Below are 57,671 nucleotides of genomic sequence, written 5' to 3'. Positions count from 1 at the left end.
ACTATTTTAGCAATTCATTTATTGGCTGAAATGTACCATACGCCTACTTTTGTGGGACTTTATAGTATTTGGTTTAATGTATTAATATAAATTGGTTATCCTATGAGCAATTTTCTAACTGCCTCTATCGGAAGAAAGTTTATCATGAGTCTTTCTGGACTTTTTCTGATGATGTTCATTTGTGTGCACTTGGGCATTAACCTGCTGTTAATTTTCGATGACAGCGGTGATTTGTTTAATCAAGGCGCGCACTTTATGGCAACAAATCCTTTAATAAAAATTATGGAGCCTGTATTAGGGCTTGGATTTATTGTACATATCGTCTGGTCATTCATTTTGAGTTACAAAAACTATCAGGCCAGACCTGTTTCTTATTCAAAAACGAATCAATCTGATTCCAGCACCTGGGCATCTCGTAATATGTTGGTTCTTGGAGCGTTGGTTTTGGTATTCTTAGTAACGCACGTCATGAATTTCTTCTGGAAAATTAAATTTACCGGTGATCCATTGTTGGATCATGTTTTGGTAAATGGTGAAGAAATGGAGAATACTTATGCATTGGTTTCAGTACTTTTCAAATCCAGTGTAATCTATGGAATTGTTTACATCCTGGGAGGTATTTTATTAGGACTTCATTTGGGTCACGGTTTTTGGTCGTCTTTCCAAACGCTTGGATTTGCGAATAAAATCTGGTTAAAAAGACTACAAATTGTTGGTCAAGTATTTGCTATTCTGGTAGCAATTGGATTCTCTGTTATTCCATTGTATTTCCTGATTAAATTTTAATCGAAAAGAAACTGTATTATGAGCGTATTAAATTCGAAAATACCTGAAGGGCCTTTAGCCCAGAAGTGGACAAATTATAAAAATCACCAGAAACTGGTGAACCCAGCCAACAAACGTAAATTGGATGTGATTGTTGTTGGAACTGGTTTAGCTGGTGGCGCTGCTGCTGCTTCACTTGGAGAAATGGGTTTCAATGTAAAAAACTTTACCATTCAGGATTCACCACGTCGCGCACACTCTATCGCGGCACAGGGTGGTATCAATGCAGCAAAAAATTATCCAAACGATGGCGATTCAGTTTATCGTTTGTTTTATGATACAATTAAAGGTGGTGACTATCGTGCACGGGAAGCTAATGTTCATCGTTTAGCAGAAGTGAGTAACAGCATCATCGACCAATGTGTAGCTCAAGGTGTACCTTTTGCTCGCGAATATGGTGGCTTGCTAGACAATCGTTCATTCGGTGGAGCGCAGGTTAGCCGTACTTTCTATGCCCGGGGACAAACTGGTCAGCAATTGTTGTTGGGTGCTTACCAGGCGTTGATGCGCCAGGTGAATGCCAAAACTGTTACCATGTATACTCGTTGTGAGTTGGTTGACATTGTTATTGTTGATGGAAAAGCTCGTGGAATCATTACCCGCGATTTGGTAACTGGTGAAACTCAACGTCATTTTGGTCATGCAGTTGTTTTGGCGACTGGAGGTTATGGAAATACGTTCTTCCTTTCAACCAATGCAATGGGATCAAATGGATCGGCTGCTGTTAAAGCATACCACAAAGGAGCAATGTTTGCAAATCCTTGTATGGCTCAGATTCACCCAACATGTATTCCTGTTCATGGTGAGTTCCAGAGTAAGCTGACTTTGATGTCGGAGTCACTTCGTAACGATGGACGTATTTGGGTTCCAAAGAAGAAGGAAGATGCTGAAGCCATTCGTGCAGGTAAAAAGAAACCTACTGATTTATCAGAAGAAGAAAGAGATTATTACTTGGAGCGTCGTTACCCTGCATTTGGTAACCTGGTTCCTCGTGATGTTGCATCACGTGCAGCAAAAGAACGTTGTGATGCAGGATTCGGTGTTGGAACAGGCCTGGCTGTTTATCTTGATTTCAAATCGGCAATTGATCGTTTGGGTAAAGATGTGATTGAAGCACGTTATGGAAACTTGTTCCAGATGTACGAGAAAATCGTTGACGAAAATCCATACGAAACACCAATGATGATATACCCTGCAATCCACTACACAATGGGTGGTATCTGGGTTGATTATGAATTGCAAACAACTATTCCTGGTTTGTTTGCTGCTGGTGAAGCTAACTTCTCAGATCATGGGGCAAACCGTTTGGGAGCCTCTGCATTGATGCAAGGTTTGGCTGATGGATATTTCGTTCTTCCATATACTATTCAAAATTACTTGGCTGATGAGATTGCGACTCCTCGCATGACTACTGAAGAGCCAGAATTTGTTGAAGCTGAAAAAGCGGTAAAAGACCGTTTCGCAAAATTGTTAGCCATTAAAGGAAAACGTTCTGTTGACAGCATACACAAAGAGCTTGGCTTGGTAATGTGGGATTTCGTTGGAATGGGACGTAACAAAGAAGGTCTTGAAAATGCAATCAAGCGTATTGCTGAAATCAAGAAAGAATTCTGGTCGAACGTTCGTATTCCTGGAAACAAAGAAGGAATGAACATTGAATTGGAGAAAGCCAGCCGTTTGGCAGATTTCCTTGAGGTTGGTGAACTTATGGCTCGTGATGCACTGAACCGCGAAGAATCTTGTGGTGGACACTTCCGTGAAGAGTATCAGACACCGGAAGGGGAAGCTCTTCGTCAGGATGATAAATTTGCATACGTTTCATGCTGGGAATTCAAAGGTGATGATAAAGAGCCTGCGATGCACAAAGAAAACCTGGTATATGAAAACGTAAAAATGGTTCAACGTAATTACAAATAGGCTTTTAAAAGGAGATCAATCATGGAAAAAACAATAAATCTCACGCTTAAGGTTTGGCGTCAAAACGGTCCCAAAGAGAAAGGCCAATTTGAAACCTACAAAGTAGATAATATTTCAACTGATAGTTCATTCCTCGAAATGCTTGACATTTTGAACGAACAGCTGATCAGCGAAAATAAAGAACCGGTTGCATTTGACCACGATTGCCGCGAGGGTATCTGTGGAATGTGCTCATTATTCATCAACGGACGTCCTCATGGGCCTGATGATGATGTAACAACTTGTCAGCTGCACATGCGTAAGTTTAAGGATGGTGAAACAGTTACCATTGAACCTTGGCGTGCTGCTGCATTCCCTGTAATTAAAGACTTGATTGTTGACCGTAATGCATTTGATAAGATCATCGCAGCTGGAGGTTATGTGTCTGTAAATACAGGTGGTGTTCCTGACGCGAATGCAATTCCAATTCCAAAACCAGACGCTGATGAAGCAATGGATGCGGCTGCATGTATCGGATGTGGAGCATGCGTGGCAGCTTGTAAAAACTCATCAGCGATGTTGTTTGTTTCTGCAAAAGTTAGCCAGCTGGCTATGTTGCCACAAGGTAAAGTGGAAGCAAAACGTCGTGCAAAAGCAATGGTTTCAAAAATGGATGAGCTCGGATTTGGTGGTTGTACCAATACCGGAGCTTGCGAAGTCGAATGTCCTAAAAACATTTCTATTGCAAACATCTCTCGTTTGAACCGTCAATATTTGCTTTCAAGGTTCTCAGAGTAGAAACATTAGACTCTATATACAAAGAAGGCCTCAACAATTTTGTTGGGGCCTTTCTTTCTTATGGGATCATGCTTTCTAAATCATTTTGAGAAGTTCTCTCTGCAGTTTCTTTCTGCCTCGATAGATTTATTTGTCCTCAGTTCTTGATGATAGTTGTTATTATTCAGCTATTTTTTGAGGTGAATGGCCAGTAACCCAGTACAATTCAAAAATCTATTTTTGTCTATCCGGAAGTTGTTGCTCAATTCTACTAATTTTTGAATTTATTTCATTGAAACAGAAAACGTAATTGATAAATCTGTTCGAACAGATTTATATGAGTCTTTATTCTTTAAGATATTTCCCATATATTTTTTCAACTTGATCAATGTAATCCACTTCTACGCTGATAAGATATTCATTTGTGCTGTTTGCCCATTTATCCTCCCAGTCACTTATCTTGTCATCTGTGATAGCCCAATTTAACTTGCGATTAGACTCCAGTGCCTCAATAGCATCCATAAAAAATATTTTCCATCGTTTATAGTTAAAATCACCCATCATTCCACCGTATTGACGTTGAGCGTAATCTTTCAGTGGTGAGTCTTTCGGTCCCCACTGGGTAATAATATTTCTGCTATTGAACTCATACAACTTCAATTCTTTTTCATTGTGTGCGCGATTACGTGCCTTATTGAGCCAAGTGCTGACTAAAAACATAGAATCTGATGAAAGTAATAAATCCAAGTCTTTTATAGCCTCAAGATACATGTCGCTTTGAGTTTTAAATGTTTCAATATTATTCGTTTTGTAAGCAAATTTTAATTCACGAAGCATTTGTTGGGCTTTGTCGCTCATTGCTTGTCTCGTCAAATCAACCAAATCGTATCTGAATGTTTCTGAGTCGGCAAATATGGCGGCAGCGTTCAAAAAATAGTGCAATGCATCTTTCACCCTATTCACATCGTAAAATATTTCAGCTCTGGCAAATGGCCCTTCTTTAAACTCAGGGTTAGGTCGCATCGCAAGATATGATCCCTGTGGTCCATGACGTGACGTTTGGCAAGAATAAACGGTTTTAATTAGTATTTCCCAGGCTTTTTGGAGATCTGAATTATCTGAACCATATCGGCGTTTAACGTATTCCGATGTCCATTTGCTGAGATCAACACTTTCGCTTGTCCAAACCATGGTGCCGAAAAGATCAAATATTACCGGATTAACTTCAATACCTTCGGGTGTCAAACCAATTCCACAAAGTTTACCTGATGAAGGATTTTTTGTAAGTGAAGGAAGGGCATTTAATATGTTTTGAGCACGACCATACATCCCTTGTTTACCTCCCCAGTTGTGCAACATATTCCAAATCCAGGGTCTTCCACCATATGCTTCGGTTCTGTTCCACACAGGTTTTGCTGTAGAAAATAAATCGAGAATTATCATTTTGTCATTTGGGACTCCATCCAGTAGAGCATTGATTTTTTCTTGTTTCCAATACTCACTATCCAGAAATAACCATCCTTGCATCACCCAAACTGCCTCAGGATCAGAAGTAGCCATTGAGGAGTATACGGCTTTTGAAATGCTGGTAAGATACGACAATTCATCGTTAGGTGGATTCATTTCATTAAATGTATCAGCGCTGTAAAAGTGATTTGTACCAAATAATTTGTTGGTTTCATGAATGTACAGATTGCCTATGCGTTGGAAAAGTTCATCGTCGGCGGCAAGAATATAGGTTCCAGGGAAGCCACTCCATGATTTCATTTTTGTGATATGCGCATAGGGATAATGCTTAATTATTTGCTCGGGTACGTGTCCAGAGAAAGCCGGTAAAACAGGCTTCATGCCCAAAGAGCGTTCTCTCTCGAGGATTTTCTTTTGCAAAATCTGCTGTTCCTCAATCCAAACATCAGGCAAAGGACCACCAAATCCATCCAGATTTCCCATGATAAACCAAGGTAAATACGAAGGTCCAGAAATGAAACCTTTAATATCTTCTTTACTCATTCCTAATTGCTGATAGACATTCATAAGTACAGCTTCGTGACCAGTAATTGCCAGCGGCATATTAATTCCCTGTAAAGCCATCCAGTCAATTTCTTGCTCCCATCTTTTCCAGTCCCAAAAAGCAGTAGTATATCCCGTAGTGCAATAATTCAAGTAGTACCTGTATTGATAAGGAGTTTCTTGCCTTATTTTAGTTTCTATTTGAGGCAACTTTTCTGGCATATTTAATTGTCTTCCGCACCATGATATATGAACATTACAAAAATTTTTCAGGTAATAGTTAAAGCCTGAAGCCATAGCAACGCCAGAAGTTCCCCTGATAATAATTTTATCGTTATTAGTTTCGAGCTCGAAGATATCCTTTTCTCTTGTAGATTCTATTTTCTCAAGAATTACATTCTTCTCCATTCCTGGAATTGTTCTGCTGATAACTCCATACGCAGAGGCAACTTCTATATTTTTTTTTTGTTGACTACAAGCTCCAAATAGTAGAAGAAATATAGCTACTTTATAAAGCTGTATTTGAATTTTTCCCATCTTAATGTTTTATTTTAATGATACGATCGATTGGTCCCCTGCAACCTTGTTTGTACATTATTTTGGTCGAATTGAATACAAATTGGAAATTTCGGAAATGGTTTGTGGTTTTGATAGAATTACCTGTTTTTCATCGACAATAAAGATTGTAGGAGTCTTAAATATGTTGTACTGTAATGCAGTTGTTCCGTCCCAACTTTCTAAGTCAGTCATGTTAATCCAAGATTCAATTTGTAATTCATAAACCATTCTTTTCCATTTGGAACGCACGGAATCGAGTGAAATAGCAAAAATCTCCAAATTGTTTGCATGAATACTTTTGTACCAAGCATTTAATTTTGGCAATATTTCTTTGCAGTGGGGGCATTCTGATGACCAGAAAATAATAATATTCATTGGTTTAAGAAACTTAGACAACTGAATGGGATCATCATTAATATCTACCATCCTGAAGTCAGGAGTTACATCTCCAATTTTCATTTTGTAGTATGCCACTTTGCGATCGACAATATTTTTCTTTTCTGATTGACAATTGGATGTTGAAAAATTTTCGCCAATAAAATTTACGATTTCGGGCATGTTAGTTCCTTCAAAGCCTCGGAATAAATAATCGATTATAAAGTCATAGATTTTTGAATTTTTAGGTTCAGTTGAGTTTTGTGTACGCATTGATTCAAATACATTATTTATTGCTTGCATGAACTGATTTTCCTGATCTGTTTTTGTCAGGCCAGACTTTGCATATAACATCAGGTAAGCATAGATTTTATCAGTAAAGACCGAGGTATTCAACAGCATCTCATCAGAAAAATCAATGTGTTTGAAGAAATGTCTTTTTAAAATAGAGTCGCGCTGGCTTTTGGCTAAATAGCCATCGGCAGACGGTATTTTAAATGATTTGATGATCTGGTCAGCCAACAAGCCGGAATTTGTTGTTAGCGAGTCGATAAATTGATTATGCTGTTTTTGTAGTTTGTTGTAATATTCTATTTGCTGGACACAGGCATTTATTTCCTTCTTCGAGTCAAGACAATAATCGACTTCTTTATCTGCCAATTGAAACGCTCTTTCAAAAACTCTATCTCTTTTCTTAAAACTGTACCACAGCTTGTTTTCATTCGACTCGAGTATATTGATGCTTTCAAGAGGTTTCTCAAAATCCGTTTCTATGAAAATATCTTCGGAGTTTACGATAATGTCAATTGACTGAGGTGGCTCATTTAACACCTCGGCAACCAGGGTTTGTCCCAGTACCAAACGGTAAATGCCGGCAGACTTTTCCGATGGTATGGTGAAAGTGTATGTTCTAATTTTTGATAACGAATTAATTCCCTGGCTTTCAACTGCATGAATTTCAATGCTGTCAACAACAATATGTTTATCTCCTAAAATCTGCTCAACTGAAAGTATAGTACTGCGTTGGTTCCTGACGACAAGAGTTACGCTACACGGTAGCTTGTCCGTTGTGTTAGTTCCTGCATTGGCAAAATGGCAATTCTGGATTGTAACGAGAAGTAGTACGAGGGCAATTATCTTGTTCATTTTCAGATTTGTTTGTCATTCCGGGAAATCATATTATTTCCCGCCGCACAAAAGGTAGGCTAGAGATAGAACAGGATCAGGCAATTGTATAATACTGCCTGATCCTGTAGCAATATATTTAAAATTAGTATGTTAATAATCTGCAATCATTAGTATCCGGCATTTTGCGTTAATACTTTATCATCGTTTATTTTTAAGATCTCACCTTCTGGAATCGGGTAATAATTGTGATAAGATTTTACGTTAAAACCTTTTGCTGTCATTACTTCGACGTACCGACCAGTTCTTACCAAATCAAACCACCGATGGCCTTCACAAGCCAATTCCATTCGCCGTTCATGCTCAACAGCTAATCTAAAACTATCCTGGTTTGGCAGCTCAGAAGAGCTTAATCCTCCAAGTCCCGCTCGGTTTCTAACCTTGTTAAGCAGTAAAAGTGCTTCTCCATCGGCGGCATATGCTTTTTCGTTCATTGCCTCTGCCAACATAAGCAGAACATCAGCATAACGAACTACCGGCCAGTCGCTTTCGCCTTGGCCTCTTGGTGCATACCCGTATTTAGATGTTGCAATTACATTTACTGCAATATTTGTATTTAACGTAAGGTCTCTTCGTAGATCACCTTCTTCAAATTCATCATATAAATCAGTAGTTGCTTTATTGCCAGTTTCATTTACATTCATAAAGTAATAGTTGAAATTATTCCCGTTCACACCATCATCGGACCACCGGATGGCAAAAATGATTTCCGGATTATATTCGTTACTGATTGAAAATACATCTTCGAAATTTTCCAATAAATCGACTCCTGCTCCTTCTCTAGCCAGAACAAGTCGAAGTGTTTCTTCTGCTTTTGAGAAATCACCTAAAGTTAGATAAACCTTTCCTAAAATCGCATTCGCTGAAATACTCGTAGCCCGTCCAATATCAACGGCCCCATGAGAATCTGGTAATAATGATTTAGCTAGCGTCAAATCGGTGATAATTTGTTCATAAACCTCATTTGGTGTTGATTGTGGCACTTCCAGTGACTCTTCTGGTGAAATTTCGTTAGTAACAAGTGGAACATTGCCAAAAATACGTACCAGATTAAAATAAACCAGGCTTCGCAGAAATAATGCTTCTCCTTTAATCCTGCTTTTAAGTGTGTTATCAATATCAGAGTCATCAATTCTGTCGAGAATCGAATTTGCTCGAGTTATACCGTTATAACAATTGTTCCACATGCTATGTATGGCACCATTGGTTGGTAAGATCGAGAAATTGTCAAAATCGGTTTGGGTCGTCACTGAACCGGAAAGAAACGGATATGTATTATCTGAGCGAATATCAGCAAACAAATACATTTCATGATATTCTGACCGTAAGTTGCTATAGACCGAATTAACGGCTAATTCAAAGTCTGAACTGGATTTATAGAAATTTTCGGTACTAAGTTCAGAGATTGGAGCTAAATCTAAATTCTCTTCGCATCCCCATAAAGCAACAAGAAAACTTAACGCTATAATTGGTTTTATGATATTATTCATAATTAAGAGTTTAAGTAGGTGATATTTAAAAATCGACTTTTATACCAAGAGTAAATCTTTTCGATAGAGGATAAGACCCGTAATCTGAGCCTTTACTTAGCGCACTTCCCCCATTAAAACTTACTTCCGGATTGTAACCTGTATAGTCAGTAAAATAGGCAAGGTTAGAAACTGCTGCATAAGCCCTGAGTTTTTCCAATCCTAACCTATTGGCCACATATGTAGGGAAGTTATATCCAAGAGTAATGTCCTGAATTCTTATGAATGATGCATCTTCGATCCAACGCGAAGACTCAGCCACGTTATTGTTCCCACTAGTTAACCGGTTTGCACGCGGAGTAATTCCATCTCCTGGCTCCGACTCAGAACGCCATCTGTTCAAAACATCTGAAGTTTGATTTTGATTTCCTTCCAGGTTATTGTAAAAACGTCTTGCAACATTGTGCACGTAGGCGCCTTCCACACCATTGATTATAATGCTTAGGTCAAAATTCTTATAACCTAAAGTATTTGTTAATCCCCATGTAAAATCGGGATTGTTACTGCCAATCATAACCTGATCATTACTGTCAATAACTCCATCATTGTTCTGATCTTTGTATTTCACATCACCAGGGTAGGTTCCCCTGCTGGTATTCCATGTCGCACTGTTATCTATTTCTTCTTGGTTTTGAAATATCCCTATTTGCTCATACACATAAAAAGCACCCAATTCTCCGCCGATTTCATTCAGGTATACATTCCCGGCACCGGATCCAGCCCTAATTGGATCACCTTCCGGTCCTAATTCCAGTATCTTATTTTTATTAAATGAGATATTAAAATTAGTTGTCCATTTAAACTCACCCTCAAAATTTCTCGTATTGAGAGATAGCTCGATCCCTTTATTTTCAACTCGTCCCAAATTTTGCAATGCAGATCCGAATCCCGAGCTGGTGGGAATTGGCACGTTCAACAGCAATCCTTTAGTTTCGCTTTTGTAATAGTCTGCAATGGCATAGATTCGGTTGTCAAATAAACCAAGCTCCAGACCTAAATCGGATTGAACAGTAGTTTCCCACGTTAAGTCCGGATTCCCAATATTCCCCGAATACAATCCGCTTACAGATGTGCCGTTTCCTGAACCAAACACGTAATTTGAACTGTTAAGTCTAGCAACAGAAGAGTAGTTTCCAATTCGGTTATTCCCACTTTTCCCCGAACTTAATCTAAATTTTAATCGACTTATTTTTTCAAAACTTTTCATGAATTTTTCTTCCGAAACAATCCATCCTGCTGATGCAGAAGGGAATGTAGCAAATTGATTATTGCTTCCAAACCTAGATGAACCATCGGTTCTTATGGTTGCTGTAAATAAATATTTATTGTCATAACTGTAATTTAACCTTCCAAGACAGGAAACCAGCCCCCATTCTTCAATTTCTGAACTTGCATCAATTACTGTATTAAAATCATTGATCGTATGGACAATATCGTTGGTCAATTTGTTAGCGTTGATAAAATTGTCTTGCTCTCGATATTGTTGGAAAGTAAACCCCCCAAGTGCCGTAAAACTATGATTATTCAATTTTTTTGAATAAGTAAGTGTATTCTCAGTTAACCAACTACGACGAGACAAAGTTCGTGAATTGGCGCTATTATCATTGGTATTTCTTTTGAGATATCCAGGATTAAATTCATTTCTCTCCCAGTTTGAAAAATCAATACCTAGGGTTGTTTTCGCTTTTAATCCATCAACGATAGTTGCTTCCATATAAACAGTTGACAATACCCGGAACTGTGTACTTGTTGCATCAAAATCTTCGGCAGTTATTACTGGATTTGTTACACCACAGCAATCATAATTTGGATCACTATTAACATAGTCTTCTGGACTTTCATCTGGTCTCAGGAAAGGGAACGCGACAAGAGCTTCGTTTATTACAGCATTTTCAGCCCAGTGTCCTTCTGCATTTACTTCATCGTTAGCTGTATAACTTGGAGTAAAATTCATCCCAAGCTTTAAAAAATCTGCAAGTTGAGTGGTGATATTTGATCGCAGAGAAAATCGTTGAAATCCTGAAGACAATACAATTCCTTCTTCATTCATATAATTTCCTGATAAAAAGTATTGCACCTTGTCAGTCCCGCCTGATGCTGATAGCTGATAATTTTGAACAAGTGCTGCTCTAAATATCTGATCCTGCCAATCTGTATTAATCCCTCGATATGGGCTGTCGTCGACAATAAATGCAGGAAATTTAAAGTTGGGATCTATTGTAGCTTTAGCATTTTCATATGCATCTCTAACAAAATCGATATATTCATCGCCATTAAGCAACTCCATTTTGTTGATAATGGATTGAACTCCTATAGAAGTGTTAAAAGATAATTTAGCCTTACCGGAGCTACCGGATTTGGTGGTAATCAATACAACTCCGTTTGCTCCTCTAGAACCATAAATTGCAGAAGCTGAAGCATCCTTTAAAACTTCGATTGACTCAATATCGTCTGGATTTAAAGAGGATAACGGATTGAATCCTTGGTCTTGCGCTGAAATGTTTTCCTGTTGCACCGGGAAACCATCAATAACATACAAAGGATCGTTACCCGCAGAAAGAGAGCTAGCTCCCCGAACACGAATGACCATATTACCACCTGGTGTCCCGGTTGTTTGTTGGATCTGAACACCTGCTACTTTACCAGATAGTGAACGTGTAAATGAATCTGAAGAAACTTCTCCTAGGTCTTTAGAGTTAACAGATGCGATTGATCCTGTCAAATCACTTTTTTTCATAGTACCATAACCGACAGCAACAACTTCATCGATTCCAATTGCATCTTCTTCCATTGTAATATTGACAATTGATTTCCCATCAACAGGCATTTCCTGAGACTTCATCCCCACAAATGAGAAGATCAAAACACCATCGCTGTTTACATTCGAAATTGAGTAATTTCCATCCCCATCTGTTATTGTTCCCTGTGTAGTCCCCTTCACTACGACGGTAACTCCGGGAAGTGGTTGACCGCTTGTGTCGGTGACTTTCCCTGAAATAGAAATTTCCTGTTCAACGGATTTTACCCCATTCCCATCTTTTGGCGATATTACTACATAGCGATCGACAACGGAGTATCCTAAAGTGGTTCCTTCAAGAATCTTGTCAAGAACCTGATGAATGTCTTCTTTTGCAGCGTCAATGTTAATTAGTCTTTCAGACTGAAGTTCATTTTCTTTGTAAAAAAAGTAAAACTCACTTTCTTCTTCTATGTAAGAGAGTACTTTTGCCACTGAAGTTTGCTGAAATGAGAAACTTAGTTTAGTTTGTTGAGAGTAAGTTTTTGCGTGCACTGTTAGCATCGCAAGAAGCATAAATACAGTTGTTAGCCTCATAATTAATAATAGTTTTGCCCACCACCTTTTTAGGTCGTGATCCATCCATTTTTTTTTCATAAATTTGAAAAGTTAAAAGTTAATATTTGCGTATTGCTTTTGCCGGAAGCGGTGAACAGGTCCCTAATCTTTTCATCGCTTCTCCTTTTATTCTATATGTTCTTTGTAATTTTAAGTGATTGTATATTTATAGTATTATATTCGTTGTGTGTCGGTTATAATCAAAAAATGTTATTTATTTCGTAATGTAATTGTTTTCTGCAGAGCACTTTCTTCCGAAACCTCAAATTCAATGGGTTCAGATCGAACCAATACGGTCAACAATTGTTCGATTGGCTTATCTTTCAAAATCGTACCGGTGAGCTTTACATCCTTAATGGATTCATTTTCGAATAGGACTTGAACATTATACCATCGTTCGAGCACCTCAGCCATTTCCTCGATTGTTTGATTTTTAAAGAAAATCTTGCCTTCCCGCCAGCCTGTTTTTTGATGCGTATTAATAGTGCTAATCAAAAACTGTTTCTCGTTCTTATCGAAAATTAAATTCTCACTAGGTTTCAATTCAGCTATTGATTTTCCATCTGGATTTAATACGGATATTTTCCCTTCTTCTAAAGTGGTTTCCGGATTACTGCCAGCGTATGACTTTACATTGAATTTTGTTCCGGTCACTTTAACCGTAAAATCATCGATATGGACGAAAAACGGATTTTTGGGGTTTGAGGTTACTTCGAAAAAGGCTTCCCCTTTTAAATACAAATGGCGTGACCTCAAAAAGTCTGCTGAATATTTTAATTCACTCGCAGAGTTGATTGCTATTTTAGTTCCATCAGGAAGGGTAAGGTTTCCCATTTCCGAATTTGGGATATTGAAGACAGTATATGCTTCAGACTGCTTTGCCTGGTTCGATTGAGTTCCAATATAATAACCGGTAAGTAAGACCAAGACAATTGCTGCAGCATAAGGCAGTGCTTTTTGGAGATAGATACGAAATGTATTTCTTCTTTTGGTGGAAAGTGTCTTTTGCCAGGCTTTTTCAACATCAACCGATGCTACTTTTTCAATAATAGGTTTATTGTCTTCAAAAAGTTTTTCCATTAGTTCAACTTGTTCAGTTGACTCGTTATCGGGAATATGATTTTTGTTCTTCATAACTCACTCGTGTTAGATGAATCCAGATTCACTTCTGGATTATTCTCAAAAAGTACTACACAAGAGTTCGTAAAATGGGTGAAAAGATTTTAGAAAAAAATCATGCAAAATTTTCGAAGGTGTTTGTAGGCGATGCTTAGTTGGGTCTTTACTGTATTTACGGAAATACCTAGTTGGTCTGATACGTCTTTGTATTTCAATTCCTTAAGTACGATCAGGTTGAAGATTTCTTTACATTTAGGAGGGAGATTTTCGACTTCAGAAAGTGCTTTGGAAATTTTTTCTTCTTTTTCAAAATCATATTCATCAGAGGATCGGTTAAGCAAATTTGATTCAACCTGAATGTACTCGTTGTTATTTCTAATGGAATTTAAGCTTTTGTTTTTAACTGCTTTTAGGAGATATGATTTTGCAGATTCGTCCGAAAGACGAATGTCAGACTTTTCCCATAACCCTAAAAAAACATCTTGCACGACGTCCTCCGACAAATTGAAATTATCTGTAATACGAACTGAAATCAGCAAGGCCAATTTGTAATATTTTTTGAAAAATTTTTCAAAATCTCTTTCTGTAAAAACATATCTGGAGTCAAACTTTCCCACTTCTATCTATACAGTTCATAATTTTAGTTCAGAAAAAATGGACGTTTCAAAGTAAGTAATTATTTATTTTGAAACAATATGAAGATGTCTATGTAATTTTTTTGAGGGCTAGCATGGTCCCTAATCTTCCACCCAAAGAAGCAGATATTTTATCAATACTGAAAGCTGAACCGTCAATATTTGCTTTCACGGTTTTCAGAGTAGAAAAATCTAACTCAGATATACAAAGAAAGCCCCAATAATTTTGCCGGGGCCTTCTCGCTTTAACAATAGAACCAAAATTATTTTTACGATTTTGATAATTATAATTCCTAGTTTTTCTTCAGGTGCAGAATTGTAATACTGTGGGGTGGGAGCAATAACTTATTCCACTTTTTCTGTGTGTTCTTTTTTACTTCCACAACATTTACGCCTTTCTCCTCAATTTTATTCATCGACTGTGTGGAAGGAGCGTTTAGCTCAATGCATTGTGTGATCTTCCATTTGTTGGTATCTCCTTCCATATCTACTGTTGTTTCGAGTGATTCGGAGGGGTGAATATTGACTGCGAAAAGTACGATTTCATCTCCGTTTGTTGAGGCAGTTGCCGAAATGCTTAATGATGGCATACCATTCGCAATCGAAGGAGAACTTGCAGTGCAGGGAATATTAACTGGGGCAGCATGCTTTCTGTAGTATTGCATCGGGTAGTACACCGTTTGAGTGATTGAGCCATCTTCGTCTGTCAGGATTGGAGCAAGTATGTTAACGAGCTGTGCCCATGTCGCTAATCCGATAGAGGAAGCGTGTTTGTGAAATGTATTGAAAAACATAGCTACGCCAAGCGCATGTTCCCAGGTGTACCGATTAACCAGGTTGTATGGGCCGGTTCCGTTTGGAAGCCAGATTCCCCATTCATCAACGGCGAGTTTTATTTTGTCGGCTCTGTGCGGGAAACGATACCAGCGCCCCCAGTCTGTCACTTCCTCTGGATATGAGTTGAGCAATGTTTCGGCGGCATCCAAACGTTCATCTACCTTGCTTATATTTTTTAAAACCGCTCCGTATTCATTGCTGCCACCCGCATTATGGTAAATGTGCATAGAGAGGTAGTCGCAGACTCCATTCATCTTATCCAAGATCGTTTTGTTCCAATAATCGCTTCCACCGCAAAGCACAATCTTAATGGTTGGGTCGTGCAGTTTCATGAGTTTCACAATTTGCCAGGCAGTTTCAACATATTTCTCCGGATCCTGGTGAATACCTGCATCATCATTTGCTTCTTCTTCGTTTCCAATAGCCCAGTATTTTACATTGAACGGTTCTGGATATCCGTGTGACCGGCGTAAATTCGCGTAATAGCTGTCCGATGTACCATTGCAGTATTCCACCCAATTCGCTGCATCCATGGCGGTGGCAGTCGACATATTTACCACGAGGTTAGGCTCGGCACCAATTTCGCGACAGTAGGTTACAAACTCCGCAGTTCCAAACTGGTTGTCAACCATTCCTCCCCAAATCACATTGCGGGTTTTAGGCCGTTGTTCCTTGGGACCAATACCATTTTCCCAGTTAAAAATTTTAATGTAAGTACCTGCCGGATAACGAAGCAACGGAATGTTAAGATCCTTCGCTTTGGTCAAAACATCTGCACGGAATCCATTTTCATCCGCCAGGGGAGAATCGGCTTCGTAAATCCCTTTGTCGATACAATTGCCTAGGAACTCAATAAATTGTCCGTAAATCAGCGGTGAAATCTCACTTTTGGGTTCGTTGAGCTTCAACGTGATTGTACTTTTTTCTTGTGCCAGTAGTGTTATATTGCACACAAGCAATAGAATTAGTGTTAAGTTTCTTTTCATTGTAGGTTGGTTTATTAAGGTCTTTATCTAAGATTTTTGATTATTGTTTAACTAAATTGACATTTTTAATATACTGGCTATTTAAATTATGTTATCTGTTTTCCAAAAGAGCATTCACGCACCAAAGGTAAGGAGCCTGCCCGTGATAATCGCCCTTTCTTCGTGGCCGATCGAAGTAGTACTGTTTATCATTCTTTTTATTGGTCCCAACACAAACTTCAGATACTGCGCCCTTCTCGTCCACATAAGATACTAAAGCCATCCAGGCTTTACGGGCAACTGGAGCATACTTTTTTGCATTTAACCAGCCATGCTTTACTCCGGTAATTAATGCATATGTAAACATCGCCGAACCAGATGTCTCCGACCAATAGTCAGGTTCGTCAATTAGCTGATTCCATATACCATCTTCATTTTGGTATTTTTTCAGGCTCTTCATCATCTTTTGATAGCCTTTCATGATACGCGAATAATATTCATGATCTTTAGGAAGATGACGAAGCAACTCAGTAACTCCCGCAGCCATCCATCCGTTTCCACGCAGCCAATAATATGGAACGTCCGGTGCATGATAAAAAAGACCGTTGGGACATTGTAACTCTTCGAGATAAAGTGCCATTTCACGAGTAGCACGATCAATATATTTAACATCTCCGGTTACTTTATAGGCCTGCGTTTGTACAATGGTAATCATGTACATATCATCAATCCAAAGACGCGTTTGCCAGGTGTATCCTTTATCTGCCCACTCTTTTTGTTCGGATTTTGCATCATCCGGAACCTGCCATTGTGTGTCGGCATACGGTAGTCCTAAATCTAAATACCGTTTCTCTTTTGTTACTTGGTAGAATTCGAGCGGTAAGCTTCCAAACATATTGAGATCAACATGATTTTTGATTGGCAGCAATTCTTTTTCAGTTGAAAATAAAGGCTCAAACCTTTCTTGAAGTAGTTCAATAAGTTCGTTGTCATTTGTTAGTTTTGCAAACTTTAGAGCTCCGTTCCAATAAAATGTTTCAGGATAACTTATCCATTTCCCGGCATGCAAAGCATGCTTCGCACCAATAAAGCGGTAAGCAATTAATTTCCCAACTTCTTTAGGATTATAACCTTCGGGGAAGTCATCAAAATAATCTTGAGCCGCGCTAACATTAGCTAAAAGAAGTGCAAATGCCAATATTAGACAGGATGATATATTTTTTTTCATTTTGTATTTTTTATAAAACAGTTTAATTCTTTCTATAGATAATTTATAAATAACAAGTTCTCACTTTCCTTTGCATAGGGTTTTTAGTTCTTTTCTCCAGAGGGAGTAGCAATGATTTCACCCCATCCGACAGGCTCTCCAAAATCAGGAGTTCCATCAGCATTCCACCCAAATTTTTGAACGAATGTAGACCTTCCGGTTGAGTATGAATTATCATTACGATTCTTTACATGATATACGATCCAATCCTCGGTACCATCGGGAGATTTGGTGAAACTACAGTGTCCTACTCCGTTTACCCCATTGATAGTAGAAGTATTATCGCATCTGTAAAAGACTGTATTGGCAGATTTCGTCCAGTTTGAAGGTGCCAGAGGGTCTGCCAAAGTATCACCCAGCATAACATAACCTAAACGATAATCTTTTGTCCATGATCCATTACATGAATACACCACGAAAAATTTATTTTTTCCTCTGCTTTTAAGAAAAGCTGGACCTTCGTTTATTATGTTTGATGGTGATATCAGTTCCCAGTATTGGTCAGGGGAAGAAATTAACTGTCTTTGAGAACTAATCGTATACGGATTTGACATTTTTGCGATATACAAAAACTGACCAGGAACACCCTCTGTGCCTCCCGACCAAACAGCATACAACGTATTATTTATTTCGGATACAGTTAAGTCAATTGCATAAAAAGTATTTGCAATCGTTGGCTCGATTCCTTCCTCAAAATTACCACCTGTATATAACATCCCCATATCTTCCCATTCTCCCATCGGATCATCTGTCTTTGCTCTCAACACACCGCTTCTTTGCTGGTAATAACCTAGTTCTGAACGCGGTCGCCCAGCAGTGTAATATATGTACCACCGTCCATCTACGCGGTGAAGTTCAGGAGCCCATACATGCGCTACATTCCAGGGCTTATCGTCTCCGTTGTCAACCGGACATTCCCATACTGTTTGAGTTCCTGTGATTGCCGACAGTTTTTGAGACCTGGAGATATTAATTCCATTCCCCTGAGCCTTACATATATAGTAATATCCCTCGTGTTCTATAATCCATGGGTCAGGAATTCCTGCTATCGGATTTTTGAATGTATGTTCGCTTTGAGTAACAGTTAATTCAATTGATTGATTCCCACAATTAAATGTAACAACACCTATTCGTGTTTCTGTAGTATTTGCATTATAAGTAACCGTTACCGATGTATTTCCAGAACCTTCTTTTTTGTCGGATTGAAGCCAACTATCTGTCGTTTCTATTTCCCAATAACCATTTGATAATATTTGAATTCCGAATGATCCCGAGATATTTGTAATTAATTTTTCATTGGTACTTATATCTATATATGAATTCGTTCCTAAATCATCGGAATTGTCATCACAACTTGAAAGAAAAATCCAAAAGATAAGGAGATAATAATGAATGTATTTCATCTTATTTTAATTATAATCTATTGAGAATTATTTTGATTACTAGTTTTTATCATTAATGATTTGGGCTTTTACATTAAACCCTTCAAGGACAAGTTGTATATCCTTTGCTGAATCTTTTTCAGTGATTTCAATCATCACATCCTTGTTTTCACCCGGCAACAATGAAAAATAGTTGTCGCTGTAAAATGCCGGAGAAATTAAACTGTCGTTTTTTTTGTTCACCATTTTTAGCCGGTTGAAAAAGGCCAGTTTGTCGGTTTTGTTTGTCAAATGGACGGTATAAATTGTTTGGTCGTTTTCAATGTTCTTTTCTACCTGGTAAGCCAGAGAAGTTTTGGGTAGTTCCGACAGGCTTTCAAAGCCGCCATGCAACGGGCCGCCAACAGTCCATGGGCCTTGGTATTCGTTTTTAGAGCGCCAGTAAAAAGTGTCGGATATCAAATTATCGTCCTTATCGTAAACTTCCAGTTTTATGAAATGAACAGGGCTTAATTTTTCTGTAGGAAGATCGATTTTCAGCACATCATTAGCCACCGCATCTTCGTCCAGGTTAATGTGCGTTTCTTTCTCGAGAATGGTTTTCATGTCCATGTTAACCAATCGGAAATTTACCCGTAACCCCTCAAAACCTTGGTAAAGCTCGTTGTAAACACTTACCGTATTTTTTATAAAATCGAATTGGGCATGTAACGGCTCCAGCGCATCCTGTGCAAAATACAAGGCTGCTGTTGGTTCGAGGTACCAGTCCCACATACGGGAGCAAACCTGCGGAACCGGGCTGTTGTGATACCAAAATAAGACTCCTGAGGCAAATCGGTCGCCATACTCATACTTGTTGTAATTCCAGTTTTCCCAAATGCAGCGGTAAGCCACAGCGCCAACCAGCTGTCCTTTTTTGGCATAATCTTCGATGTTCTCTGGCGTATCGTATTGTTCAACTGCCGTATTGTATTTGGTAGTCATGTTATGGAACCCGTTTCCATCAAGATAATCCCAGGTGTTTTTGTTGATTGGCCACAAATCATCCTCCGGCATCATCCTTCGCAGGGATTCAATTACCGGCAGACAAGCTGTTCCGTATTCCGGGCAAAATCCGTCGATCCGGCTTCCGCGGTTTGAGGCTGTATTGTCGTAGTATTGCATCGGATTTTCGTACTTGTAAGGACTGCCGTCGTGCACTCCGCAACATTCCGACTGAAATTGATAGCCACGGGTTCCATCCAGATTGTTGAGGATTGGTTTAATATCCAAAATATTGTCCTGTTCGTTTGATGAAACGTAGTACGCCAGGCTCGGGTGATTGCGGATCCGCTCAATTGTAGAACGCACATTGCCAAAATAAACAGCAGTGTCAAGTGGTGGATTGGTGTCGCCTGTCATCCAGAACTCATGCCAAACGAGGAAGCCCATCTCATCACACAAGTCGAAAAAATAATCTGACTCACTGATGCCACCGCCCCATAAACGGAGCATATTGATTCCTGCTTGTTTTGTATAGCGAAGCTGTGCGAAAGTGCGTTCCTTCGAAGTACGTAACATTGCTTCCGGAATCCAATTGGAACCACGGATAAAAAGACGTTTCCCGTTTACGTAGAAAATGCGCGACTGATCGGGCGTATTTCGGTCCGAACGGATATCGCGAATGCCAAATCGTTTGGAAACGGTATCCGAAACTTGTCCGTCAGCTTTTACGGTTAGGTTTAAAGTATAAAGGTGTTGTTCGCCTTTGTTGATTGGCCACCAAAGTTTCGGGTTTTCAATGACCAGTTGATTGTATTCTTCAGGAGTTAAAACTACCTTTTGCTTTTCGCCTGCTTTTAAGTTGACTTTTTTACTTATACGAACTGACGTATTTTCAATATCAGCCACAAGCTCAACGGTCCTGTCCTGAGCGCTGTGATTGGAAACTTCTACTGAAATAGATTCGCGCGCCGGAGATAGTTCAGGAATGGGAAGCTTTGATTTCACAAATGGGTTCTCAAGAGTGACGTCCCCTGAAGCAAACACTTTTACATCGCGCCATATGCCGGTATTCCTGTCGCGGATCCCATCGTGAAAAGTAAAGTCCCAGCCTGCGGTCATCAGCATGGTTACGTTTTTACCAATTTTACCATCGCCGCCATTTTTGTTTTCATTTGGTGCTGCGTTCTCCTTTTTTCGGCTTAGCATTGTTCCCGGATATTCAACCGGTTCAACCGAAACAGCCAGGCAGTTTTCACCCTTTGATTTAATGTACTGACTAACATCGAACTTTTTTTGAAGGAACATGCCTTTAATGCTTCCGAGCTTGTGGCCATTCAGCCAGATATCAGCTATGTAGTTGATCCCGTCGAATTGCAGCCAAACTTTTTTCCCGTCAAAATCTTTGGGAGTTGAGAAAGTGGTTCGGTACCAGAAATGATAGAACTCTCGGCCAACATCTGCAATATCCGGGATTTGCTTATTGATTCGTTTATTGTTTTGCCCAAAATAAGGTTCAGGACATTCACCGTTTGCAACCAGACTGTTTAGTGCCGTACCCGGAATAATGGCCGGTCGCCAAGATTTTGTGTCATACTTTGATTGGGAAATTTCTTCTCCGGTAGCACCGATTTCGCTAACGCGCATCATTTGCCACGAATAAGCCTTCCCGTCATCAGGATGTGAACTTAAAGTAATGACTGGAATTTCCTTTTTTTGTGGAGCAGCTTTTGCTATATAATTCTTTGCCGATATGCTGAATAAGAATAGAAAGAGTAAAATTCTGATTTTGTAGTTTGAATAGTTATGCACGATTTTCATTTTTTAGTTTTATGATTTTATTTGTTTTCTATTTTTTGACGTTGTGTTGCATTGTTTTGGGAGACAAATTCCACGTTCTCACCTAATGATGACTTTGCGAAGCTGGAGACATCATAGGCATCGATATTGACTTTTGCTTTCACAAACTCAGGGATATTGTATGACTTCATGAAGTACTTGTAATACACAGGATCTTTTTGAGGTAACATGAATGCTTTGCCAACGTGTCCATCTTTTCCTACATGCGAAATATACGGACGCGTGTAAAGACCGTCGTCCCGTCGGCTGCTAAATACAATCCAACGACTGTTTGATGACCATGAATGGTAACTTTCGGTATCGTCACTATTTGCTGGGTTCATATCAACGAATTGCTTGTCTTTCAAACTGTACAGCATCAAGTCAGCCTCTTTGTGCCAGATTGGGAACGTTCCGTAATCGGAAACTGTAAAAAGCATGTACTTTCCATTCGGCGAGATTCGCGGGAACGATGCACTTTTATTCTGAGTTTGGGCATTAAAAATCGTGTCCACTTTTTCACCGAATGTTCCATCAGTTTCGTTGAACGGGATTGAGCAGAGACTGTATTTTACAGAATCGGATTTTTCAGGTACTGGTAATTTTTTTGACGAGCAGAAATACAATGTTTTCCCATCTGAAGAAAATGCAGGAAATGTTTCTAGTTGATCGGGCAATGAGAGCAGGGGAGTGGTGAAGACTCCTTTCGTGTCGACATTGTAAATCACCAGGTCCGACTTTGAATCGAAAACCTCCAACCGGTCTTTGTTATTCGAATAAAAAGTTTGGGCAATGTTGTTGACTGAGAAAGCTATAAATTTTCCGGACGGATGCCACACCGGGTAAACAAATGAAGAAATCGTCGAATCAGTTTTGGTGTTCAGCTTTTCGATATTTCCATGATCGAATAAAAAGGTTCCACCATAATCACCCCTCATGTGTAATAACATTCTGTCAGGATCCTGCATGCAAAATGAATGACAATTTACACAGTTGTAGTTGGTCATTTTGTTTTCATAAATGGAAGATTCTTCGGAAGTTTCCAGACTTTGTTGATAAATGCCCATTGTTTCCCATAATTCATAGCCGGGTTCTATTAGTCGATAAACCAAATACGGATCAATGGAGTCCTTTTCAATTTTGACAGAAAACGGATTGTACTTTTTCCAATGGTCATTCTCTTTTGTGTAGACGGTCAGCAGAATGCTTTTTCCTTCATTTTGTGTCAACAGCTCTTTCCAGTCCAAAGGATCAATTGAAAACTTACTGGTTGGGGATGGAATTTTGAGCGTTTGGCTTGCACTTTCAATGGATAGCATTCCTTCCTTGTCCCAATTGGTTAAGTAGAAATTTAAAGGAGCGATGTTTCCCGGAATAGTTACTTCTTTATAATCAGGGTAGATTTCTGGCAGACTTCCGGTTTTTTCAAATTCGGTAATTTTCGGTGTAGAACAGGAAAGCAGAAACAGCCAACCGACCAATGCTATGTTTATCAATCTCTTCATCTTACCTGAGATCGTTAAATTGAAGGTAAAACCAATAAGTTGTTCCAAACTGTTTTTCCATTAGCGTTCTTACTTGTGTATCTCGGTAATGCTTTTTAAGAAAAGATTTATAGTTGTTATATAAGTTGATTGTTTCCGTTGTGATTCCCATAGCCGTCCAGCTTTCAGGTTTTGTTTCGTGGAAGGCAAGAAGTGCTTGTTGGCAAACCTTTGGAACTGTCTTATTTCCACGATTATGAGAGGATTGTTTGTTCCTGAATTCAGATAGATTTTCCAGATCTTTTGAAAGCAAATAAGATGCCTGAAGATAGGATGAAGCAGTTTTATTGTCCGGGTTGTCAGCGCAGAGTTGTTTCAACTCCTCCTGAAAATCTTTGGCGAATTCCCGGCTGTTCTCTTTGGGCAAACAACTCTTTTTCGACTCAAATTCAGCACTAAATTTCGAGGATGCAATTGCGGTTTCCTGCTCCAAAGCCCATTCCCGGTAGTGCCAGGTATGTTTTAATGTAATGAGGTATTTTTCTGCAATTTGTAGATTATCGAAAATGATGGCCGTTTCCGCCAGACGTTTTAGCAATCGCCCGCTACCAGCTCCGCGGCAGGTCTGATTACCTTCGAATGCATATTGTTGCGAAGAAGCAATGTCACCCACACAATAGTCAATATCGCTTAGAAGTGGAGCGATTAACCGTTTGTTCTGGGGCGAAACTTTTAGTCCTTGAGTGCCATGTTGCTTCCTTTCAAAAAGCTGATCCAGCAAAAGACCTTTCTTTACCAATGCTAAATTCACGTAGTTTTGGATGAGGTAATTCGAGTTTTGCTCTCTGGTTTGAGCCTGAATAATTTTATTCCACTGTTCGTTCCGTGCGAAATAATCCAGTTTCTGGATTTGGTAAAATTTTCGGTCTTTCAGGGTGCTGAATCCCAATCCGACAATGCTGGCGAAAACAATTATTTGTGTTGCAAAAGAGATTGTTCGGAGAGATTTCTTATCGCTATTTTGAAATAGTGAAATTAGAATCAACCCCAAAATTAATAACACCCAAGGCAGATAAACTAAGATGTCTGGAATCAGCCTTCGTTGATAATATAAGTCTGGTAGGAAACTCATTCTGTAACTGCCGAAGAAAGCAAAGCGAACTCCTAAGATGGAAACTATTACTGCCCATAACGGCAGCAGTATCCAGTAGAAATGCTTTTTATGAAATCCATTCCACTGCAATTCCAGAATGAAAAAACTAAGTGCAAAAAGGAATGAGATAGATCCGGCAAACCAGTATAATGCTGGAACAATTGCGAAAGTCAGCCCGGCTCTTATTTGTACGCTTTTTATTGATGAAAAAGCGAGCAGCATTAAAAGGCATACTGCAAAAGCCAGATTTCCCTGCAAATAATAGTTGAAGTCGAGAAATAAAAGAAGGTAGGATGCGGCAATAGTTGCTGGAATCAAAAAGAACTTGTTTTTATTTTCGGAAGGAGGAAGTAGTTTCTTTAGAAGCAATGCCAAAATCAAAAAGACAGAACTGGTTAGTAGTGTAACAATTGTTGGTCCTGCGAAAGGAAGAATAAAAAACTGCAGCAAGAAGTTGCTCAGGTATTCAATGCCTCCACCGGGGTGTGACCAGCTTTCTATAAAATAGAAATGAGTGTTTGTAAATAATTGGAATTGCTCAATGTAAAAGAAGTGATAAGCATAAAATTTTTGAAGAAGAACAAAAATCACGAAAATCAACGCAAGGAACCCCCATTTATCAAAGTGTTTTTTCATCGCCTATCACTTCAATTCACTGGTTAGTTTTTTTTAGACGGATCGTAAATTGCGACGCCTACTTTTGAATCGGCACATCCGTAGTACAAAAACCACTTTTGTTTGAAGTACACCAATCCTTCGATAAATACGGTTCCATCGACATATTGTCCACTTTTTTCAAAATCGGCAGAAGGTGTGAAGAAAGGTTTATCCAGTCGGCCAATCACTTTGAAAGGATCGTCTTTGCTGAATAAAACCTGTCCTGCACAATAGGCTCCTGCTGTGTAATTTTTATCTCTTCTGTCTCCCTTGCTGTTTTTGCCATTGTACAGCATTAGAATGCCTTTATCTGTTAATATGGAAGGAGGGCCACATTCTGTCAAATCGCTATCAAAATAACCTTTACGTGGTGTAATCAAAGATTTTAATTCGCCATCTTCGTCCAGAACAGGATACCAATCTGTCAAATTATCCGATGTCGCAGCATAAACCTTATGCTCACCCCAGTACATAAAGTATTGACCATTAATTTTGGTAATCACAAGCTGATCATTTTTCAAACTGGTAACAATTGAAGCTGCTTTAGTGAATCTGTTTGTGAAACGCCCGTTGTAAGCCTTTGCAAAGGCAGGGCCATGTTTTTCCCATGTGATGAGGTCTTTCGATGTGGCAATACTTAAACGGGCAGTTTTGTGGTTCCAGGAAGTGTAAGCCATTACGTAGGTTCCATCCTCGGTTACTGCAACCCGTGGGTCTTCACATCCTCCAGGCCAGTCAAATTCTTTCATATCATCATCATCAGGATAAAGTACCGGGGTTTTCCTTTGCTTCAGCTGAATTCCATCTTTACTTTCAGCCAACCCAATTCTGGAAGTTCGGCTACCGATTCCAGTTGCTGAATTGTCCTCTGCCCGGTATAAGACACAGATTTTTCCATCTTTGACGGTCGCTGCCGGGTTAAATGTATCACTCTCCTCCCATCGGATTTCTCCTTTATTCATCGGACAATAAAATGTGCTTTTAGGATTTGGACTTATTAACGGTTTTGCTTTTTTGGGACGAACAAACTCGCCCAATGCCCAATCTGGAAGCTTTGAAGATTGGCTATAACCAATGAATGAACTTAGAATAAATGCCGAAAATAATAGTCTTTTAATGACTGATGAAATGCTCAAGATTTTGCTCATAATTGTTTATTTAAAAAGAAAAACCATCCAAAGAGCTGAATGAAATTCATCTTCTCTTTGGACGGTTTTTGTTTCCTCTAGAGGGTTAACTCAATCGTTTCGCTATAGTTAATTACTCCGTTGGTTTTTGCTCCAACCCGGAAATAGACTTTATTACCATTATCAATGATTTTGTATTCATTGGTTTGATAAACTGAACTGTTTCCAAGATCAAAGACAATGGTTCCGATTGTTTCATTCACTTTTACCTTTTCAGCGTGGTTACTCCCGCTATTATCGACGCCAGGAGCAAAGTTCCAATAACCGTATACCTCCGAAACACTATATTCTGGGCTTGTTGCTGTAACACTGTAGCTAATAGTTACTGTTTTACCGGAATTAGATGCAGAAGCTTCAATCCTTGCAAAAGGAGTTACGCTAAAGTTAACTTCTGTTTGTCCGTTAATTGAAACAGTTTGTTCTGCAGTTTCGGTAAAAGGTCCGTTTACTACAACCTGGTAGTCTCCGTTAAACACTTGCGTATTTGCGTATGTACCATCGTGCTGGGCATAAAAATCAATTGATTTGGTGGCGGTTGTATCTTGCTCAAACAAATTGATGATTACTCCCGATGATCCTTGTACCGGAAGTGGAACGGGTTCGTTGGTTGTTGCATCTAGAATGGTTCCGTAAATGCCACCATCAGGTGCATCGTAATTATCTAATTTTTCACAGCTATATAAAACCGTAGCAAGAATGGCGAAAAGCCAAATGGCTGATTTTTTTATATTCATACGAACTATCATAATCTAAAATTTAATTTGTATAACCTGGATTCTGAACTAAGTTGGGGTTCGAATTCATGTCATCATTGTTAATTTTTGAGTAGTAATTTTTTTCAAGGAAGATTCTGGTTTGTTTTGGAGGCTTATTGCCGATCTCAAAAACGTATTTTCCATCCTGTATATCGTACCATGGATATAGTGCGCTACCTCTAAAACCATTTAATCCACCTTCTGAAACATCTTTGCTGGAAAGCCTCCAACGTTTCAGATCCCAGAAACGGTGACCCTCAAAAGCAAGTTCAACTTTACGTTCGTGGCGAACATCGTCCAGTGATACACTTGAAAGAAGCGCAATTCCGGCACGATCACGAATTTTATTTATTGCAGTTAATGCTTCATTGTCTTTTCCACCAATTTCCACACATGCTTCAGCCATATTCAGGTAAATCTCGCCCAATCTGAAAACTGGCCATGGGGTTTCCGATTTTCCCATATTTACATCTTCAAGTGTTTCGTCAAAGAATTTCTTTTGGTAGAAACCGGTTTTTGAAGCATCGCCAGCATCTGCACCACCATCTTTACCTGATGTGCTATAGCTGATTCCATCAATAACAACCGTGTTTCCACCTCCTGGTTGGCCAGTAGCCATATAACGCTCAGTGTCTGAAACAATAATTCCCCGCATCCATTCAACGTTTGTTCCTTTACATGGAGAGCCAGGTAGGTAAATGGAGGCAAAAAGTCGAGGATCTTTGTTCGCAAATAATTCATAAGGATTGTCAAATTTACGTTTTGAACCATCTTCATTTTCTATCGCGAGAGTTCCCTCGCTTCCATCAGTATATTCATACGATTCAACCATCTCCAGGACAGGAGCCATACCACATCCCCAACCTCCTTGACGATAAGAGAAAGGGGCATTCCGTTTGTCCCAGTCATGTCCTCTTCCGCCAGATACATCGTATTGTTTTTGAAAAATGTATTCACCGTTTTCTCCGTCAGTTGATTTTGTGAAGATGTTTGTGAAATTTTGAACTTTATCTCCATCCTGATCATACAATGAATAGGCGTTTAAATCTAATAGGGCTTTTGATGCATTGTACGATGCCTGGAAAAAATGGCTTGCGTCAGAATTTGCTATTCCAACAACACCATCTAACTCAACCGTTCCATATTTTGCGATTGATCCGGCGTATAAAGCCGCTCTTGAACACAACGCGAGAACAGTTCCCCTGCTTACACGGTATTTTGCTGCTGCTTCACGGGTGACGGGCAGCTGGTTAGCTATTTCATTACATTCATCTACGATGAAATCATAGATTTCTGCCTCTTTGTTACGTGAAACCATTAATTCCTCGAGGTTGCCAGCACTATATACCTGAGGACTTGTAATCAACGGAACTCCTCCATAGCGCTTTACCAGTTCGAAATAATGCATTGCCCTTATAAAACGACCTTCAGCCATTAATAAATTTTTGGTTTCCTCCGTTAACACGGTCGATTCCTCCAGCTGTTCAATCATGTTGTTACAGTTTCTGATTTTTTTGTACATATCAGAAAATTTCAGCTCAAAAAGGTCATCCATGTATGAAAAGCTTGCATTTGCATTGTCGAATGCAGGTGGCTTTTGGAATGATCCCTGGGCCTCATCCGAGAGTGAGGTTGGGTTCATTAATCTCCACTGCGACCAAAACCAGTAGTTAAAATCATTTAATTGCAATCCATCGTAAAGATTTACCATTACACCATCAATGAGGATAGGATCCTGCCAGACTTTTTCCGGGGTAATGATGTCAAACGTTTCTTTGTCCAGATAATCACTACATGCTATAAAGTTTAGCATGATTAATCCGGCGAATATGTATTTATATACTTTCATATCAGTAAGCTTTATTTAATTAAAATGTTAAATTAACACCAACATTGAATGTCTTCATTTGCGGATAATATCGTAGAGCAGAATCTCTATTCTCTGGGTCCATATATTTCATTAGTCCTTCGTTACTTGTAAAAGTCAACGGGTTTAGACTATTTAGGTAAATCCTTAGCGTTTCAATACCTGCTTTTTGAAGTAAGGAAGAAGGGAGTGTATAACCAACTTCTATCGATTTCAAACGTAGATAGTCTGCTTTGTGCAACGTCCATGTACTTTGTCCCCGGTTTCCTTCAAAGCCGGTAGGACGAATTGCTGGCATTGTGCCAGGCACCCAGGCGCTTGCAGGATCTGTGGGGTCTTCCCTGTGCCAACGGTCCATCCATATGGCAAGACCATTGCCAAGTCCCTGTTGGATTAAAGGATCAAGGAAATCTCCTCCTACAAATACATCGTGACCAGCTCCTCCCTGCAGGAATAGAGATAGGTCAAAGCCTTTATATTGACCAGACAGATCTATGCCGTAATACATTCTGGGATACACTCCATAACCAATAATTTGGTCATCTTTGCCGTCAATGATCCCGTCGTTGTTTACGTCTTTGTATTTGATATCACCAGGTAATAACGATTTGTTTCCGTTATTATCCTGTATTGGAGAGTTTAGGATATCTGCAAATGACTCGAATTGTCCAAGAGCAACTTTTCCCCAGCTAATAGCTTTAAATCTTCCGTTGTTGTTGTTCCTCCAATTGTCATACATATTGGTTGGAGCAGCACGTTCAACATAGTCGAATATTTCGCGGGTAGTCGAAAAATTTGCTTTTACACTGTAGGTAAATTCTTTGATTTTATTCCGGTGACCGAGTACAATTTCAAAACCTCTTGTTTTATCTGAATTTAGGTTTTCCTGGGGAAGACTTTGTCCAAATGTTGATGGCAAGGTTAGTAAACGGGTAGCCAATAACCCATCTCTGTTTCGGATAAAGCAATCAAATTCAGCCGATAACAGTCCCTGCCATGCAGAGGCTTCGAAACCGATATTAGCTGTGGTTGACTCGTACCAGGTAAGTGCTTTATTGGGCATTCCCTTTTCAACTGCTCCGTTTGATAATCCTCCTGTCCCTAACACATACGATCCACTTGGGTATTTATAACCACTCAAATACTGGAAGGCACTGAAGTCCCCCTCATCACCAACTTTTCCGTATGAGCCTCGAATCTTTAAATTTTCAACAAAAGGAAGTGCATCCTTGAAAAATGATTCTTCAGACATTCTCCATCCAAGAGATACCGCAGGAAAGAATCCCCAGCGTTTCTCGTCATCAAATTTGTATGAACCATCGTATCTGAAACTAACTTCAGCAAGGTATTTATTGGCATAAGCATAGTTGATACGGCCAACCAATCCTTCATGGGCCGTTTCCCCTGCGCTACCTCCATTATCCATGTTAATAACCTCTCCAGCGTTTAACTGGTCAATCGCACTTACTGTAAATTGGCGATATGCATCGAACCAGTCCCATCGATCATTGTACAATTCCCACAGCAACAATGCGCCAACATTATGCTTCCCAAAATCATTGGAATAGTTTAAAGAATATTGCTGAATAGGTTTAAAATAGTTCTGTGAATAAAGTGACAACTCAGATAAATTAGCATGACTAGAATAAACTTCATATTGATCTGTAGATGTGTTGTAGTTGTATTCGTTATAGGCTTTATACCATTTTTTAGTATACTCATTTTTATAGTCGTATCCGAGTAATGCTTTTGCAGAGAGCCCTTTTACCCAGGGAATTTCCCAGTTGAAAATAACGGTTCCACTAAATTCACGCCGGTCTCTATTGTCATACCCAGCAGCATCTATCGTTGATAAATGTAAAGGGTTTCCACCTACTCCAGGTGCTTGCCAGTAACCTTTCTCCTCATTTGCAAAAATTGGATAAATTGGTATTGCCCCCTGAATTCTGCGGAACAATGATTCTGATTCATAAGGCTTAGTTCTTTGGTCCAACAGTCCGCTTAGTTGCAGATCAACCGTTAACCCAGACGTAATTTCTGCGCTAATATTAGAACGTACATTGTATTTTTTATAATTAAAGTCATCAGAAACGTAAATTCCGTGCTGATCGGTCAAACCAAAAGAAAAGAAGTATTTTACTTTCTCTGTTCCACCAGATACCCCAACGTGATGGTACATTTGAGGAACTGATTTTCGTATGGTCTCATTTAACCAGTCTGTTGTTCCAATTCCGGCTTTAAAGTTGGCAAGTTCATCTTCTGAATATGCAGGATTGACTCCTACGTTTGTTTGAGCTTCGTTGTATATGGTGGCGTATTCATATCCATCCATCATTTCAGGATACCTGGTTACTTGTTGCAACCCATAATAGGAGGTATAGTTGATTTTCGGCTTGCTGGTAGCACCTTTTTTTGTTGTGACCAGGATAACTCCATTTGCACCTTTAAATCCATACACTGCTGCGGAGGCATCTTTCAAAATACTGATTGACTCAATATCATTTGCATCCACTTGACGAAAATCGCGTTCGATACCGTCTACAATAACCAACGGGCTACCAAAACCGCGAATGTCAAGAATAGCGGCATCATCACCAGGAGCACCACTACGCTGAACAGCCCTCAACCCTGGAAGTTTTCCTGCTAACGTATTGGATACATTCGCAGTTTTCACTGATGTAAGTTCCTTGGAGTTTATAGAGGCAATAGAACCGGTAATTGATCCTCTTTTTTGTGTTCCATATCCGATTGCTACGACTTCCTCAATACCAATAGCATCTTCAGCAAGGGTTATATCGATTGTAGCCTTACCGTCAACAGGAACTTCCTGAGTCCTCATCCCAACGAATGAAAACACGAGGATAGCATCAGGTGCAACATTGGGAAGTGAATAGTTTCCGTCAAAATCAGTGATTGTCCCATTTGTTGTTCCTTTCACAACTATGGTAGCACCAGGGAGAGCCAGCCCGGATGAATCGAATACTTTCCCGGTAACAGAATTAGTTGTTTGGTTGTTAAATTGAAAATCTTTAGTTCCCCGGTTTGTTAATACGATTTGTCTGTTGTAGATCGAAAAGTTTATATCTGTACTTTCGAATAACTGCATCAACAGATCATCGATCTTTTCATCTTTAACTTTGATGTTAACTGATTGATCAACATTGATATCATCCTGATTGTATAGGAAGTAATATTCACTTTGATTTTCAATTTCATTTAAAACATCTTCCAGTTTTGTTCGTTCAAAACTCATTGAGAATTTTGTTTGCTGAGAATAAGTATTGTTTGCAAATACCTGAATAATTCCAACAAAAAAGAGAAATAATGTCCATTTCATAAGTTGCAAGCTTTTTTCAAGGGCATGTCGGGACAATACCCACCGTTCTGGATTTTTTTTCATAAATTTACGTTTGTGTTGTTAATAAAAATGTTCACTGCATTTTAAACGCACTATTAGTCAGGGAAGTGGTCCTAACACTTTCCTGATTTTATTTGATGCTATTTCTTGATTCTTAGTTCAATTACTTTATTTTCATATTGTCCTTTTTCGTTAACTTTTCTTTCTTTTATTACATATTCAATTGGTGAGGTTAAAGAGATTAGCCGAAGAACTTCTTCTAAGGGTTCATTCTGAAAAGTTGCCCTGTACCGAAACTCCGTTAATTCAGGATCAAGTACATCAAACTTTACATTGTACCAGTGTCCGATTTTTCTAATAACTTCACCAAGAGGTTCATTACGAAATATCAATATACCATCTTTCCAGGAGTGAGCGTATTTGGCATCAATGTGTTCAATTTCCCCACTCATATTGTTCTTATCAAAAGAGAACTTTTCGTCTGGTTTTAAAACTTCTGATAGCGAATTGTTTTCGCCAAATAGTTGCACTTTGCCTTCCTCCAGGATTACATCAATTGTATTTTCATCTAAAAATGAGGACACACTAAATTTGGTTCCCAATACCTTCACATTGACCATTTCAGCTTCCACAATAAAGGGTGAAGATGCATCATGATGTACGTCAAAATAGGCTTCGCCTTCGATCGATATTTTCCTTTCGTTATTAAAATCAGCATTGTATTTCAGATGAGCCCCACTGTTTAAGCTAACTTTTGTGCCGTCTGGTAAATCAAAGTGAGTTCTGGAACCATAGGGTGAAACAATTTCAATCCATTTGGAGAAACTTTGTTTTTCAGGGGCACGGTTGAATAAAGTGTAGGATGAATAAATTAATAAAGGAATAAGCAAAATTGCTGCCACACGAAAATAGAACGTAATCACGCGTTGTTTAAAACTTTGTGACTTATTCTCGGGCAGGATTTTAGTTTTTAATGTTTTTAAAACCGACGAAAGATCTCTTTCCTGCATGCTCTCAGTTTCGGTGTATTTATCCCAATGTGAATAAACTGCTTCCCTGATATCCTCATCGAATTTTTCATTATTGAACCAATTGGCAAGTTTTTTCAATTCTTGGTAGGTGTAGGTTCCATTTATATATTTTCTGATAATGTCAGAATTTATTTTTTCTCTCATCGATTTGTATATTCATAGATAAATTTTGCACCGTCTAACACACTTTATAATTCCAAATTGTAGCTATAAAGAACAGAAAATCAATAAAATTCAGATTGGGTCAAATCTGATACTCTTTTTATGGATCATTTTATACTGCTGTTTTATCCAGGTTCATGAGTAATATCCAAAAATCAGAAAAAGTCCTATTCGAAAAAGATATTTTTTAGGAAATAAATAGAAAGTAAAAGAGAAGGGCGGATAGATTGTCATCTTCGAAAGACTTTTTTAATGACTTCATTCCTTCAGTGATTTGATTTTTAACAGTTTTTGGTGAAATATTCAGTTCCGTTGCAATTTCGTCAATTGATCTTCCTTCCTTCTTGCGCTTTAGGAAGATTATTTTTCTTCGTTCAGGAAATTGATCAATCAAAGAATCCAGTTTTTCAACTAACTTTTCAAATTCAATTTTTGATTCTACACCGGGATGTTCCTGACCAAGCCATTCAATTAAATCATGTTTATATTTGTCTTCCTTCATTTTTTTGTTGAAATGCTTCTTGATAGCATTGAAGGCAATGGTAAATAAGTATGATTTAAACGATTTGTCACTTTTTAGAGAAACTCTGTTTTCCCATATCTTGAGAAATACGTCCTGAACAATTTCTTCCGATTCACTGCCGGATTTCAAAAAGGAGAAAGCAAAATGATAAAGTCTTTGACTGTAACGGTCAAAGAGTGATTCAAATGCTTCAGGTGAGTTTTTCCGCAATGAATCAACCAAATTTTGCTCGATTTGAAAATCATCCAGGTCCATGCGCTAAAAGTATATAAATTTCGAAAAGTAGAAAAATTGATAAGATTCTTGTTGATTATGCCGCTGTCCTTGAAGCTTCATTAGTAGGCAATGGCTCTCTCAATACTGCCTATATTGATGGCTCGACTACCGTTGACTTGATTACCGGCTTGCTTGGCAAAAACGACAACTTGGTACTTGAGATCAAGAAGCTGAGGAAAACCAGTAAGCCAAAATCCAAACTGGATCCGGTTGAATCTTAACAATAAGAAATTCGCTTCGGCAGTGGAGCGGATTTTTTTTGACCCTGTTTCTTGATGATGAATGATAATTATTCAGGATGAACATCAAATTCCCGAAACTCAAAATTTGTGGAGTTACCTTCCTGACACAACGCATAGCTCTTGTTCCATGAGGAATAATGTTGCTGCGACATGGAACCATCGTAATTCTCTAAGGAATAATGCCCATTCCATCAAGAATATTTATTATTCCAAATAGAATAACCTTTCAGCACAGCGGAATAGTCTTTCAGCAACGAAGAATACACCTTCTGACTTAAAGAATAAGCTTGCTGCGTGATGGAATAGCAACTATTCACGATCTCAAAAAGCCACAGAACAACCGTCCTGTATGGGTTTTAGGGTTCTCCCAATAATTCCAGTCCTGGGTATACCAGGTTGGAATGGATTAATTTCCAATTTCATGGAATAAGTCTTAAGGTTTCGGGAAATTTCTGATTGGGCTGTACCTGATATAGGAGTCGAATATTTCTTTGTCCGGGCCAACAATACGGGGATCTCCTGTTTTTTCTAATTCTGATTGCAAACTACTTTTTAGCTTATTTTCTATCGCTATAAATTCCGGCTTTCCCGAAAGATTATTCAAACAGAATGGATCTCGATTGATATCAAACAGCTCAAATTCTGGTCGTTTTGCGAGAGCCAAATTAAAGAAGTAACTAATCTCATTATTGTTCCAGTTTTCGATAATACAGGATTTTGTCGGGGAGGCATCAATATCTGTAAATGCCCATTCTGGATGATGTTTACCGGATTCATCGATCCCGTACAAGGGAGCCAATACGCCGTTTGTTTCGGGGATTATTGCTTGTGGGGCACCTGCAGGCCAGCGTTCAGGGTTAAGATTCCAAACGAGCAGGAAATCTTTGCTTCGGATAAGTCGCTGGGGATATCCCCAATTCTTATAGCGTGAAGATGAATGTCGTTCACGTCCTGCAAGAACATATTTTCGGTTAGGATTGACAATTCCTTGCTTCTTAGACTTCAGGATTTCCAGAAGGCTCTTTCCTGAGATTGGCAGCATGTCTTTTTTTTCGGTATTTGTCAGCTCAAGAATAGTCGGGGCTAAGTCAACGAAACTGATCGGATTGGAAACAATTCGGTTCCCGGGGAATTCCTTCGGAAATCGAACTGCAAAGGGGACATGAACGCCATAGTCGTAGCAATTTGCTTTTGCGCGGGGGAATGGCATCCCATTATCTGAAGTAACAATCACAATGGTGTTTTCCAGTTCACCAATTTCGTCGAGGTAACTTAGCATTCGTTGAAGGTGTAGATCAAACCATTCAATTTCGACAGCATAATCCAGCAAATCTCCCCGTATTTCTTTCTCATCCGGGAAAAACTCGGGGACATCAGCATCAGTAAGATTTTTCTGATTTCTTTTCCATGAATTCTGCTCATATACACGATGAGGTTCTTTTGCCCCATACCAGAAAAAGAATGGCTTCTCATTACGAACATGTTCTACGAAGTATTTGAAGTTCTCGAAGTAATTGACATTGCTAATTCCGTTGGCTGTCCTTTCATCGCCCGGCGCACCTTTTTTATACACAATATGGCTGTGTTCCAAGCCTGCGGCGTTAGTCGATCTCCATAGTGAATCCTCTGGGGAACGAGCATATTGGAAGGGATCAACACCTTTCCCTGTTCGTCCGGTTACGTATCCATTTTGCTCAAGCAAATCAATAAAGGGAATGTATTTTTTCATCCAGGAGGAAGCGTGTTGTCCAGATTGTTCATTTTGCCAGGGATATCGGCCGGTAACAATGGAACTTCGGCTGGGGGCACAACCTGGAGACCCGGCATAGCAATTGCTAAAGTAAACGCCTTCTCGTGCAACTTGATCAAATGCTGGAGTATTGACAAAATCGCAACCGACAAAACTTGTATGGGCAAATGACTGGTCATCGCTAATCGCAAAAAGGATGTTTGGCTTATTATTGTTTGCACTAGTATATAAGGAAAGCGATGATAATATGACTAAAATGGTTATTATATTTTTCAATATTGTGTTTTTTAAAATTCAAATTTATATAAATAATGAAGTAGGCGCATTGTCGCCTACTTCATTATTTTATTAAAGGTTAGTATCCAGGATTTTGTTCCAGTACTCCTGTCGTGTTACTTTCAATTTCGCTATAAGGGATAGGGAAAAGATTATGATATGTTTGAACATCAACACCGAAATTTGCAGCAACAGGATTGCCATTGCAATATTTATTTGTTCGATCATATAGCAATCCCAATCTGTTCAAAGTAAGTCTTCGTCTTTCTTCAACCCCCAATTCTCTCATTCGTTCATCAAGAATATAATCGATATTAACTTCGTCGGTAGTTACTGGTGTTGCATTCGCTCTCGATCTTACTACGTTAATATCATCTGCGGCCTTTGCAGGATCTGCGCTTCCGAGATATGCTTCGGCTCTTAACAAGTATGTTTCAGCAAGACGAATATGATATTGGTCTGTATAAGTTGCACCGGCAGTCGAAGCATTCAATGTTTTCAGTTCCGGATCTACATAGAGCTCTGGTGGGTGGTTACCTGGTGTTGTAACTTTAGAAGGATAAGGATAGAAAAACCTAATTGTATCATCATTTGTCTGTCTGAATAAATCCATGTGATCGGATATTTTTTGTCCGTACCATTCTGATGCTGGGTTATTGAAAGCGACATCCCGAACAAAATTATATTCTGAATTTCGCATATCGTCCCAATTGGTTCCCTGCCAAATTCCGTAGGTAAAATGATCTGTTCCCCTGAACCTGCCAATACCTCTCCCTCCGGTATAGTCAGAAACAGCCAGAGATAAAAATGGTGACACGCCAGAGGGATCTTTGTACTTAAAGCTCCAAGGCCTTGGAGAACAGTCTCTTTCTAGTTGGCAGCCTTGTTTAGACCCGGATTCTAATACCCCTCCAGGGACATCAACCTCTTGTTGCCAAACCCAGATGCCTTCAGTATTACCAGCGCCCCTATTCTGATTATACCTGCGAAATAAGTCCCAATAGACATCGCCGGGTTCATTTTTCCTTGATCCGAATCTTTCGGTCATTAATGATGTATTCGGATCATTTATAACAGCAGATGCAGCGTCAATAGCATCTGTCCATCTTTCTAAAGAAACATATACTTCAGCCAACATATGGTAGGCTGCCAGATTGTTAATTTCACCATCCCTGACTTCTGTAATGCCAGGAAGGTTCTGAGCTGCAAATTCAAGATCTGATGCAGCTTGCTGGTATGTTTCCTCACGGCTTGACCTTGTGAAATCAGTTTTCGGGGAGCCAATTTCTTCAATCACAATAGGTACCCCACCATATAAGTGAGCGAGGTTTCTATAAGAGAACCCCCGGAAAAGTTTTGCTTGAGCTTCAACTACCAGCTTTTCATCTGCAGTCATTTCTGAATCCGCAATCCTGTTAAGGATAATGTTCGATGTAGATATAATTTTAAAGTATTGTTCCCAGTGATAAGAGGCCTGTTCGGATTGAGGTGTTAGAGTGGCCAGATAACTTCCAAATCTTGCATTCAGTTGTTGCGCACCGTTATATCCCAAATCAGTACCAAAGATATAATCCAACGGTCGGTGTTCTGAAGCACAGAGCATAACACGAGCAACGTCGTACATGGTATAAACAGCAGCATTAAAGTCATCTACTGTAATAAAAGAATTTTCAGGACTTGCAAAGTCGAGTGGAACTTCTTTAAGAATTGCATCCTCGTCGCAACTATATAGTACAAATGAAAATACAATTAATGTACTCATTAATATTTTTTGAATTTGATTTTTCATTTCTTTATTTTTTTATTAAAAGCTAAAATCAATACCTAGTGAATAACCTTTCAGAACTGGTCTTCCGCCGCTTCCAAGGCCGATGCCTGTTTCAGGATCCCACCCTTTCCATTTTGTAAATGTGAGGAGGTTTTTTCCACTCAGGTAAACTTTAAGGTTTTTAATACCAATTTTTGACAATAAGGATGGATTTAGTTTATATGAAACGGTAATATCTTTCAGCCGTATAAAACTTCTGTCATCGAAGTGCACGTAGTCATATGCAGGTGATTGATCAAGCCTGCGGTACTTTGCGTCAGGATTAGCAGGCGTCCAATAATTGTATTCTTTCCAAATGTTGTTTCTTCTAATATTATCACCAATACCAAAACCATCCAGCATGTTCCTGCCCAGGTAACCGTCTTTGCCCCCCTGAATCGAGTTTATGAAAAAGCGAAGTGTAAAATTTTTGTAGCTTAAATCATTTAGTATCCCAAATTGGTAGGCCGGTTCTTGCCTTCCAAGTATTACCCGGTCAGTTGGATCAATTTTTTCATCTCCATTTTGATCAACTATTCTATCAGTTCCAACATAAAATCCCTCGGGAATATCTTCTCCAAGTTGAATTATACCGGCAGATTCATAACCATAAATAGAGTTTATAGACTCACCTATAAATAACCCGCTGGCTACCAAGTCATCTTCAATGCCATCTTTATTCTCATCTAAGCCTATCAACGAAATTATTTCATTCTTATTCGATGAAATATTAAAGTCCACATTCCATTTAAGATCATTTGATTGAATAATATTTGCGCTTAATTCAAGTTCGATCCCTCTATTTTCTACTTTACCGATATTTGTTATAATTTTTTGGAATCCTGTGAGGGAAGGAATTGATACATTAAAGATTAAATCATTTGTGGTTGAAAAATAGTAATTCAGATTTCCTTTCAATCGTGAATCCAGTATTGCAAAATCAAGTCCAAAATTAAATCCGCTAGTTGTTTCCCATGATAAATCCGGATTGGACAGACTTGTTATTTGTTTGCCAAATAAGGTTGAACCACCTTCACCAAAGACATAAGCCGGGTATGACTGAATTTTTGCCAATGAAGAATAGCGATTTACAAGATTACCATTGGAACCATAAGAAGTCCTAACTTTTAAATAATCCAGCCAGTTTATATTCATGAAGTTTTCTTCGGTTAAAACCCAACCTAGCCCAACTGATGGGAATAGGGCAAACTTGTTGTTTTTCGCAAAACCTGAAAACCCGTCTCTTCTTATAGTCGAGGTAATCATGTATTTGTTTTTGAAATTGTAATTTAGGCGGGCCATCTGGTAGAGATAACTTTCGTCCCATGCTGATGAAAAGATTTGTTGAATGGCAGCAAGAGATAAATCGTTATAGCCTAATGACAGATCGTTATAATTTGAGCCTTGCGCACTAGTACGCTCAAAACTTCTTTCTCTGCGACCATAAACTAAAGTAAGATCAAATTTGTGTACATCCAATAGCGTCTTTTTATAGGTTAAAATATTATCCAAGGTCCATTCATACCCATTGTTGGTGTTTTTGTAGGCTTCACCAGAACTACCGGCACCATATACACTGCTGTAGTATTTTCTGTCCCAGTTGTAGTTGTTCCCAAAATTTACCCGATAGCTTAAGCCTTTTACAAAAGGGATATCAACTTTGGCGTAAAAATTTCCAAATAAACTATTTCTTCTATCCAGATCATTTGCTTCAGCAGCAAGAAACGGATTGGTAATGTTAGCTCCATTCGGGTTTAAAATATAATTTCCATTTTTATCTTTTGGCTCAACAAAAGGTGCCATTAAGGTCAAAGAACTCATACTAGGCGATGATCCAGAGTAATCAGAAAATGATGCAAAAGATTGCACCCCAATTTTAAACCAGGGCAAAATATTGTGATCAAGGTTTATCCTGGTAGTGATTCTTTCAAATTTATCATTCAAAATAAATCCCTCTTGTTTTACATAGCCACTGGAAATAAAATACGAAACCTTTTCTGTTGATCCGGAAACACTCAGGTTATGATCTGATATATATCCAGGGCTTGTTACGTTACCCCACCAATCATAATCTGTTCCAGCTAAATAACCTTCTCTTAATGGTGGATCAGTAACGATATCTGCATAACTCCAATTCGGTTTAAGTTCCGTGTATTCGGGAGCTAAATAGGATGCTTCCCAATCAACGTCGAATGATTTCTGCATGAATTCTTCTGCATTGAGCACACTTAATTTATTGCTCGGTGTTTGCGTGGTATAAGAACCTTTGTAGTTGAAAACAGGTTTCTCACTCTTCTCACCTTTTTTTGTAGTAATCAGGATGACCCCGTTGGCCGATTGCGCACCATAAATTGCCATACTGCTAGGATCCTTTAGAATATCCACAGATTCGATGTCGCTGGGATTTAAATCCGTGATGCTCCCATTATATATAATTCCGTCTACTACTATTAATACACTCTGGTTGCCGCTAATAGTAGTTCGACCACGAACCAATATTGAAGGATTTTCACCAGCAGCATCTACCTGTCCAATATTTAATCCGGTTACTGCTCCTTGTAAAGACTCTACAATACTCACATTGGGCGACTCCCTAAAAGCATCAATGTTAGCCCTTTTTACAGCACCAGTTAGGTCCTCCTTTTTTGCGGTTCCATAGCCTATAGCGATCACTTCTTCTATGCCAATTGCATCTTCTTCCATTATGACATTGATAGTAGAATTACTATTGACAGGAATTTCCTGAGATTTCATTCCAACAAATGAAAAGACCAGAATATCATCCCTTTTTACATCTAAAAGAGAGTAGCTTCCATCTCCATCAGTTATTGTCCCTTGCGTGGTACCTTTTATGACTACCGTAACCCCGGGAAGAGGTTGCCCCGATGAGTCTGTTACTTTTCCAGAAATGCTCTCTTGCTGTTGAGAGAGATTCTGTAATTTTTTTCCTGATTCACTGTTTGTTAAAACAATTTGTCGGTTGATTACTTCATAAGAAATATGGGTAGATTGAAATAAATGATCCATTATTTCTTCAATTGATTTGTTCTCTAATTGCAGGTTTACAATTCGGGATAAGTCAATTTCTTCGCTTCGATACATAAAAAAGTAATCGCTTTGATCTTCAATTTCTTTTAGCGCATCTCGTACTGTCACATTTTTAAGTTTTAGTGACAACTTTGACTGCTGGGAATATACACTAGCACTTAAGTGCATAAAGCTTATCAGCAGAATCGTAAAGGTCAGTTTCATAATACGTAACCATTTTTCAAGGACGCAACTTGCCCTGTCGTTAAACCATTTTTTTTTCATAAATTTGTGAATGTAAAGGTTATACAATAATCCCTCCAGAGGGGTTAAAAAAACCATGATTCATGTTTTCGGCATGAATTGTTCAAAAGGAAAGTGTTAGCTGCACTTTCCTTTTTTTATGGTTTAGTAATCAATACTTTGTTTTCATTTATTTCATATTTTATTTGGGTTGTTTTTGATATTAGATTGAGCATTTCCCTTAAGCTTTCGGTCTTTATGGTCATGGTATATGCTTCTTCGGTATCAATTGAACTATCCAAAGTAATACGGACTCCATACCAGTGTTCCATCTTTTTTATTACATCTTTAAATGGAGCGTCTTCAAAGCGAAGTAGATTTTCTTTCCAGGAAGAAAAGAGCTCTGTATTTACTGTTTTTTTATGCAATTGCTTCGTATTGTTATTATAAATTGCTTGCTCGCCAGGCTTTACATTTGTCCATTTTTTTGATGAAATCGCTTTTGTGTGTACAGCGCCTTCTTCCAGGGTAACTTGAATTTCGGGTTCATCTTGATATGCATAGACGTTGAATCTTGTGCCAAGTACTTTTATGTCAATTTGGTTCGCATTGACAACGAATGGCTGGTTCTTATTCTTAGCAACATCAAAGAAAGCTTCCCCATTAACAAACACTTTTCTTTCGGATTTTTCAAAAGTTGAGGGGTACTTTAAAGTGGTACCCGAGTTAAGCCATACTTTGGTTCCGTCGTATAGTGTGATAATTGATTTCTCTCCACCTGGCACCTGTATTTCGTTATAGGCAACTGTGGACTGGAATGTCTGATTTGTGAGGTAAATGCTGAAACCACCTATAAAGAAAGCCAAAATGAAAATGGCAGCATATTTCATAAATGCTTCATTAAGAATAAACTTCTTAGTTCGAGATTGTTGCTGGAAAAATTTCCGGTAACGAACAGGACTTGCTTCATTTATCCCGGAAAGCACCCATAGTTTTTTTAGTTCTTCATACTCCTGCTGGTTCTTTTCTGAGCCTTCAATCCAATCCAGAATTTCTACCAATTCTTTCTCAGATAGGTTTTCACCATTTATATACTGAATTAATTTTTCTCGGTCCATAGATAAGACTGTTTAATATTAAAACCTAACCTGACCGTTTCACCCTTGCCGGGAAATCAGATTATTTCAAATAAAATAATAAATAGAGTAATGGGAGATAGTCACTTAACTCTTCGCGAAGAATCTTAAGTGCTTTAGTCATATGACCTTCGACAGTTTTAACGCTAATTCCTAGCTCCTCCGCAATCTCTTTATTCTTTTTTTCTTCGAACCGACTTTTCTCAAAAACGATTCTTGCAGACGGTGATAATTTCGATAAAGCTTTATCAATATTGGATTGTAATTCCTCAAAAACAAAGTTGCTTGTGTCGAAGCCAGATAATGAATTATAATTGATATCCAGTTGACGTATTTTGATATAATCGTTGTAACGTCTTTTAGATCTTTCCTTGCTGATTTGCTTGAGTGACTTGTTTTTTACCACAGTAAAAAGCCAGGCATGAACATTGGTATCTTTTTGAAGAGACTTTCGATTAGCCCACAGTTCTGTAAATGCATCCTGGACTATGCTATCAGATGCTTCTTCATCCATAAGATATTGGCAAGAGAAATATGCGAGTTTCTTGAACAGGAAGCGATATAATTCTTCAAATGCATTTTTATCATCTGATTGAATATTTCGTACAATATCTTTCCCGGATAAATTCACTTGATTGCAGGCTGTGATTTAGAATTTGAAGGGCTAAAATAGCTAGAATTATTGATTTTTTATAAAAATTGAATATTGATCCCATCGTACTTTCCTATTACAAGATTAAAAAAATGTGTTTCTGAGTGAATGATTTACAGAATGTTTAATTGTTGAATATTTTATATCCTGAAAAAAGATTGTACATTTGTCAGCGTTATTGTGGACAGATTTGAGATTGATTGCAACCACAGAAAAAAATGCTAAAGCAGTCGCTTTGCCTTTTCTGCATTATCCATATCTATCCCATTTTATTAAACTTTTATTGACTCGAGTCGTTGTGTAATCGACCTTGCAATTTAAATGATAGAATTATGAGTTATCTATTTACAAGTGAATCTGTATCAGAAGGGCATCCTGATAAAGTTTCCGATCAAATATCAGATGCCTTGTTGGACGAATTTTTAGCATTTGATGCAGATTCGAAAGTGGCCATCGAGACCTTGGTAACGACCGGACAGGTTGTATTGGCTGGAGAAGTAAAGTCAAAAACCTATGTTGATGTTCAGGAAACTGCACGTAAAGTGATTAATGAAATTGGTTATACAAAAGCAGAATATCGTTTTGATGGCGATTCCTGTGGAGTGTTGACAGCTATTCACGAACAAAGTGATGATATCAACCGGGGAGTTGATAAAGCTGACAAAATGGAGCAGGGAGCGGGTGACCAGGGAATGATGTTTGGGTATGCTTGCAAAGAGACCGATGATTACATGCCTCTTCCTTTGGAATTGTCTCACCGTATTTTGATGGAACTTGCTGATATCCGTCGTGAAGGAAAAGAAATGACGTATCTGCGTCCTGATTCAAAATCTCAGGTGACGATTGAGTATAACGATGATAATTCACCTAAGAAAGTGGACACGATTGTTGTTTCAACTCAGCATGACGAGTTTGATGCTGATGAGCCAATGCTTGCAAAGATCAAAGCGGACGTCATCAATATTTTAATGCCACGATTGATAGCCAAATTACCAGAGCGTGTAAAAGAGCTTTTCGTAGATAACATTACCTACCATGTAAACCCAACCGGAAAATTTGTAATTGGGGGTCCTCATGGAGATACCGGATTAACAGGCCGAAAAATTATTGTTGACACCTACGGTGGAAAAGGAGCTCATGGTGGTGGTGCTTTTTCAGGGAAAGACCCTTCAAAAGTTGACCGCTCTGCTGCTTATGCTTCCCGTCATATTGCCAAAAACCTGGTTGCGGCTGGAGTTGCTGATGAGGTTTTGGTTCAACTAGCTTATGCTATCGGTGTTGCGCATCCAGTTGGAATTTTCATTAATACTTACGGAACTGCAAACGTTCAACTCAACGATGGTGAAATTGCACAAAAAGTAAAAGCAATTTTTGACCTGCGTCCTGCTGCTATTGAAGAAAGATTGAAATTGAGAAATCCAATTTACCGCGAAACTGCGGCTTATGGTCATATGGGTAGAACTCCAATTGTGAAAACAAAAACTTTCGAGTCTCCCTATTTTGGTAAAGTTGAGAAAGAAGTTGAACTATTTACCTGGGAAAAACTGGACTTTGTAGATCAAATTAAAACCAGTTTTGAACTATAAATTAAATATTCAGGTTAGCGCTTAATGCTAATCCAATTGATTGAAGTTTTACATTGGCATAACCAATGTCATTAAATGGAAGCTTCAAATAAGGTTGAATACTAATACTAAGGTTAGTGTTCAACCTTTGTTGTATGTTGGCCTGTAAATTTAGGACACTAAACCAATGTTGGTTTTCATTTACCAGATGAACATCCTGAGATTGTGAATTGTATTGGTCAGTGTTATACAAATGATAGTCTTCCTTTAGCATCATATAAGAAGATATTCCAGTTCCTAAACTGACAATTGTATTACCTTTCTGCCAAACAGCGTAATTCAAGTTGAGCGGAATATCCAGAATCCGGCAATCGGCATCAACAGATTCATTACTACTCCCATAGCCTGAATTATAACTGTCAAGTCCGGTTTCATAGATTTTTTTTGCATATATTGCTCCAGTGGAAACACTCCATTTTTTTGTCAGATTCATTGTTACTAATATTCCAAAATCGCCACCCATAGACCCATTGTTAAGATTATCAATCCCATTATATGCCGGAGCAGCAAGCAAGCTGATAGCAAATTGATTGTTTTTCTCAGGGTCATTCTTTTCAATGTATTTTTCCTTTGGATCTATCACTAATACTTCATGAATAGGTAACTGTGTCGTTGCTAAATGCGTGGTTTCTGGATACTCAAATCCAGAGATTGAGGTGATGTCTTTTTCTTTTATTTCACCTTGAATTATTACCTGTAGAGAATCTTCTGTTGAAATAGGGATAGGCAATCTTGATTCAGTAGTAATTTTGATTGCGTTATCAACTTGAACAAGATCGTTTTCATTGGATGTATAAAAGTGAGGTTCAATAGATTCCTTTTTTACATCTTCTATTTTCTTTTTTGCAATAGGAATTTGCTTTTTGGGGAGTTCTTCTTTAGATGATTCCAAATTTTCGGTTAAATGTTCGTCTGGCAAAAGCGTCTGATTTTCAGTCCAAAGTAGCCAAATGGATAAGGTGACAACAATTACGGCTGCAATGCTAGTCAATGTTTTTAACCATTTTACTTTTCCCAGTCTTTTTTCAAATGCGTCAAGGCGTTGTTCTAATATATGCCAATTATCATCAACAAAAGCAACGTGGTTTGATTCTGAATCCAAACCCTCCCTGAACAACCGGTCAATATCTTTTTGGTCACCTGGATTCATAATTTTGTTGAATTTGTAAAGTTTTCAAATGCGAGTTTTCTCGCGTCCGTAATCTATATTTATAGATAAGCAAAGCAAGTATCGATTTAGGTTTTGTAAGCATTAGTTGAAGTTTCTTCCTTGCTTTAAATAAGTTTGATCTGGATGTTCCAATACTTATTCCAACGATTTTAGAGATCTCTTCATGAGAATAACCATCTATAGCATATAAGTTGAAAACCAGCCTGTACGTTGGCGGAAGTTGTTGAACCATGCTTAGTAAATCTTCGTAGCCTAGTTGACCTTCAACAACAGCATCATTCATGGATAAATCGGATTGTTCCAATTCTTCCATTCGGGACCATCTTAAATTGGATCGATAATAATCAATAGACGAATTTTGCATGATTTTACTCAACCAAGCTTTGAATGCCCATTTTTCATCATATTTATCAATATTTGTAAAGGCTTTAAAAAAACCATCGTTTAGTACTTCCACCGCTTCATTTTGATTATTCGCAAAGCGCAAACAAATCTTCATAGCAAAGCCATAAAATCTTTGATATAATAACTTTTGTGACTGTCGGTCATTCCTCTGACAGCCATCTATTAGTTGCTGTAATTCGTTATCTGGCATATATGGAATTACTAAAAATCTCTAACTTAGTACTTCTTTCGTCTGCTTTTTCAATAAAGCATTAATCTATATTTACTTATAACCTGACACTAAACAGTTTTGTTTTTTGATCCATAAAAGAAGAACACCCTATTTAAATGATTAAAAATTACTGCACAATATTGTAGTCATTTCCTGATGAATTGCGGGAAAGTGAAAATGTTCGTGTAATGCTAAATCCCCATCGAAATCCTCCGTCCCACCAATTGCTGCTTGTGCTTGGGATAAATTGGTTTTCTAAAATTGCAGTTGCATTGGTGAAATTCAGATTAAAAATATGACCTCCAGTTTCAATCTCCACACCTATTCCTAATGGATTGTAGAAATTAAATGCTTGCTGTATCTTGAAATAATCAATGCTTTCATTATTTCTGAAATTATGGAAATAGTCAACTATGATAGCCATTCGTTTACTCAGTTTTAAACGTCCGCCTACTCCCAGTGCGAAAAGGTTATTTGCATCCATATAAGTCACATAATTTCTCCGAATGTATGTTGGGAGAAGAACCAAGGAAAGGTTATTGCTGAATTTTTTGCTAATAATAAGCTGTGCTGTATAGTTCATTCGGTCACCAAATTTTTGAAAACCAGCATCTGATGTAGTTAATATGGATTTTTCTGTTGCAGACAAGATGCTGTTCCCATAGAATGTTAGCGATATTGGAGTAGAATTGTCAGTTGTTTGATCAATTATACGAAGCTTACCATCCAAATAGAACAACTCTTTTTGAAAAGTATTTACTCCATTCGGAGACCCTTTTGTACGACCTGTACCAATTGTTAATTGGTCAGAAATACCATATTCAAATCCAATCAAAATATCAGTGGAGTTATCTAAGCCGAAAAAAGTTTTAGTTCCACCGTTATCACCAGCAAAATCGCCAAAACGATGCATGACAAGAAAAACCAAATCATTTTTCCCCACTGTTTCGTTGGTGCGAACATTAATCAATCTTGGAGATTTAAATGTATTAATTACCGGAAGTTTATTCCGGTTAAACGTCGAATCATTAAATAATTGACTCAAATCTGACTGTGAAAATCCAGATATAAAACTTGATAATATTAATGTCAAACAAATAAGGATAATTCGTGCCATACTTAATTCTGCTTTAATTTATAACTGGCAAGCACAGAGACTTCAACAACTTCTGCAATGTTTTTGATTACTAGCCTGGGGATTTTTATATTGTGATCAACGAGCCTAATATTAAAAGTTGATTTCGCAGTTATTTCCTGATTAAATATGCTAATCTCTCCTTTGGCCGCGTACGATTTGGTGACATTATGGATTTTTAGATCACCTTTTACCTTGACTGATAATATTCCATTTTGTCTAATATCAAAAGTATCCAAGATCGTTCCATTAAATTCTGCATTTGGGTATTTATCACTCTCCAGATAGTTTTCATTGAAGTGTTTCTGCATTAAACTTTTCTCAAATTCAAAAGTTCTAATTGGAACCTTAAAATAGATTAATTGAGAGTCGAGATCAATGGCAGAAACACCTTTCTTACTTTCTGCATAAATGTCTTCTAATGGAGCTTCAGAGAAAAAGCTAAGTACTACGCTTTTTGACACAGCTATTTGAGATTCGGCTATGTAATTTGAAAAAACAATGACCAGTGCTGATAAACTTGTCTTAATAGCAAACATTTCAAATTAATTTCTAGGTGAACAGTTTCCAATCCATATATTTAGTGAATCCCTGATTGATTGTGACAAAGGCGCATTTCCTTGAGGCATATCTGCATTATCGCTAATTACACGCGCCGCGAAGAACCCAGATGCAGCTTTGACTCCATTATAATTTGTAAAATCACCAGGTCCAGGCGAATTTCCTGTAAAGTGGCAGGAAATGCAATACTGATCCATGACTCCTTTGACGAAATTATCGTAAGTAACGTCCATTTCTGGAAATTGAGGGGTACATTCATTCGTATTTGGGTCTTCAATATCCACTTCAGTTGCTGTATTTTCACATCCAACATACATGATACTAATTCCAATGAGTAGGGAAAAAACTATTCTTTTCATAAATTAATACTTGAGGATTAGTTCTTATTTGATTAAATATTCTCGGTCATCAATTCTATCGTCTGTACTGGGAATCAATAGCCATAGCCTCCGCCATCATTGGATGAGTTAGGACTACTTTTCTTGGTGAGAGTTGCCAAAATTTCTCCTCCAGGATAATTTGCAGTATGAATTTGAACATATATATTTCCCGAAGCTAAATCATTTGCTTCTTCCGAAGTGAGTGTTGTATTGCCAGAAACTGTCCCACTAACTGCAGTAGAAAAACCCGTAATTCCAGAAAGTACCGGACCTGCATTATGAAAGTGCATGTTAGCAACTTCTGAGCCCAAACCTGACCAGGTAACTGCATAACTCAACACGAGCGTTGTGGGATCAAATGTTGCATTCACAGTTCCCATAGCAGAGGTAGTTACTGTTTCAGCCGATTTTACAAATTCGCCAGAATAGGTAATTTTGGAGGCTGTTTCCATATCATCAGATTCATCTTCACTACACGATATCAAAAATCCTACAAACAGAATTCCCATCAGATATGAGAATAGCCTCTTGGAAGTTAATGTATTAGTTATTGTTTTCATGACTATAAATTTTAAGTTTCAAATAATAAATTTGAATAACGTTAGGTACCTAAAATTGAGTTAATCCAAATTCCTTTTTAATGGTTACGGATTGAATATTAAAAACGCTGCCTAATAGGAGATAAAAAAGTCTTTTATTTTTTATTAAACTATAGAAAATGCGGTTTTAACTTATTTAGATTCAAAAAAATGAAGATGGGGAGTACCTCGTTGAGAGGCGTATTTACTGCAAGTTTATAAAGAGAATGCTGCCATTTTGATCTAAAATAAGGGCATAAAAAAACCCGATCAGTTATGACCGAGTTTTATTTTGATATATGCGTTGTTTAAAACTCTTTCTCACCAAATTCACTTTGAGGGAGTTTACCATTGATTGATTTTCGATTCAAATTGAAACTCAGATTGACTAAGATCATATCAGTTTCGTAGATGTAATTGGTTGTGGTATAAAAATTTTCTCCCCAGGTTGTGATTCGCTGCCGGTTTGTCTCGTGCATCCCCAAATCAATATTTTGCCATTGTATTCCGGCAGTCATTCGTTTGTTGAAAAAGCTTTTTTTCAGGGATAAATTAGGAGTTAAAAAACGAGAGTCTTCACCCTGCGCTGTTGGCCGAACTGACAGATAATTTACATTTGCCTGCAAATTCAATGTTTTAGTCAAATCAAAACTGGTATTCGCATTGATCGAATAAACCCAATCATCTTTGGGGTTTATGTTTACGAATTCACCCAGAATATTCAAATCTCCCTCATACTTTTGCTTAAAAATATTTGCTCCAACATAAAGGTTCCACCAGCTAACTGGTTTAAAATTAGATCCAAATTCAAATCCCAATGCAGTTGCTTTCTCAACATTCGTGTACACGCGGTTTAAGATGGTATCTGCATAAACACTATTCACCCGCTGAACCGGATCTTTACTTGCCCTGTAATAAACAGTAGTGAATATTGACCCGCTTTTGAAACTCTTGATAACTCCAAGTTCTACTGCATCCACCAGTTCCGGTCTTAGATCCGGATCACCAATTTCTAAGGTTTCTGAGTGTTCCCGTTCCGGAATAGGATTTAACTGGTTGTTTGACGAGCGCTGAATTCTCCTGCTGTAACCGGCCTTTAGCTTCCAGCTTTCAGTTACATTATATAATGCACTCAGCGTTGGGAAAAGGTTGGATAAGTTTAATTTGTGTGGATTGGGATCAGTTGATAAAATAACGGTTCGGTCGTAGTGTTCATATCGCAAGCCAACTGAATATTCAAGCTGTTCACGTTTAGCTGAGTATTGCGCGTAAGCAGAATTTATCTGATTTTTCGACAGGGCAGTTCCGCTAAATTGATCAAGCTTCGGCTGATTCGGATCTTCGGGAGTAACGATATAATCAAATACGCCGTCCTGCTTGTCGTTACGAAATTGATAGCCGGTTTCAAGTTTCCCTTGCCCCAAATCAATCGCGTAATCAATCAAAATTCGATATCCATCAATGGGCTTCTTGTATGGGTTCTGAACGTATTGAAAGATTGTGCCCCCAGGAACATCCCGATTTCGGTTATGTGTATTTCCATTCAAATCATCATATTCATAAAGTGCAGAAATAGAAATTGTTGAACGATCGGAAAAAGTATGAGTATAATCGATATTTCCCAGGGTAAAAGTTCCCTGTTTCAATTGTCTGTTTTGATTGTAGTAATTAATCATGTAATTAAAAGAACCGTCACTTAGGGACTTTTGGGAATTGGTGTAAAAGAGATTAGCGTCACGTTCCTGGTAACGTTTGCCACTAAAAATGCCGAACGAAAAAACATTGTTCTCATCTGCAGTAAAGCTAATGTTGGCCCTTCCGGCATAATTATATCGGTAGAAACTCCGCTCACCTGCAGAAGGGAAGTGATTTTCTGTATTGTTCTCAGGATTCATTATTGTAACATCACCCACCCTGTATCCGGCTATATCATTCCGGGTATAATTTGCACCAATCGTAATGTTCCATTTATCTTTTTGATAGTTAAAACTTGCGTCAGCTCCATACCTCACGGGCTTGTCTTCGTTATCGAAAGTGGTTGTGCTTGGCAGTCCTCCCAATAAATTGACCACAAATCCGGCGTGATCGTTCGTTCCATTTTTAGTAGTAATATTGATGATCCCTGCCTTTCCATCAGGATCGTATTTCGCTGATGGGGAGGTAATTAGTTCAATGTTTTCAATGGAGTTTGCAGGCAGTTGATTCAACATATTCTGAGCATCGGCAATCACTGGTTTTCCATTGATTAATAGCAAAAATCCGGATGACCCCCTCATCGAAATTTCACCTTGCCCACTAACAGAAACCGAAGGCATATTTTTCAAAACGTCAATTGCAGAGCCTCCTCTAGCTGATTCAAATTGCTCTGCCTGATAGACTTGCCTTTCAAGCTTATTGGAAGAATTCAGTTTTGTAGCTGCTACTGCAATCTCATCAACAATGATTCTTCCCTCGTTTATTAATATATCATCTAATTGAAGATGGTTGCCTCCTTTTAATTGAAAAGTATCAGATAGTTTGTTTTCATAGCCTATAAACTGAACCTTTAAGAAATAATTTCCGGGTGCAAGCTTTTCAAATTTAAAACTACCATCATCAGCAGTTATACTTCCGGTAATTAACTCTTCATTTGTTGCACTGTAAACGGCAACACTCGCATATTCCAATGGCTGATTGGTTGATGCATCTCTAACTTTTCCTTCTACACTTCCGTCTTCTGCCATTGTTGACCAATATGACAGAATACTTAAAACCAAAATCAAGTACCTCACCATGCTAATTTTAATGTATAAATGTCTTTTGAAATCTTAATCCAACGAGAACCGATCCTTCACTTTTAGTTGAGTACGAAAGATGTTTAAATTCTAATTGAGAATTCAACCACATGAAACAGGTAAATAATTAAATAGTTTATTTTTTGAACTCCATGTTGCCCGGAATTGGATTAATGCGGTGATAAAAAAATGAAATAATTATACTGGTTTGATACAGTTATTAATCATTTGTTACAAATATTTCAGTATTTAATCATTTTGTAATATCTTCTAATGGGCACATACAGAGTGGTATATGTGGGGTTGTTACGTCGTCGTAAATATGCACAGATAATAATTTAATCGTTTTGTAATATTTTATTAATACACCTGTAATGATTTAGCTATTCATTTGCTGGTGAATTCTATGATAGGAATTTATGTATTATCAATCTTAAGTATATGAAAAAGTTTAGTGTATTAACAATAGCTATGCTATGTGTCTCAATTTTTACAATGGGACAGAACGAAGAGTTTAAACCAGGTGGGAAACCATTTATGAAAATTTTCACTAATTATAATGCGACATTTTCAGATGGAGAATCAGCTTCGGCTTTTGCTATCGAGAGGTTTTACCTTGGTTACGAATATGCTTTTAGCGAAAACTTATCAGCAAAAGCAAATTTCGATATTGGTGATCCTGGTGTAGGCAAACTGGAAATGACAGCCTACGTTAAAAATGCTTACCTGAAATACAAAGTAAGCAACCTGACCGTAAACTTCGGAATGATCTCAACTACTCAGTTTAAAGTACAAGAGGGAGCTTGGGGTTATCGTTATTTGGAGAAGTCATTTCAGGATGCATACAAGTTTAATGCAAGTGCTGACCTTGGGGTAAGTGTTGCATATAAATTTTGTGATGCTTTTAGCGCAGATTTCATCATTCAAAACGGTGAAGGATACAAGAAGCTGGAAGCCGACAGTACCTTTAGGTATGGACTTGGAGCGACTATTGAGCCAATTTCAAATTTAACAGGTCGGGTATACTACGACTTTAGTACAAAAGAAACAACTCAATCATCGATAGCAACATTTATTGGCTATGCAAACGATCAATTTTCTATAAGTGCCGAGTACATGAAACAGTTAAACGCAAGCTTTAACGAAGACCATGATTTGAATGGTGTTTCTCTTTATGCTACTGTAAATGCATCTAAAAAAGTGAAGTTCTTTGGTCGTTTTGATGATCTTTCATCGAATAATGACTGGAACCTTTCTAAAGATGGGCAATTGGTTCTTTTGGGTATTGAATATGCCCCGGTAAAAGGAGTCAAATTAGCGCCAAACTTTAGGAATTGGAATCCCGCAGATGATAACAAAGCTGCCAGCACTTCATTGTTCTTGAATTGTGAAATTAAATTTTAATCAATAAAGATCTAGTAATGAAAGTATTTCTATCCTTAGTTTTGGCAGTAGTTCTTTTAAGCGCCTGTCAAACATCAACAAAAAAAACAAGTGATTCAGGTGACAAAAAAGTAAGTCTAACCGCTGCTGGTGCGACTTTCCCACTACCATTTTATAATATGGTATTCAAAAACTACACATCAGAAACTGGGGTACTGGTAACTTACGGTGGAATTGGTTCTGGTGGTGGTATCCGCAGTTTAACTGATAAAGTGGTTGACTTTGGAGCAAGTGATGCCTATTTGAGCGACGAAAAAATGGCAGAGATGCCAGGAGAGGTGGTTCATATTCCTACCTGTATGGGTGCGGTTGTTATTGCTTATAATTTGCCAGGAGTTGATGGTTTAAAACTATCCAATGAGTTATTGGAAAAAATCTTCATGGGCGAAATTACTAAGTGGAACGATGCTGCCTTGAAGGCGAACAATCCCGGAGTAAGTTTACCAGATATGGAAATCACTTTTGTACATCGTTCAGACGGTAGTGGAACAACATACATTTTCAGTGACTACATGAGCAAAATCAGCAAAAAATGGGCTGATGAAGTTGGAACCGGAAAATCACTGAAGTGGCCTGTTGGTATGGGGGCAAAAGGTAATCCGGGAGTAGCCGGTACTGTCAGCCAAACTGAAGGTTCTATTGGTTATATCGGATCTGAATTTGCCTTTGCTCAAAAAATTCAAACGGCTAAAGTTCAAAACAGCAGTGGTGAATACATTGAACCAAGTATTGCTAGCATCAGTGCTGCAGCACAAGGTGAAATCCCTGCTGATACACGTGTTATGCTTACCAATTCTTCTAATCCCGCTTCGTATCCAATTTCAGGTTTTACCTGGATTATTCTTTACAAAGAGCAGGCTTACGACGGAAGATCACAGGCGCAAGCATTGGGAACTGTTGAATTCCTAAACTGGTTGATGGGTGAAGAGGCTCAAGCAGGCGCTTCCAAAGTACATTATGCTCCACTTCCTGAGGCTGCTGTTGCAAAAGCAAAAGAGATCCTGAAAAGCGTAACCTACGAAGGAAAACCACTATTGAAGTAAATTACGATTTTACGCAACTGAAAAATGAATAGTGACAAAATCACACGAATCGTTTTATTTTCAGTTTCAATATTAGTACTAATGTTGGCTGCAGGTATGGTATATTCCCTGGTGGGAGGTTCCATACCTGCTTTCAAAGCTTTTGGGCTGCGATTTATTTTCTCTGGAGAATGGGACCCTACTGAAGGGCAGGAAAAGTATGGTGCTTTGCCTTTTATTGTAGGAACGTTAATGACATCATTTGCAGCTCTTATTATTTGTTTGCCGTTGTCGTTTTCAACTTCCTTATTTTTAGGCGAATATTTTAGAGGAACCCGGATTGCCAGAATATTGGGATTATTGGTTGATTTATTAGCTGGAATCCCTTCAATTGTTTATGGATTATGGGGTTTTTACGTAATGCGCCCAATGTTAATTGATCTTGGATTTGGAGGACAAGGGTTTGGTATTTTTACTGCCAGCCTTATTTTGGCAATCATGATTATTCCTTATGCAACCTCGCTGAGCAATGAGATAATAACGATGGTTCCGAACGACTTAAAGGAAGCTGCATATTCATTGGGAGCAACCCGCCTGGAAGTGATAACATCTGTGATAATTCCAAACGCACGTTCAGGTATTGTGGCAGGTTATATTCTTGCTTTTGGACGCGCATTAGGCGAAACGATGGCTGTTACGATGCTTATCGGTAATACCAACTTTGTACCATCGAGCTTATTTTCAACCGGAAACTCGATGGCCAGTGTTATTGCAAATCAGTTTGGAGAAGCAGAAGGTTTAAAGTTGAGCTCATTGATTGCAATTGGCTTATTGCTTTTTGTAATTACGGGAATCGTGAACTGGATTGGAAAGATGATCATTAAAAAGATGAATTAATTCGCGTGGATACATTGAACATACATAAAAGCCAGGATCATTCGTCCAGGCGGATGTTGAAAGACAAGATTGTATTGGGCGTTGTAATTTTACTTTCGATTATTACGATCTCCCCAATCATACTTATTATCTCAAAATTGGTAGCTAAAGGCTACAAGCAAATAAGTCTTGAATTTCTGATACAAAATACTCCTGACACATATGAAGCAATGACTGCTGTGGCCAATGGAGAAACAATTCCCGGTGGTATTGCCAACGGAATTATTGGAACCTTGTTGATGGTTGTAGTTGCAGCGGTAATCGCTATTCCTGTAGGTGTATTGACGGGTATTTTTCTGTATGAAAATCAAGGGAAATTCATAGCCAATTTCACCCGGAATATTACGGATATATTGATGGGGGTACCATCCATTGTTCTCGGGCTGATTTCTTATTTGTGGATTGTGAAACATATCACCATGGGATATTCAGCATTGGCAGGAAGTGTTTCCTTATCAATCATGATGTTGCCTATGATTGTTCGTTCTACTGAAGAAACATTGAAGATGATACCTCAAACGTTAAAAGAGGCTGCTTTAGCATTGGGAGTGCCCTATCATAAAGTGATACTAAAGGTGCTGGTTCCTACAGGATTCAGTGGTTTGTTAACCGGAATACTATTGGGGATATCAAGAATATTGGGAGAAACAGCTCCACTGATGTTAACAGCTTTGGGAAGTTCAATTATTAATTTGGACATTACAAAACCAACCAGTGCAGTTCCCTTATTAATCTGGGAGTTTTACAATGATCCTAATATGATTGATTTAATTTGGAGTTCCTCCTTGTTGCTTATGGCAATTGTATTGATTCTTAATATAGTTTCGAAACAGATTGTCGCCAAAAGAAAATAGAAAATGACTAGCACAATAGCAGAAATAAAGAACCCGATCTTGTCAATTCGCGATTTGTCTATTGCTTACGACAAGAATTATGCGGTGAAAAATGTGTCGGTGGATATCAAAAAGAATGCTGTAACCGCAATTATGGGACCTTCTGGATGTGGAAAGAGCACCTTGTTGCGAGCATTGAACCGAATGCACGAGCTATACGAAAATATTAGCACAGAAGGTGAGGCTTTGTTGAATGGGAAGAACATCTATGATATGTCTGCAATTAAGTTGCGTCGGCATATGGGAATGGTTTTCCAGCGGCCAAATCCGTTTCCCACCATGAGCATTTACGATAATGTAATTGCTGGGTACAAATTAAATGGCATTCGCGTTAAGAAGAAAGAGAAAGACGAAATTGTTGAGCGTTCTTTGCGCGATGTAGCTTTATGGGATGAAGTTAAAGACTCATTATTCAAGAAAGGAACGTTTTTGTCAGGAGGACAACAACAGCGATTGTGCATTGCACGTGCGCTGGCTTTCAGTCCGGAAATAATTCTGATGGATGAACCTACTTCGGCGCTTGATCCGATTGCAACTTCAAAAGTTGAAGATCTTTTAGTAAAATTGAAAGAAAACTACAGTATAGTTTTGGTGACACATAATATGTCTCAAGCTGCACGTATATCAGATTATTCATTATTTATGTATCTTGGAGAGTTGGTTGAATATGGTAAAACAAAGAACATGTTTACCAATCCGGTTGATCCAAGAACAGAAGAATACCTTACCGGTAAATTCGGTTAATTGAATTTTAAAATTTCAGTCATGACGATCAAAAAGGATGATGCAATAACGAATATTATTTACGATTTCGAGAACCTTTCGAATATTGTTTTGGAACAACTCGATTACATGGAACACTTTATTACATCGGGTGATATTGTTGTATCAGATGAAGTGTCGGCTTACATTAAAAGGAACGAAAAAGAAATAGACAAGAAAGAGGTAAAACTTAGCGATAAGATAGTAAACACTATTGTTTTATATAAGCCTGTGGCTTCTGATCTTCGAAGGATAATTGCCTGTTACCGGATCGTTATTAGTTTGGAAAGAATTGGTGATCTGGTTGTAAACATTACTAATTTTATTCAAAAAATTAAAACGCCGGAAGTCTATGAAAAACTCCAGGAGGTTTTATCAAACATGACGATTCTGAGTATCAGAATGGTGAGGAAATCGTTGCTTTCGTTTTTAAATGATGACAAAGAGTTTGCAATTTGGACAATTAAAAATGATGTTGTTTTTGACGAAATCAACCATAAGTTAATGAAGAAAATATTGGCAAAAACGAATACGGCCGAAAGCAACAAGCATCTTCTTATGAGCATTGTTACCATTAAGGAAATGATGTCGAATATAGAGCGAATTGCAGATCATGCAACCAATATTGCAGAAGCTGCAATTTATTCCATTGAA

At 38.3% G+C, this 57,671-nt stretch carries 40 protein-coding genes (1 of these 40 only partly in view); 10 read left to right on the top strand and 30 right to left on the bottom strand.

What is annotated here, in order from left to right; genetic code table 11:
* Positions 1-102 precede the first annotated feature (102 nt).
* Genes ACUNWD_RS14680 through ACUNWD_RS14670 form a run of 3 tightly spaced genes read left to right on the top strand, consistent with a single transcriptional unit; the run spans position 103 to position 3,519 of the window.
* Positions 103-786 (top strand): succinate dehydrogenase cytochrome b subunit, encoded by a 684-nt coding sequence (locus tag ACUNWD_RS14680; protein ID WP_445588583.1) that lies wholly within the window; start codon positions 103-105, stop codon positions 784-786.
* A gap of 18 nt (positions 787-804) precedes the next feature.
* A complete protein-coding gene (locus ACUNWD_RS14675) occupies positions 805-2,742 on the top strand; it encodes a fumarate reductase/succinate dehydrogenase flavoprotein subunit (RefSeq protein ID WP_445588582.1) in 1,938 nt (645 codons plus the stop codon).
* 21 nt (positions 2,743-2,763) lie between these two features.
* A complete protein-coding gene (locus tag ACUNWD_RS14670) occupies positions 2,764-3,519 on the top strand; it encodes a succinate dehydrogenase/fumarate reductase iron-sulfur subunit (protein WP_445588581.1) in 756 nt (251 codons plus the stop codon).
* 324 nt (positions 3,520-3,843) lie between these two features.
* Here ACUNWD_RS14670 and ACUNWD_RS14665 read toward each other — a convergent pair whose 3' ends face one another.
* From ACUNWD_RS14665 to ACUNWD_RS14555, 23 genes are all read right to left on the bottom strand, one after another.
* A complete protein-coding gene (locus tag ACUNWD_RS14665) occupies positions 3,844-6,045 on the bottom strand; it encodes an alpha-N-acetylglucosaminidase (protein WP_445588580.1) in 2,202 nt (733 codons plus the stop codon).
* Between the two features lie 57 nt (positions 6,046-6,102).
* Positions 6,103-7,587 carry a peroxiredoxin family protein gene (locus ACUNWD_RS14660; RefSeq protein WP_445588579.1) on the bottom strand — a complete coding sequence of 495 codons (1,485 nt, stop codon included), beginning with the start codon at positions 7,585-7,587 and terminating at the stop codon, positions 6,103-6,105.
* Between the two features lie 149 nt (positions 7,588-7,736).
* Positions 7,737-9,116, bottom strand: a complete 1,380-nt coding sequence (locus ACUNWD_RS14655; RefSeq protein ID WP_445588578.1) for a RagB/SusD family nutrient uptake outer membrane protein — start codon at positions 9,114-9,116, stop codon at positions 7,737-7,739.
* 25 nt (positions 9,117-9,141) lie between these two features.
* A complete protein-coding gene (locus tag ACUNWD_RS14650) occupies positions 9,142-12,549 on the bottom strand; it encodes a TonB-dependent receptor (protein WP_445588577.1) in 3,408 nt (1,135 codons plus the stop codon).
* Positions 12,550-12,720: 171 nt separating this feature from the next.
* On the bottom strand, positions 12,721-13,644 hold the full coding sequence (locus tag ACUNWD_RS14645) for a FecR family protein (protein WP_445588576.1): 924 nt from the start codon (positions 13,642-13,644) through the stop codon (positions 12,721-12,723).
* An 89-nt stretch (positions 13,645-13,733) separates the two neighbouring features.
* Entirely contained in the window at positions 13,734-14,246 is a 513-nt protein-coding gene (locus ACUNWD_RS14640; protein WP_445588575.1) for an RNA polymerase sigma-70 factor, read from the bottom strand.
* 311 nt (positions 14,247-14,557) lie between these two features.
* The gene (locus tag ACUNWD_RS14635; protein ID WP_445588574.1) at positions 14,558-16,087 is read right to left on the bottom strand and encodes an alpha-L-arabinofuranosidase C-terminal domain-containing protein; all 1,530 of its coding nucleotides are present in this window, start codon (positions 16,085-16,087) and stop codon (positions 14,558-14,560) included.
* A gap of 91 nt (positions 16,088-16,178) precedes the next feature.
* Complete coding sequence (locus ACUNWD_RS14630; protein WP_445588573.1) at positions 16,179-17,294, bottom strand: glycoside hydrolase family 88/105 protein; 1,116 nt, start codon at positions 17,292-17,294, stop codon at positions 16,179-16,181.
* Between the two features lie 83 nt (positions 17,295-17,377).
* Positions 17,378-18,736 carry a family 43 glycosylhydrolase gene (locus ACUNWD_RS14625; RefSeq protein ID WP_445588572.1) on the bottom strand — a complete coding sequence of 453 codons (1,359 nt, stop codon included), beginning with the start codon at positions 18,734-18,736 and terminating at the stop codon, positions 17,378-17,380.
* 39 nt (positions 18,737-18,775) lie between these two features.
* Positions 18,776-21,517 carry a glycoside hydrolase family 2 protein gene (locus ACUNWD_RS14620; RefSeq protein ID WP_445588571.1) on the bottom strand — a complete coding sequence of 914 codons (2,742 nt, stop codon included), beginning with the start codon at positions 21,515-21,517 and terminating at the stop codon, positions 18,776-18,778.
* Between the two features lie 17 nt (positions 21,518-21,534).
* Positions 21,535-23,040, bottom strand: coding sequence for a TolB family protein (locus ACUNWD_RS14615; RefSeq protein ID WP_445588570.1), 1,506 nt, complete (start codon positions 23,038-23,040; stop codon positions 21,535-21,537).
* 1 nt (position 23,041) lies between these two features.
* Entirely contained in the window at positions 23,042-24,808 is a 1,767-nt protein-coding gene (locus ACUNWD_RS14610) for a DUF6057 family protein (RefSeq protein ID WP_445588569.1), read from the bottom strand.
* Positions 24,809-24,831: 23 nt separating this feature from the next.
* Positions 24,832-25,977 carry a glycoside hydrolase family 130 protein gene (locus tag ACUNWD_RS14605; RefSeq protein ID WP_445588568.1) on the bottom strand — a complete coding sequence of 382 codons (1,146 nt, stop codon included), beginning with the start codon at positions 25,975-25,977 and terminating at the stop codon, positions 24,832-24,834.
* A gap of 77 nt (positions 25,978-26,054) precedes the next feature.
* Entirely contained in the window at positions 26,055-26,762 is a 708-nt protein-coding gene (locus tag ACUNWD_RS14600; protein ID WP_445588567.1) for a DUF3823 domain-containing protein, read from the bottom strand.
* A 10-nt stretch (positions 26,763-26,772) separates the two neighbouring features.
* Entirely contained in the window at positions 26,773-28,620 is a 1,848-nt protein-coding gene (locus ACUNWD_RS14595) for a RagB/SusD family nutrient uptake outer membrane protein (RefSeq protein ID WP_445588566.1), read from the bottom strand.
* A gap of 19 nt (positions 28,621-28,639) precedes the next feature.
* Entirely contained in the window at positions 28,640-32,038 is a 3,399-nt protein-coding gene (locus ACUNWD_RS14590; RefSeq protein ID WP_445588565.1) for a TonB-dependent receptor, read from the bottom strand.
* A 98-nt stretch (positions 32,039-32,136) separates the two neighbouring features.
* A complete protein-coding gene (locus tag ACUNWD_RS14585) occupies positions 32,137-33,171 on the bottom strand; it encodes a FecR family protein (protein WP_445588564.1) in 1,035 nt (344 codons plus the stop codon).
* 205 nt (positions 33,172-33,376) lie between these two features.
* Positions 33,377-33,967 (bottom strand): RNA polymerase sigma factor, encoded by a 591-nt coding sequence (locus ACUNWD_RS14580; RefSeq protein WP_445588563.1) that lies wholly within the window; start codon positions 33,965-33,967, stop codon positions 33,377-33,379.
* Positions 33,968-34,663: 696 nt separating this feature from the next.
* Positions 34,664-36,256, bottom strand: a complete 1,593-nt coding sequence (locus tag ACUNWD_RS14575) for a sulfatase family protein (protein WP_445588562.1) — start codon at positions 36,254-36,256, stop codon at positions 34,664-34,666.
* Positions 36,257-36,335: 79 nt separating this feature from the next.
* Positions 36,336-38,045: a RagB/SusD family nutrient uptake outer membrane protein gene (locus ACUNWD_RS14570; RefSeq protein WP_445588561.1), complete on the bottom strand. Its 1,710-nt coding sequence runs from the start codon at positions 38,043-38,045 to the stop codon at positions 36,336-36,338.
* A 15-nt stretch (positions 38,046-38,060) separates the two neighbouring features.
* Positions 38,061-41,375: a TonB-dependent receptor gene (locus tag ACUNWD_RS14565; protein WP_445588560.1), complete on the bottom strand. Its 3,315-nt coding sequence runs from the start codon at positions 41,373-41,375 to the stop codon at positions 38,061-38,063.
* Positions 41,376-41,491: 116 nt separating this feature from the next.
* A complete protein-coding gene (locus ACUNWD_RS14560; RefSeq protein WP_445588559.1) occupies positions 41,492-42,451 on the bottom strand; it encodes a FecR family protein in 960 nt (319 codons plus the stop codon).
* Between the two features lie 61 nt (positions 42,452-42,512).
* Complete coding sequence (locus ACUNWD_RS14555) at positions 42,513-43,100, bottom strand: RNA polymerase sigma-70 factor (RefSeq protein ID WP_445588558.1); 588 nt, start codon at positions 43,098-43,100, stop codon at positions 42,513-42,515.
* A 353-nt stretch (positions 43,101-43,453) separates the two neighbouring features.
* On the opposite strand from ACUNWD_RS14555, the gene metK reads away from it, so the two are divergent.
* Positions 43,454-44,707, top strand: a complete 1,254-nt coding sequence (gene metK, locus ACUNWD_RS14550) for a methionine adenosyltransferase (RefSeq protein ID WP_445588557.1) — start codon at positions 43,454-43,456, stop codon at positions 44,705-44,707.
* Position 44,708: 1 nt separating this feature from the next.
* On the opposite strand, the gene ACUNWD_RS14545 is transcribed toward metK, so the two are convergent.
* The 7 genes from ACUNWD_RS14545 to ACUNWD_RS14515 all read right to left on the bottom strand — a co-directional run bounded on the left by ACUNWD_RS14545 (position 44,709) and on the right by ACUNWD_RS14515 (position 51,958).
* Positions 44,709-45,896: a hypothetical protein gene (locus tag ACUNWD_RS14545; RefSeq protein ID WP_445588556.1), complete on the bottom strand. Its 1,188-nt coding sequence runs from the start codon at positions 45,894-45,896 to the stop codon at positions 44,709-44,711.
* A complete protein-coding gene (locus ACUNWD_RS14540) occupies positions 45,883-46,512 on the bottom strand; it encodes an RNA polymerase sigma factor (protein WP_445588555.1) in 630 nt (209 codons plus the stop codon). The genes ACUNWD_RS14545 and ACUNWD_RS14540 overlap by 14 nt, the downstream gene beginning before the upstream one ends.
* Positions 46,513-46,660: 148 nt before the next feature.
* Positions 46,661-47,650: a DUF5777 family beta-barrel protein gene (locus ACUNWD_RS14535; RefSeq protein WP_445588554.1), complete on the bottom strand. Its 990-nt coding sequence runs from the start codon at positions 47,648-47,650 to the stop codon at positions 46,661-46,663.
* Between the two features lie 2 nt (positions 47,651-47,652).
* Positions 47,653-48,207 carry a YceI family protein gene (locus ACUNWD_RS14530; RefSeq protein WP_445588553.1) on the bottom strand — a complete coding sequence of 185 codons (555 nt, stop codon included), beginning with the start codon at positions 48,205-48,207 and terminating at the stop codon, positions 47,653-47,655.
* Between the two features lie 6 nt (positions 48,208-48,213).
* On the bottom strand, positions 48,214-48,588 hold the full coding sequence (locus ACUNWD_RS14525; protein WP_445588552.1) for a hypothetical protein: 375 nt from the start codon (positions 48,586-48,588) through the stop codon (positions 48,214-48,216).
* Between the two features lie 74 nt (positions 48,589-48,662).
* Positions 48,663-49,169 (bottom strand): CHRD domain-containing protein, encoded by a 507-nt coding sequence (locus ACUNWD_RS14520; protein ID WP_445588551.1) that lies wholly within the window; start codon positions 49,167-49,169, stop codon positions 48,663-48,665.
* Positions 49,170-49,495: 326 nt separating this feature from the next.
* Entirely contained in the window at positions 49,496-51,958 is a 2,463-nt protein-coding gene (locus ACUNWD_RS14515) for a TonB-dependent receptor domain-containing protein (protein WP_445588550.1), read from the bottom strand.
* 444 nt (positions 51,959-52,402) lie between these two features.
* Here ACUNWD_RS14515 and ACUNWD_RS14510 point away from each other — a divergent pair, with 444 nt between their 5' ends.
* The 6 genes in view from ACUNWD_RS14510 to ACUNWD_RS14485 are tightly spaced (at most 24 nt apart) and all read left to right on the top strand, a layout consistent with a single transcriptional unit that may run on beyond the window.
* Positions 52,403-53,365, top strand: coding sequence for a porin (locus ACUNWD_RS14510; RefSeq protein ID WP_445588549.1), 963 nt, complete (start codon positions 52,403-52,405; stop codon positions 53,363-53,365).
* Between the two features lie 17 nt (positions 53,366-53,382).
* Entirely contained in the window at positions 53,383-54,447 is a 1,065-nt protein-coding gene (gene pstS, locus ACUNWD_RS14505; RefSeq protein ID WP_445588548.1) for a phosphate ABC transporter substrate-binding protein PstS, read from the top strand.
* A gap of 24 nt (positions 54,448-54,471) precedes the next feature.
* A complete protein-coding gene (gene pstC / locus ACUNWD_RS14500; protein ID WP_445588547.1) occupies positions 54,472-55,323 on the top strand; it encodes a phosphate ABC transporter permease subunit PstC in 852 nt (283 codons plus the stop codon).
* Between the two features lie 5 nt (positions 55,324-55,328).
* Positions 55,329-56,216, top strand: a complete 888-nt coding sequence (gene pstA, locus ACUNWD_RS14495) for a phosphate ABC transporter permease PstA (RefSeq protein WP_445588546.1) — start codon at positions 55,329-55,331, stop codon at positions 56,214-56,216.
* A 3-nt stretch (positions 56,217-56,219) separates the two neighbouring features.
* Entirely contained in the window at positions 56,220-56,999 is a 780-nt protein-coding gene (pstB, locus tag ACUNWD_RS14490; RefSeq protein WP_445588545.1) for a phosphate ABC transporter ATP-binding protein PstB, read from the top strand.
* A 21-nt stretch (positions 57,000-57,020) separates the two neighbouring features.
* A protein-coding gene (locus ACUNWD_RS14485; RefSeq protein ID WP_445588544.1) for a phosphate signaling complex PhoU family protein crosses the window boundary here: on the top strand, positions 57,021-57,671 show its 5' portion. It continues 36 nt past the right edge of the window; the window shows 651 of its 687 coding nt (coding positions 1-651); it begins with the start codon at positions 57,021-57,023; its stop codon lies off the right edge, out of view.

This window comes from Sunxiuqinia sp. A32 (assembly GCF_052690465.1).
Note: the sequence above shows the minus strand (reverse complement) of the source record. Positions and strands in the feature narration are given on the sequence as shown.

Excerpts from the sequence above, each read along its gene's own strand:
- ACUNWD_RS14680 (WP_445588583.1), top strand. The coding sequence starts at position 103 with ATGAGCAATTTTCTAACTGCCTCTATCGGAAGAAAGTTTATCATGAGT.
- ACUNWD_RS14675 (WP_445588582.1), top strand. The coding sequence starts at position 805 with ATGAGCGTATTAAATTCGAAAATACCTGAAGGGCCTTTAGCCCAGAAG.
- ACUNWD_RS14670 (WP_445588581.1), top strand. The coding sequence starts at position 2,764 with ATGGAAAAAACAATAAATCTCACGCTTAAGGTTTGGCGTCAAAACGGT.
- ACUNWD_RS14665 (WP_445588580.1), bottom strand. The coding sequence starts at position 6,045 with ATGGGAAAAATTCAAATACAGCTTTATAAAGTAGCTATATTTCTTCTA.
- ACUNWD_RS14660 (WP_445588579.1), bottom strand. The coding sequence starts at position 7,587 with ATGAACAAGATAATTGCCCTCGTACTACTTCTCGTTACAATCCAGAAT.
- ACUNWD_RS14655 (WP_445588578.1), bottom strand. The coding sequence starts at position 9,116 with ATGAATAATATCATAAAACCAATTATAGCGTTAAGTTTTCTTGTTGCT.
- ACUNWD_RS14650 (WP_445588577.1), bottom strand. The coding sequence starts at position 12,549 with ATGAAAAAAAAATGGATGGATCACGACCTAAAAAGGTGGTGGGCAAAA.
- ACUNWD_RS14645 (WP_445588576.1), bottom strand. The coding sequence starts at position 13,644 with ATGAAGAACAAAAATCATATTCCCGATAACGAGTCAACTGAACAAGTT.
- ACUNWD_RS14635 (WP_445588574.1), bottom strand. The coding sequence starts at position 16,087 with ATGAAAAGAAACTTAACACTAATTCTATTGCTTGTGTGCAATATAACA.
- ACUNWD_RS14630 (WP_445588573.1), bottom strand. The coding sequence starts at position 17,294 with ATGAAAAAAAATATATCATCCTGTCTAATATTGGCATTTGCACTTCTT.
- ACUNWD_RS14625 (WP_445588572.1), bottom strand. The coding sequence starts at position 18,736 with ATGAAATACATTCATTATTATCTCCTTATCTTTTGGATTTTTCTTTCA.
- ACUNWD_RS14620 (WP_445588571.1), bottom strand. The coding sequence starts at position 21,517 with ATGAAAATCGTGCATAACTATTCAAACTACAAAATCAGAATTTTACTC.
- ACUNWD_RS14615 (WP_445588570.1), bottom strand. The coding sequence starts at position 23,040 with ATGAAGAGATTGATAAACATAGCATTGGTCGGTTGGCTGTTTCTGCTT.
- ACUNWD_RS14610 (WP_445588569.1), bottom strand. The coding sequence starts at position 24,808 with ATGAAAAAACACTTTGATAAATGGGGGTTCCTTGCGTTGATTTTCGTG.
- ACUNWD_RS14605 (WP_445588568.1), bottom strand. The coding sequence starts at position 25,977 with ATGAGCAAAATCTTGAGCATTTCATCAGTCATTAAAAGACTATTATTT.
- ACUNWD_RS14600 (WP_445588567.1), bottom strand. The coding sequence starts at position 26,762 with ATGATAGTTCGTATGAATATAAAAAAATCAGCCATTTGGCTTTTCGCC.
- ACUNWD_RS14595 (WP_445588566.1), bottom strand. The coding sequence starts at position 28,620 with ATGAAAGTATATAAATACATATTCGCCGGATTAATCATGCTAAACTTT.
- ACUNWD_RS14590 (WP_445588565.1), bottom strand. The coding sequence starts at position 32,038 with ATGAAAAAAAATCCAGAACGGTGGGTATTGTCCCGACATGCCCTTGAA.
- ACUNWD_RS14585 (WP_445588564.1), bottom strand. The coding sequence starts at position 33,171 with ATGAGAGAAAAAATAAATTCTGACATTATCAGAAAATATATAAATGGA.
- ACUNWD_RS14580 (WP_445588563.1), bottom strand. The coding sequence starts at position 33,967 with ATGGACCTGGATGATTTTCAAATCGAGCAAAATTTGGTTGATTCATTG.
- ACUNWD_RS14570 (WP_445588561.1), bottom strand. The coding sequence starts at position 38,045 with ATGAAAAATCAAATTCAAAAAATATTAATGAGTACATTAATTGTATTT.
- ACUNWD_RS14565 (WP_445588560.1), bottom strand. The coding sequence starts at position 41,375 with ATGAAAAAAAAATGGTTTAACGACAGGGCAAGTTGCGTCCTTGAAAAA.
- ACUNWD_RS14560 (WP_445588559.1), bottom strand. The coding sequence starts at position 42,451 with ATGGACCGAGAAAAATTAATTCAGTATATAAATGGTGAAAACCTATCT.
- metK (WP_445588557.1), top strand. The coding sequence starts at position 43,454 with ATGAGTTATCTATTTACAAGTGAATCTGTATCAGAAGGGCATCCTGAT.
- ACUNWD_RS14545 (WP_445588556.1), bottom strand. The coding sequence starts at position 45,896 with ATGAATCCAGGTGACCAAAAAGATATTGACCGGTTGTTCAGGGAGGGT.
- ACUNWD_RS14540 (WP_445588555.1), bottom strand. The coding sequence starts at position 46,512 with ATGCCAGATAACGAATTACAGCAACTAATAGATGGCTGTCAGAGGAAT.
- ACUNWD_RS14535 (WP_445588554.1), bottom strand. The coding sequence starts at position 47,650 with ATGGCACGAATTATCCTTATTTGTTTGACATTAATATTATCAAGTTTT.
- ACUNWD_RS14530 (WP_445588553.1), bottom strand. The coding sequence starts at position 48,207 with ATGTTTGCTATTAAGACAAGTTTATCAGCACTGGTCATTGTTTTTTCA.
- ACUNWD_RS14525 (WP_445588552.1), bottom strand. The coding sequence starts at position 48,588 with ATGAAAAGAATAGTTTTTTCCCTACTCATTGGAATTAGTATCATGTAT.
- ACUNWD_RS14520 (WP_445588551.1), bottom strand. The coding sequence starts at position 49,169 with ATGAAAACAATAACTAATACATTAACTTCCAAGAGGCTATTCTCATAT.
- ACUNWD_RS14510 (WP_445588549.1), top strand. The coding sequence starts at position 52,403 with ATGAAAAAGTTTAGTGTATTAACAATAGCTATGCTATGTGTCTCAATT.
- pstS (WP_445588548.1), top strand. The coding sequence starts at position 53,383 with ATGAAAGTATTTCTATCCTTAGTTTTGGCAGTAGTTCTTTTAAGCGCC.
- pstC (WP_445588547.1), top strand. The coding sequence starts at position 54,472 with ATGAATAGTGACAAAATCACACGAATCGTTTTATTTTCAGTTTCAATA.
- pstB (WP_445588545.1), top strand. The coding sequence starts at position 56,220 with ATGACTAGCACAATAGCAGAAATAAAGAACCCGATCTTGTCAATTCGC.